The organism is Mycobacterium asiaticum (genome assembly GCF_001668675.1).
Taxonomy (GTDB): domain Bacteria; phylum Actinomycetota; class Actinomycetes; order Mycobacteriales; family Mycobacteriaceae; genus Mycobacterium; species Mycobacterium asiaticum_D.
Genome location: NZ_LZKQ01000147.1, coordinates 1 through 46834, shown reverse-complemented (window position 1 = coordinate 46834; position 46834 = coordinate 1). Strand labels below are relative to the sequence as shown.

The 46834-nt window shown below is 66.8% G+C and carries 45 protein-coding genes and 2 pseudogenes; 32 read left to right on the top strand and 15 right to left on the bottom strand.

What is annotated here, in order from left to right; translation table 11 throughout:
- The first annotated feature begins 171 nt into the window (after nucleotides 1–171).
- On the top strand, nucleotides 172–1002 hold the full coding sequence (locus A9X01_RS13010; protein ID WP_065121170.1) for an amidohydrolase family protein: 831 nt from the start codon (nucleotides 172–174) through the stop codon (nucleotides 1000–1002).
- Nucleotides 999–2546, top strand: a complete 1548-nt coding sequence (locus A9X01_RS13005) for an acetolactate synthase large subunit (protein ID WP_065121169.1) — start codon at nucleotides 999–1001, stop codon at nucleotides 2544–2546. Before A9X01_RS13010 ends, A9X01_RS13005 begins: the two co-directional genes overlap by 4 nt.
- On the opposite strand, the gene A9X01_RS13000 is transcribed toward A9X01_RS13005, so the two are convergent.
- The 4 genes from A9X01_RS13000 to A9X01_RS12985 are packed head-to-tail and all read right to left on the bottom strand — an operon-like array spanning nucleotide 2532 to nucleotide 7048.
- Complete coding sequence (locus A9X01_RS13000; RefSeq protein WP_253849119.1) at nucleotides 2532–3206, bottom strand: class A beta-lactamase-related serine hydrolase; 675 nt, start codon at nucleotides 3204–3206, stop codon at nucleotides 2532–2534. The two genes, A9X01_RS13005 and A9X01_RS13000, sit on opposite strands and share 15 nt — an antisense overlap.
- Nucleotides 3203–4708, bottom strand: coding sequence for a long-chain-fatty-acid--CoA ligase FadD17 (fadD17, locus tag A9X01_RS12995; protein ID WP_065121168.1), 1506 nt, complete (start codon nucleotides 4706–4708; stop codon nucleotides 3203–3205). The genes A9X01_RS13000 and fadD17 overlap by 4 nt, the downstream gene beginning before the upstream one ends.
- Before the next feature lie 36 nt (nucleotides 4709–4744).
- Nucleotides 4745–5842, bottom strand: a complete 1098-nt coding sequence (locus A9X01_RS12990) for an acyl-CoA dehydrogenase family protein (RefSeq protein ID WP_065121167.1) — start codon at nucleotides 5840–5842, stop codon at nucleotides 4745–4747.
- Nucleotides 5843–5866: 24 nt separating this feature from the next.
- On the bottom strand, nucleotides 5867–7048 hold the full coding sequence (locus A9X01_RS12985) for an acyl-CoA dehydrogenase (protein ID WP_065121166.1): 1182 nt from the start codon (nucleotides 7046–7048) through the stop codon (nucleotides 5867–5869).
- 214 nt (nucleotides 7049–7262) lie between these two features.
- Here A9X01_RS12985 and A9X01_RS12980 point away from each other — a divergent pair, with 214 nt between their 5' ends.
- The 12 genes from A9X01_RS12980 (at nucleotide 7263) to A9X01_RS12925 (ending at nucleotide 19213) form a co-directional block, all read left to right on the top strand.
- Nucleotides 7263–7454 carry a ferredoxin gene (locus A9X01_RS12980; RefSeq protein WP_065038486.1) on the top strand — a complete coding sequence of 64 codons (192 nt, stop codon included), beginning with the start codon at nucleotides 7263–7265 and terminating at the stop codon, nucleotides 7452–7454.
- A 34-nt stretch (nucleotides 7455–7488) separates the two neighbouring features.
- Nucleotides 7489–8397: a 3-oxoacyl-ACP reductase gene (locus tag A9X01_RS12975; protein WP_065121165.1), complete on the top strand. Its 909-nt coding sequence runs from the start codon at nucleotides 7489–7491 to the stop codon at nucleotides 8395–8397.
- 236 nt (nucleotides 8398–8633) lie between these two features.
- Nucleotides 8634–9398, top strand: a complete 765-nt coding sequence (locus A9X01_RS12970) for an MlaE family ABC transporter permease (RefSeq protein WP_036365668.1) — start codon at nucleotides 8634–8636, stop codon at nucleotides 9396–9398.
- A gap of 44 nt (nucleotides 9399–9442) precedes the next feature.
- Nucleotides 9443–10285, top strand: a complete 843-nt coding sequence (locus A9X01_RS12965) for an MlaE family ABC transporter permease (RefSeq protein WP_036365664.1) — start codon at nucleotides 9443–9445, stop codon at nucleotides 10283–10285.
- 5 nt (nucleotides 10286–10290) lie between these two features.
- Nucleotides 10291–11493 carry a virulence factor Mce family protein gene (locus tag A9X01_RS12960; protein ID WP_065121164.1) on the top strand — a complete coding sequence of 401 codons (1203 nt, stop codon included), beginning with the start codon at nucleotides 10291–10293 and terminating at the stop codon, nucleotides 11491–11493.
- A complete protein-coding gene (locus A9X01_RS12955) occupies nucleotides 11493–12545 on the top strand; it encodes an MCE family protein (RefSeq protein WP_065121163.1) in 1053 nt (350 codons plus the stop codon). The genes A9X01_RS12960 and A9X01_RS12955 overlap by 1 nt, the downstream gene beginning before the upstream one ends.
- The gene (locus A9X01_RS12950) at nucleotides 12535–13596 is read left to right on the top strand and encodes an MCE family protein (RefSeq protein WP_036365657.1); all 1062 of its coding nucleotides are present in this window, start codon (nucleotides 12535–12537) and stop codon (nucleotides 13594–13596) included. Before A9X01_RS12955 ends, A9X01_RS12950 begins: the two co-directional genes overlap by 11 nt.
- A complete protein-coding gene (locus A9X01_RS12945) occupies nucleotides 13593–15029 on the top strand; it encodes a virulence factor Mce family protein (RefSeq protein ID WP_065121162.1) in 1437 nt (478 codons plus the stop codon). The genes A9X01_RS12950 and A9X01_RS12945 overlap by 4 nt, the downstream gene beginning before the upstream one ends.
- Entirely contained in the window at nucleotides 15026–16183 is a 1158-nt protein-coding gene (locus A9X01_RS12940; RefSeq protein ID WP_065121161.1) for an MCE family protein, read from the top strand. The genes A9X01_RS12945 and A9X01_RS12940 overlap by 4 nt, the downstream gene beginning before the upstream one ends.
- A gap of 10 nt (nucleotides 16184–16193) precedes the next feature.
- Nucleotides 16194–17876: a virulence factor Mce family protein gene (locus A9X01_RS12935; RefSeq protein ID WP_065121160.1), complete on the top strand. Its 1683-nt coding sequence runs from the start codon at nucleotides 16194–16196 to the stop codon at nucleotides 17874–17876.
- 39 nt (nucleotides 17877–17915) lie between these two features.
- Nucleotides 17916–18722 carry an Rv1363c family protein gene (locus A9X01_RS12930; protein ID WP_065121159.1) on the top strand — a complete coding sequence of 269 codons (807 nt, stop codon included), beginning with the start codon at nucleotides 17916–17918 and terminating at the stop codon, nucleotides 18720–18722.
- Entirely contained in the window at nucleotides 18722–19213 is a 492-nt protein-coding gene (locus A9X01_RS12925) for a mammalian cell entry protein (protein WP_065121158.1), read from the top strand. Before A9X01_RS12930 ends, A9X01_RS12925 begins: the two co-directional genes overlap by 1 nt.
- Nucleotide 19214: 1 nt before the next feature.
- On the opposite strand, the gene A9X01_RS12920 is transcribed toward A9X01_RS12925, so the two are convergent.
- The 3 genes from A9X01_RS12920 to A9X01_RS29870 are packed head-to-tail and all read right to left on the bottom strand — an operon-like array spanning nucleotide 19215 to nucleotide 21509.
- On the bottom strand, nucleotides 19215–19793 hold the full coding sequence (locus A9X01_RS12920) for a hypothetical protein (protein ID WP_065121157.1): 579 nt from the start codon (nucleotides 19791–19793) through the stop codon (nucleotides 19215–19217).
- Between the two features lie 52 nt (nucleotides 19794–19845).
- Nucleotides 19846–21345: an alpha,alpha-trehalose-phosphate synthase (UDP-forming) gene (locus A9X01_RS12915; RefSeq protein ID WP_065121156.1), complete on the bottom strand. Its 1500-nt coding sequence runs from the start codon at nucleotides 21343–21345 to the stop codon at nucleotides 19846–19848.
- Nucleotides 21345–21509, bottom strand: coding sequence for a hypothetical protein (locus A9X01_RS29870; protein WP_099051228.1), 165 nt, complete (start codon nucleotides 21507–21509; stop codon nucleotides 21345–21347). The genes A9X01_RS12915 and A9X01_RS29870 overlap by 1 nt, the downstream gene beginning before the upstream one ends.
- Before the next feature lie 139 nt (nucleotides 21510–21648).
- Between A9X01_RS29870 and A9X01_RS12910 the strand changes: the two genes are divergently transcribed.
- The 5 genes and pseudogenes from A9X01_RS12910 (at nucleotide 21649) to A9X01_RS12895 (ending at nucleotide 25955) form a co-directional block, all read left to right on the top strand.
- On the top strand, nucleotides 21649–22593 hold the full coding sequence (locus tag A9X01_RS12910; RefSeq protein WP_036366065.1) for an enoyl-CoA hydratase: 945 nt from the start codon (nucleotides 21649–21651) through the stop codon (nucleotides 22591–22593).
- 53 nt (nucleotides 22594–22646) lie between these two features.
- Nucleotides 22647–23480, top strand: coding sequence for an SDR family oxidoreductase (locus tag A9X01_RS12905; RefSeq protein ID WP_036365640.1), 834 nt, complete (start codon nucleotides 22647–22649; stop codon nucleotides 23478–23480).
- A gap of 216 nt (nucleotides 23481–23696) precedes the next feature.
- Nucleotides 23697–24413 (top strand): annotated as a pseudogene (locus A9X01_RS31365) (cellulose binding domain-containing protein); the annotation flags it as partial.
- Between the two features lie 117 nt (nucleotides 24414–24530).
- Nucleotides 24531–25142, top strand: coding sequence for a GH12 family glycosyl hydrolase domain-containing protein (locus tag A9X01_RS31360; RefSeq protein WP_253849121.1), 612 nt, complete (start codon nucleotides 24531–24533; stop codon nucleotides 25140–25142).
- A gap of 27 nt (nucleotides 25143–25169) precedes the next feature.
- Nucleotides 25170–25955 carry an SDR family NAD(P)-dependent oxidoreductase gene (locus A9X01_RS12895; protein WP_065121154.1) on the top strand — a complete coding sequence of 262 codons (786 nt, stop codon included), beginning with the start codon at nucleotides 25170–25172 and terminating at the stop codon, nucleotides 25953–25955.
- 157 nt (nucleotides 25956–26112) lie between these two features.
- Here A9X01_RS12895 and A9X01_RS12890 read toward each other — a convergent pair whose 3' ends face one another.
- Nucleotides 26113–27642, bottom strand: coding sequence for an LCP family protein (locus A9X01_RS12890; protein WP_253849120.1), 1530 nt, complete (start codon nucleotides 27640–27642; stop codon nucleotides 26113–26115).
- Between the two features lie 274 nt (nucleotides 27643–27916).
- Between A9X01_RS12890 and A9X01_RS12885 the strand changes: the two genes are divergently transcribed.
- Nucleotides 27917–28588, top strand: a complete 672-nt coding sequence (locus A9X01_RS12885) for an LppP/LprE family lipoprotein (RefSeq protein ID WP_065121152.1) — start codon at nucleotides 27917–27919, stop codon at nucleotides 28586–28588.
- 58 nt (nucleotides 28589–28646) lie between these two features.
- Nucleotides 28647–29378 carry a DUF2510 domain-containing protein gene (locus A9X01_RS12880; protein WP_065121151.1) on the top strand — a complete coding sequence of 244 codons (732 nt, stop codon included), beginning with the start codon at nucleotides 28647–28649 and terminating at the stop codon, nucleotides 29376–29378.
- A 20-nt stretch (nucleotides 29379–29398) separates the two neighbouring features.
- Here A9X01_RS12880 and A9X01_RS12875 read toward each other — a convergent pair whose 3' ends face one another.
- Entirely contained in the window at nucleotides 29399–29776 is a 378-nt protein-coding gene (locus A9X01_RS12875) for a hypothetical protein (protein WP_065121150.1), read from the bottom strand.
- Between the two features lie 12 nt (nucleotides 29777–29788).
- On the bottom strand, nucleotides 29789–30028 hold the full coding sequence (locus tag A9X01_RS12870; protein ID WP_065121149.1) for a hypothetical protein: 240 nt from the start codon (nucleotides 30026–30028) through the stop codon (nucleotides 29789–29791).
- Nucleotides 30029–30104: 76 nt separating this feature from the next.
- Between A9X01_RS12870 and A9X01_RS12865 the strand changes: the two genes are divergently transcribed.
- The 8 genes from A9X01_RS12865 (at nucleotide 30105) to A9X01_RS12835 (ending at nucleotide 37849) form a co-directional block, all read left to right on the top strand.
- Entirely contained in the window at nucleotides 30105–31265 is a 1161-nt protein-coding gene (locus tag A9X01_RS12865) for a TDT family transporter (RefSeq protein ID WP_065121148.1), read from the top strand.
- A 34-nt stretch (nucleotides 31266–31299) separates the two neighbouring features.
- On the top strand, nucleotides 31300–31989 hold the full coding sequence (locus A9X01_RS12860) for a GAP family protein (protein ID WP_155772069.1): 690 nt from the start codon (nucleotides 31300–31302) through the stop codon (nucleotides 31987–31989).
- A gap of 7 nt (nucleotides 31990–31996) precedes the next feature.
- Complete coding sequence (locus A9X01_RS12855) at nucleotides 31997–32404, top strand: hypothetical protein (protein WP_155772068.1); 408 nt, start codon at nucleotides 31997–31999, stop codon at nucleotides 32402–32404.
- Nucleotides 32405–32523: 119 nt separating this feature from the next.
- The gene (locus A9X01_RS12850; RefSeq protein ID WP_065121145.1) at nucleotides 32524–34797 is read left to right on the top strand and encodes a serine/threonine-protein kinase; all 2274 of its coding nucleotides are present in this window, start codon (nucleotides 32524–32526) and stop codon (nucleotides 34795–34797) included.
- 62 nt (nucleotides 34798–34859) lie between these two features.
- Nucleotides 34860–35024: a hypothetical protein gene (locus A9X01_RS29865; protein WP_155772067.1), complete on the top strand. Its 165-nt coding sequence runs from the start codon at nucleotides 34860–34862 to the stop codon at nucleotides 35022–35024.
- A gap of 33 nt (nucleotides 35025–35057) precedes the next feature.
- A complete protein-coding gene (locus tag A9X01_RS12845) occupies nucleotides 35058–35219 on the top strand; it encodes a hypothetical protein (protein WP_155767969.1) in 162 nt (53 codons plus the stop codon).
- Between the two features lie 116 nt (nucleotides 35220–35335).
- The gene (locus A9X01_RS12840; RefSeq protein WP_065121143.1) at nucleotides 35336–36937 is read left to right on the top strand and encodes an MFS transporter; all 1602 of its coding nucleotides are present in this window, start codon (nucleotides 35336–35338) and stop codon (nucleotides 36935–36937) included.
- Between the two features lie 27 nt (nucleotides 36938–36964).
- Nucleotides 36965–37849: an alpha/beta fold hydrolase gene (locus A9X01_RS12835; protein WP_216638910.1), complete on the top strand. Its 885-nt coding sequence runs from the start codon at nucleotides 36965–36967 to the stop codon at nucleotides 37847–37849.
- 78 nt (nucleotides 37850–37927) lie between these two features.
- Here the strand turns inward: A9X01_RS12835 and A9X01_RS29860 are convergent, their stop codons facing one another.
- The 3 genes from A9X01_RS29860 to A9X01_RS12820 form a co-directional block, all read right to left on the bottom strand.
- Nucleotides 37928–38929 carry an MAP_0585 family protein gene (locus A9X01_RS29860; protein ID WP_366663638.1) on the bottom strand — a complete coding sequence of 334 codons (1002 nt, stop codon included), beginning with the start codon at nucleotides 38927–38929 and terminating at the stop codon, nucleotides 37928–37930.
- A gap of 52 nt (nucleotides 38930–38981) precedes the next feature.
- On the bottom strand, nucleotides 38982–39449 hold the full coding sequence (locus tag A9X01_RS12825) for a lipoprotein LpqH (protein ID WP_065121141.1): 468 nt from the start codon (nucleotides 39447–39449) through the stop codon (nucleotides 38982–38984).
- Nucleotides 39450–39736: 287 nt separating this feature from the next.
- On the bottom strand, nucleotides 39737–40492 hold the full coding sequence (locus tag A9X01_RS12820) for an MBL fold metallo-hydrolase (protein WP_065121140.1): 756 nt from the start codon (nucleotides 40490–40492) through the stop codon (nucleotides 39737–39739).
- A gap of 152 nt (nucleotides 40493–40644) precedes the next feature.
- Here A9X01_RS12820 and A9X01_RS12815 point away from each other — a divergent pair, with 152 nt between their 5' ends.
- The 3 genes from A9X01_RS12815 to A9X01_RS12805 all read left to right on the top strand — a co-directional run bounded on the left by A9X01_RS12815 (nucleotide 40645) and on the right by A9X01_RS12805 (nucleotide 44652).
- A complete protein-coding gene (locus tag A9X01_RS12815) occupies nucleotides 40645–42105 on the top strand; it encodes a WS/DGAT/MGAT family O-acyltransferase (protein ID WP_065121139.1) in 1461 nt (486 codons plus the stop codon).
- Between the two features lie 9 nt (nucleotides 42106–42114).
- Complete coding sequence (locus A9X01_RS12810; RefSeq protein WP_065121138.1) at nucleotides 42115–42915, top strand: enoyl-CoA hydratase; 801 nt, start codon at nucleotides 42115–42117, stop codon at nucleotides 42913–42915.
- An 84-nt stretch (nucleotides 42916–42999) separates the two neighbouring features.
- On the top strand, nucleotides 43000–44652 hold the full coding sequence (locus A9X01_RS12805; RefSeq protein WP_065121137.1) for a PE domain-containing protein: 1653 nt from the start codon (nucleotides 43000–43002) through the stop codon (nucleotides 44650–44652).
- Nucleotides 44653–44658: 6 nt separating this feature from the next.
- Here the strand turns inward: A9X01_RS12805 and A9X01_RS12800 are convergent, their stop codons facing one another.
- Nucleotides 44659–45666, bottom strand: coding sequence for an alpha/beta fold hydrolase (locus A9X01_RS12800; RefSeq protein WP_065121136.1), 1008 nt, complete (start codon nucleotides 45664–45666; stop codon nucleotides 44659–44661).
- Between the two features lie 134 nt (nucleotides 45667–45800).
- Nucleotides 45801–46834, bottom strand: a pseudogene (locus A9X01_RS12795) (hypothetical protein); the annotation flags it as partial.

Here is a 46834-nt window from a genome sequence, read left to right as displayed (position 1 = left end):
CCTCCTCCCGCCACCTCCGCGGCGGGCATCGTCGACGCGCTGGGCCGATGGCGCGCCTCCTCCTCCCGCCACCTCCGCGGCGGGCATCGTCGACGCGCTGGGCCGATGGCGCGCCTCCTCCTCCCGCCACCTCCGTGGCGGGCATCGTCGACGCGCTAACCTCATTGCTTGATGGCGATCGATGTGTGGATGCAGCATCCGACACAGCGGTTCCTGCGCAGTGACATGTTGGCCTCGCTGCGACGCTGGACCGGTGGGTCCATTCCGGATACCGACATCCCGATCGAGGCGACGATTCAAGCCATGGACGCCGCCAACGTCGAGTTCGGACTCCTCAGTGCCTGGCGGGGACCGCATGGTCAAGACCTCGTCTCGAACGACGAAGTGCAAAGCTGGATCCGCTTGCACCCGAACAGGTTCGCCGGTCTGGCCGCCGTCGACCTGGACCGCCCGATGGACGCCATCCGTGAGCTCAGGCGCCGCATCGACGACGGGTTCGTCGGCCTGCGGGTGGTGCCCTGGCTGTGGAACGCGCCGCCCACCGACCGCCGCTACTATCCGTTGTTCGCGCAATGTGTGGAGTCCGGAGTGCCGTTCTGCACGCAGGTCGGCCACACCGGGCCGCTGATGCCGTCGGAAACCGGACGCCCGATTCCCTACATCGACCAGGTGGCCCTCGACTTCCCGGAGTTGGTCATCGTGTGCGGGCACGTCGGCTACCCGTGGACCGAAGAGATGGTTGCGGTAGCCCGCAAGCATCCGAATGTCTACATCGATACGTCGGCCTACACAGCCGGACGGCTGCCGGACGAGCTGGTCAAGTTCATGAAAACCGGTACCGGACAACGTAAAGTGCTGTTCGGCACCAACTATCCGATGATCAGCCACAGCCACGCCCTGGCGGCTCTTGACGAACTCGCGCTCACCGACGAGGCTCGTCGAGACTTCCTGCACGACAATGCCGAGCGGGTTTTCCAGCTGCGACGAAAGGTAGTCACGTGAACGGTGCCCAAGCCCTGATCAACACCTTGGTCGACGGCGGCGTCGACGTGTGCTTCGCCAACCCGGGCACCTCGGAGATGCACTTTGTCGCCGCGCTGGACACCGTCGAGAAAATGCGCGGCGTACTAACCCTTTTCGAGGGTGTGGCCACCGGCGCTGCAGACGGCTACGCGCGCATCGCGGACCGCCCGGCGGCCGTGCTGCTGCATCTGGGACCTGGCCTGGGCAACGGGCTGGCGAACCTGCACAATGCCCGTCGCGCCCGGGTGCCCATGGTCGTCGTGGTCGGCGACCACGCCACGTATCACAAAAAGTACGATGCCCCACTGGAATCCGACATCGACGCCCTCGCCGGGACGGTCTCGGGCTGGGTCCGGCGCAGCACCACAGCCGCCGACGTCGCGACCGACACGGCCGAGGCGATCGCGGCCAGCCGGTCCGGTGCGCAGGTTGCCACGCTGATCCTGCCTGCGGACGCCTCGTGGTCCGACGGCGCCGAACCCGTCAAGCCTGCCTCGTCGACCTGGTCGGGGGGAGTTACCGACGACGGTTCCGTAGCCAAGGTGCTGCGTTCGGGCGAACCGACCACCATCCTGATCGGGGGCGACGCCACCCGCGGGGCAGGGCTGGCGGCCGCCGCACGCATCGCTGAGGCGACCGGTGCCCGCTTGTTGTGCGAAACATTCCCCACCCGGCTCGAGCGCGGCGCCGGAGTGCCCGCCATCGAGCGGCTCGGCTACTTCGCCGAAGCTGCCGCGGCTCAACTGGACGGTGCCAAACATCTGGTGTTGGCCGGCGCGAAATCGCCGGTGTCGTTTTTCGCCTACCCGGGCATGCCCAGCGACCTGGTGCCGGCCGGTTGCGAAGTACATGTGCTGGCCGAAGCCACCGGCGCCGGAGTGGCTTTGGCCGCGCTGGCCGAGGAGCTGGCGCCCGGAACGACGGCCACCCTGGCGCCCGCGTCTCGACCGCAACTGCCGTCCGGCCAGCTGACGTCCGCCTCGGCCGCCGACGTGATCGGCGCGCTGCTGCCGGAGCGGGCCATCGTGGTCGACGAGTCCAACACGTCGGGAGTGTTGCTGGCACAGGCGACCGCCGGCGCACCGGCGCACGACTGGTTGACCCTCACCGGGGGAGCGATCGGCTACGGGATCCCGACGGCGGTCGGCGCCGCGGTCGCCGCGCCGGACCGCCCGGTGCTCTGCCTGGAATCCGACGGGTCGGCCATGTACACGATCTCGGGCTTGTGGACCCAGGCCCGGGAGGATCTTGACGTCACCACCGTGATCTACAACAACGGCGCCTACGACATTCTGCGGCTCGAGCTGCAACGGGTCGGCGCCGGATCCGCACCCGGTCCCAAGGCGCTGGATCTGCTCGATATCTCCCGGCCCTCCATGGATTTCGTCAAGATCGCTGAAGGCATGGGGGTCCCCGCCCGCCGGGTCACCACCGCCGAGGAGCTCGCCGACGCGTTACGCGACGCCGCAGCCGAGCCCGGTCCGCATCTGATCGACGCGGTGGTGCCGTCACTGCTCGGTTAAGTCACCCAGCCGGCCCAACAGCCATTCCGTCAGCCGGCTGAGCGCAGCCACACCGTCTTCGAACGTCGCCGCATCGGCCGCCAATGCCGCGCCGATCTGTCCCGGCGCAATGACGCCGAATTGGCGCACCAGATAGCCGTTCTCGACGCCCGGCCCCCAACCGCCTTTGGCCGCAACACCTTCGGCGGCCAACCCCCAACGCTGCCGAGGCACCAGGCTGCGCATCAAATCGAGCATGAAAGCATCATCCAGCCCTGCAGCGAACCTCGCCTGCCGCTCCAGGGACCACTGAGTCTGTCCGAACGCGGTGTACGGCGGCCGCAGCCGCCGGGACTCGACCACGGTGCCCGAATCCCCGCACTCGGCAAGCACCGCCTGAACCCGCCGTGCGGCCTGCGCGGGTTCCCCAAGAAGTGACCACAGCCGTTCGGAGGCAGGGTTGTCGGATTCGGTTATCGCCCTGGTCACCAACGGTTCCGCGGCCGATGGAAAATCGCGCAGAGCCGCGATGGCCAGGGGCACTTTGATCGTCGACCACGCCACCCCGGTGGGCCAGCCGCCGAACGAACGCACTGAGGTGCCGTTTGCCAACGCGACCCCGACCCGCGCAGGAATCGTCGCGGCAAGTTCCTTGAAGCTCGCAGTAACTTCGATGCTCACCGGCGGATCCGGAACACCGGGTCCGCGCAGTCGACCCCCTCGGCCGAGAGCTGACGCTTGAGTACCTTGAACGTCACCGTCCCGGGCAGTCCCGCGCTGACCCGAACGTAGGAGGGCCACTGCTTGGGTCCCAGGTCGGGCTGCTCGGCCAAGAAGACCCGGAACTTCGACTCGTCGAAGTCGGCGCCTGGCCCCATCACCAGCGCTGCCATCACCTGGTCGCCGACCACCGGATCCGGCACCGGATACACCGCAACCTCCAGCACGTCGGGATAGCGCATCAGTACCCGCTCGATCGGGGCGGTGCCCAGATTTTCACCGTCAACCCGCATCCAGTCGCCGAGCCGGCCGGCGAAGTAGACGTAACCCGCATCGTCCCGGTAGGCGAGGTCGCCGCTGTGGTAAATGCCGCCGGCCATCCGCTCGGCCTCGGCCGCCTCGTCGTTGTAATACCCCTCAAAGCGTCCCGGACCGGTGGTATTCACCAATTCACCGACCACCCCGGCCGGACACGGCGTACCGGTGTCGGGGTCGACGATCTGGATTCCTTCCGGCAGGGGGCCGAGCGATCCCGCCGGGGTGTCGGGGGTGCGGGCGATCGCCACGCCACCTTCGGTGGAGCCGAACCCGTCCTGCACCACGCAACCGAACCTGCGTCCGAACCGTTCGATGTCGGCGGGCACGCCTTCGTTGCCGTATACCGCGCGCAGCGGGTTGTCCGCGTCGTCGGGTTGCTCGGGTGTGGCGAGCACATACGACAGCGGCTTGCCGACGTAGTTGGCGTAGGTGGCGCCGTACCGCCGCACATCCGGCAAGAAACCGGACGCGGAGAACTTGCGCCGTAATGCCAACGAGCCCCCGCACGCGGCCGCCACCGCCCAGCCCACCAGCACCGCATTGGAGTGGAACAACGGCATTGACACGTAGCAGACGTCGTCAACACCCAGCCCGAAGCGCTGCGACATCGTCACACCGGCAATCGCCACCTTGCCGTGGCTGCACTTCACCGCTTTCGGCTCACCACTGGTTCCCGAGGTGAAGATCAGCATGAAAAGGTCCGCAGCCGAGGCGGATTGAAATGTGAGCGCACAATCTGCATGAGCGGCAACCTCTTCCGCCCACGCGACGGAGTCGACATCGATGTAATCGATACCGTCGAGCGTCGCCGCCGATTCGGAGTCGGCCAGCACCAGTTGGCAGTCGGAGTGCTTGATGTCGCGTTCCAGCGCCGCGCCACGCCGCACGGGGTTCAGCCCGACCGGGATGACGCCCGACATCCCTGCGGCCAACAGCATCGCCGAGAAGAACGGGGTGTTCTGCAGCAGCACCCCGACGTGCGGTGGCCGCGCCGGGTCGAGTCGGGCCCGCAACGCCGCGGCAATCGCCGCACCGTGCCGCAAATGATCACGCCAGCTGGTGAACGAGTCCTCGAAATAGACGCCGCGATCGTCGATTTCTGCCAGTGGCACCAGTAGGTCGGTGACCGTCGGGTCAGGGCTCATGAACTCACGTCACCAATCGCCCCAAGACAGTGCCGCTCAGGCGGGCGTCTCGGCGAGCTCACGACCGATCTGCCGCAACTGCCCGGTGGCACCACCCAGCGCGAACTCGGTCTCCTTGGCGGCAAGGAAGTAGCGGTGCACCGGATGATCGGTGTCCACCCCGACGCCGCCGTGCACGTGCACGATGGTGTGCGCCACCCGATGCCCGGCATCAGCGGCCCAAAATGCCGCTGAGGCAACATCGATCTCGGCGGGAATGTCCTCGGCGACCTTCCAGGCGGCCTGCGTCAGCGTCAGCCGCAGCCCCTTGACATCGATGTAGCCGTCGGCCATCCGCTGACCGACCGCCTGGAAGCTGCCGATCGGGCGGTCGAATTGCTCACGGGTGCGGGCGTATTCGGCGGTCATGTGCAGGCCACGCTCCAGCACACCCAGCTGATAGGCGCTGCGGCCCAGGGTGGAAATCGTCCGCAGCCAGACGAGCACATCGGCGCCGCCGACCTGACGAGCGGAGTCCACCACCACGCCGTCCAGCGCCAAATGCCCGACGCTGCCCAGGCCGGTGGTGTGCAGCGGCGTCACCGTCACCCCCGGGTCATCCGCGGCAACCAGGAAAACGGCGGTGCCGGAATCGGTTTCGGCTGGCACCAGGAAGGCGTCCGCTACCGGGGCGAAGGGAACCTGAGTGCGGCTGCCGGTCAACCGGTGCCCGCCGGAGTCCGCGGCGGCCTGCACCGGACCTTCGCCCATCTCGCCGTCCAGCGCGGCGGTCAGGATCTTCGCACCCTGCACCGTCGGCGCGCCCCAACTTTGCTGCACATCCTCGGAGCCGAACCGGGCCAGCGCCCCTGCGCCCAGCACCACCGACTCCAGGTATGGCACCGCCGCCAGCTGGTGGCCGAGCGCCACCAGGATCGCGACCTGCTCCAGGACGCCGAAGCCGTCGCCGCCCACCTGGGTGGCGGACGCACTGGTCAGGATGTCGCTGTCGATGAGCTTGCGCCACAAGTCCCGGTCGAAGCGTTGCTCGAGCTTGTCCAACTCGCGCTGGTGCTCCGGCGTGCAAACGGAGTCGACGATGGTGTCGACCAAGCCCCCGAGGTCCTGGGCCGCTTCGGTTGTCGAGAAATCCATGAATGTCCGTCCTTTACAGGGAGATCAGCGGCTGGCTCGCGGCAGGCCCAGCGCGACCATGCCGACGATGTCGCGCTGGACTTCATTGGTGCCCCCACCGAAGGTCAGGATCAGGCACGCCCGATGCATCCGTTCCACCCGGCCGCGCAACAGTGCGCCGGGGGAGTCCTGGCGCAGGGTGGCGCCGGTGCCCAGCACCTCCATCAGCAGCCGGTAGGCCTCGGTGGCCAGCTCGGTCCCGTACACCTTGGCGGCCGAGGCGTCCGCCGGATTCAACGACGCGGCATCCGAAGACGCCAGTTCCCAGTTGATCAGCTTGAGCACTTCGGCCTTGGCGTGCACGCGGGCCAGGTTGATCTGCACCCACTCCGAGTCGATGACGCGAGCACCGCCGAAGTCCTTGGTGTTCTGCGCCCATTCGCGCACCTCGCGCAGGGCCAAGAAGATCGGTGCCGAGGAGACCAGGGCGACCCGCTCATGGTTGAGCTGATTGGTCACCAGCTTCCAGCCGGCGTTCTCCTCGCCGACCAGGTTCGTCACCGGTACCCGAACGTCGGTGTAGTAGGTGGCACTGGTGTCCGGTCCGGCCATGGTGTGCACCGGCGTCCAGGAGAAGCCCTCGGCCGTGGTCGGCACGATCAGCATCGAGATGCCACGGTGTTTCTTGGCCTCGGGGTTGGTGCGCACCGCCAGCCAGACGTAGTCGGCGTAGGCGATCAGACTGGTCCACATCTTCTGCCCGTTGATCACGTACTCGTCGCCGTCGCGGACGGCGGTCGTGCGCAGATTGGCCAGGTCGGTGCCGGCGCCCGGCTCGGAATAGCCGATGGAGAAGTGCAGGTCTCCGGCAGCGATCTTGGGCAGGAAGAACTTCTTCTGCTCTTCGGTGCCGAACGCCATGATCGTCGGCGCCACACTATTGATGGTCAGGAACGGCACCGGGGCGCCGGCCAGAGCGGCCTCGTCGGTGAAGATCAGCGAGTCCATCGGACTCCGGTCCTGGCCGCCGTACTCCTTGGGCCAGTTCAGGGTGAGCCACCCGTCCTTGCCCATCTGCGCGACGGTCTCCCGGTAGACATTTCCGGTGCCGTATTCACCCTGGACCGAGCTCAGCGCCTCGCGACGCTCGGGAGTCATCAGCTTGCCGAAGTACGAACGCAGCTCGCGCCGCAGCTCCTCCTGTTCAGGGGTGTAACTGATGCGCATTGCTGCCGCCTCCGATCAAGCGATCGTGCTGGTAACCAAGGGCCGCCCCGCACGCAGCGGCCACCCATTCGTCTCCCCGGTTGTAACACGTTCTAGTCTTGGAATCCAGCGACCCTATCTTCAGACGTACCGGAGTCCTAGTGTGTTGCTAGATACTGATCGAGTTGGACAAGGCGTGTTTCCGAACTCCCAGCCCAGGTTCAAGGAGGATGCCGTGCGAGTGAAAGTGGACCGTGACCGTTGCGAAGGTAACGCCGTGTGCTTGGGAATTGCACCGGATATCTTCGATCTCGATGACGAGGACTACGCGGTCGTGAAGACCGATCCGATCCCCCCCGACCAGGAAGATCTGGCGGAGCAATCGATCGCAGAATGCCCACGCGCCGCGCTGTTGCGCAGCGACTAACCCCGCCTGAACCGAGACTAGAGGTATTCATAAATTGAGTAGCAGCACGAACGCGACCGATCTGTCCGGAAAGGTCGCGGTGGTGACCGGTGCGGGCGCGGGCCTGGGCCGGGCCGAGGCGATCGGCCTCGCCCGGCTGGGCGCAACCGTCGTCGTCAACGACATTGCCTCGGGCCTGGACTCCTCCGACGTCATCGACGAGATCAGCGCGGCAGGCTCCAAAGCGATTGCCGTCGCAGGTGATATCAGTCAGCGTTCCACCGCCGACGAACTGGTCGACACCGCCGACGGCCTGGGCGGCCTGGACATCGTGGTCAACAACGCCGGCATCACCCGCGACCGGATGCTCTTCAACATGAGCGACGAGGACTGGGACCAGGTGATCGCCGTGCACCTGCGTGGTCACTTCCTGCTCACCCGCAACGCCGCCACGTACTGGCGCGGCAAGGCCAAGCAGAGCCCGGAGGGCCGCGTCTTCGGCCGCATCATCAATACCTCCTCCGAGGCCGGATTGGTCGGGCCGGTCGGGCAGGCCAACTACGGTGCCGCCAAGGCGGGCATCACCGCGCTGACCCTCTCGGCGGCGCGGGCGCTGGGCCGCTATGGCGTGTGCGCCAATGCGATCTGCCCGCGGGCGCGCACCGCTATGACGGCTGACGTGTTCGGGGCGGCCCCCGAGGACGCCGACATCGACCCGCTCTCGCCGGACCACGTGGTGACCCTGGTGCAGTTCCTGGCGTCACCGGCGGCCGCGGAAGTCAACGGCCAGGTGTTCATCGTCTACGGCCCCCGGGTGACCCTGGTGGCCGCCCCAACGGTGGAGCACCAGTTCCAGGCGGACGCCGCCGCGTGGGAGCCGGGACAGCTCAGCGCGACGCTGCAGGATTACTTTGCTGGTCGCGATCCGGAACACAATTTCGCCGCCACCAGCGTGATGGGGTGAGGGAAGCGCCATAAAAGGCTTGACACCGGCTCGCCGGCTCGCAAGCGGGCGGCCAGGTCAGCACAGATGGAGAGGAAATACCAGCTAGGCATATTTGCTGCAAAATATTCCGGGGTTCATCGACACCCGGAACTTGTTCTAGTTAGTATGAGCCGGCTCACACCAAGCAACGAGTCAACCAACGGTGTGTTCAGGGCATAACGATTCGCCGCGAGCAGCAGATTGGGGGACCCGGGTTGTTGCAGAAGCTTGCCGTACCGGCCCGGGGCGTCGGCGGATTCTTCGAGATGTCAATAGAGACCGCGCGTGCCGCCTTTCGGCGGCCTTTTCAATTCCGGGAGTTTCTTGACCAGACCTGGATGATCGCGCGGGTGTCCCTGGTGCCGACGCTGTTGGTCTCCATCCCGTTCACGGTGCTGGTCGCCTTCACCCTGAATATCCTGTTGCGTGAGATCGGCGCGGCCGACTTGTCCGGTGCCGGAACCGCGTTCGGCACCATCACCCAGCTGGGCCCGGTGGTGACGGTGCTCGTGGTGGCCGGCGCCGGTGCCACCGCGATCTGCGCGGACCTCGGCGCCCGCACCATCCGCGAGGAGATCGACGCGATGCGGGTGCTGGGCATCGACCCGATCCAGCGGCTCGTGGTGCCCCGAGTGCTGGCCAGCATGCTGGTTGCGGTGTTGCTCAACGGCTTGGTGTGCCTCATCGGATTATCTGGTGGCTACGCCTTTTCCGTGTTCCTGCAGGGCGTCAACCCCGGATCATTCATCAACGGGCTGACGGTGCTGACCGGGTTGCGGGAATTGATCCTCGCCGAAGTCAAGGCCTTGCTGTTCGGGGTGATGGCCGGCCTGGTCGGTTGTTATCGCGGGTTGACCGTCAAAGGCGGGCCCAAGGGAGTCGGCAACGCCGTCAACGAAACCGTTGTCTACGCCTTCATCTGTCTGTTCGTGATCAACGTGGTGATGACCGCCATCGGCGTCAGAATCTCGGCCAAGTAGGGCGAGGTAACGAATGACGACGGACGAGCGATGGTGAGCATGCGATGAGCTACGACGTCACCTTTCGCCTACGCAACTTCTTCTCGAGGTTCTCTGAACCCGTCGACAACTTTGGCGAGCAGGCGTTGTTCTACGGCGAGACGGTGCGTTACGTCCCCAACGCCCTGACCCGCTATCGCAAAGAGACCATCCGGCTCATCGCCGAGATGACGCTCGGTGCGGGTGCGCTGATCATGATCGGCGGCACCGTGGGTGTCGCGGCGTTCCTCACCCTGGCCTCCGGCGGCGTCATCGCGGTGCAGGGGTATTCGTCGCTGGGCAACATCGGCATCGAGGCGCTCACCGGATTCCTCTCGGCCTTCCTCAACGTCCGCGTGGTCGCGCCGGTCATCGCGGGCATCGCGCTGGCGGCCACCATCGGCGCCGGCGCCACCGCGCAGCTGGGCGCGATGCGGGTTTCCGAAGAAATCGACGCAGTGGAGTGCATGGCGGTGCACTCGGTGTCCTACCTGGTGTCCACTCGACTGATCGCAGGCTTGGTGGCGATCATTCCGCTTTACTCCCTTTCGGTGCTGGCCGCGTTCTTCGCCGCCCGGTTCACCACGGTGTTCATCAACGGGCAGTCAGCGGGCCTGTATGACCATTACTTCAACACCTTCCTGATTCCGTCCGACCTGCTCTGGTCGTTCGCGCAGGCGATCGCGATGTCGATCGCTGTCATGCTCGTCCATACCTATTACGGCTACAACGCCAGCGGCGGATCGGTCGGCGTCGGCATCGCCGTCGGTCAGGCCGTGCGCACGTCGCTGATCGTGGTGGTGGTCATTACGCTGTTCATCTCCCTCGCCGTCTACGGCTCCTCCGGCAACTTCAACCTCTCGGGATAACGACGATGTCCGACACGGGATCACGACGCACTGCCGGCCGGGTGGCCGCCGCGGTGCTGGCTGGTCTGCTGGTGGCGTCGGCGGTCTTGACCTACCTGTCCTATACGGCCGCCTTCACGTCGACCGAAACCGTCACGGTTGTGTCGCACCGGGCCGGGTTGGTGATGGAAAAGGGCGCCAAGGTCAAGTTCCGTGGCATTCAGGTCGGCAAGGTGGAGGACATCGCCTACAGCGGAGACCAGGCGCGCCTGACATTGGCCATCAACAGTGGCGAAATGCGCTACATCCCGTCGAACGCGACGGTGAACATCGGCGGTAACACGATCTTCGGTGCGAAGTCAGTGGAGTTCATCCCGCCCAAAGACCCGGCGCAGACCTCGCTACGGCCGGGCGCCCGGGTGGAGGCCAAAGACGTTCAGCTGGAAGTCAACACGCTGTTCCAGTCGCTGATGAATGTGCTGCACAAGGTGGACCCGGTGGAGTTGAACGGGACGCTGAGCGCACTTTCGGAAGGCCTTCGTGGCCACGGTGACGACCTGGGCGCAACGTTGACCGGACTGAACACCCTTACCCGCCAGGCCAATCCGAAGCTGCCCGCGCTGCAGGAAGACTTCCGCCAGGCCGGGATGGCCCTGGGCTACTACGGTGACGCCGCGCCCGACCTCAACACGGTGATCGGCAACCTGCCCACGATCAGCAGAACCGTGGTAGATCAGCAGAACAACCTCAACACCACGTTGCTGGCCACGATCGGGTTGGCCAACAACGGTTACGAGACACTGGCGCCCGCCGAAGAGAACCTGATCGCCACCATCAACCGGTTGCGGGCCCCGCTGAAGGTGGCCGCGGACTACTCGCCCGAGTTCGGCTGCCTGCTGGCCGGCATCGACCGCGGCGTCAAGGAGTTCGCACCGTTGATCGGTGTCCGCAAGGCCGGCCTGTTCACCTCGTCGAGTTTCGTCCTGGGCGCGCCGTCCTACACCTATCCGGAAAGCCTGCCGATTGTGAACGCGTCCGGCGGTCCGAACTGCCGCGGCCTGCCCGACATCCCGACCAAGCAGACCGGCGGGTCGTTCTACCGAGCCCCGTTCCTGGTCACCGACAATGCGCTTATCCCGTACGAGCCGTACACCGAGCTGCAATTCGACGCGCCGTCTACCCTGCAGTTCCTGTTCCACGGCGCCTTCGCAGAACGGGACGACTTCTGATGGCCGGCGGTGGCATGCCATCGCACCGGTCGATGGTGATCAAGGTCAGCGTCTTCACCGTGGTGATGTTGTTGGTGACCGCGGCATTGGTTGTAGTTTTCGGCGATTTCCGGTTTGGATCGGAAAGCACTTACCACGCCACCTTCATCGACGCGTCAAAGCTGAAGGCAGGCCAGAAGGTCCGCATTGCCGGCGTGCCGGTCGGGGCGGTGTCCGGTGTCAAGCTCAATCCCGACAACACCGTCGACGTCGAATTCGGCGTCGACGAGCGCTACACGCTGTACTCGTCCACACGTGCGGTGATCCGCTACGAAAACCTGGTCGGCGACCGGTTTTTGGAGATCACTTCCGGCCCGGGGGAGCTGCGCAAGCTGCCCAAGGGCGGCACCATCAACGCCCAGCACACGCAGCCCGCCCTGGATCTGGATGCGCTGCTCGGCGGTCTCAAGCCGGTGCTCAAGGGCCTGGACGCCGACAAGATCAACACGATCAGCAGCGCCGTCATCGAATTGTTGCAGGGCCAAGGTGGCGCCCTGGCCAGCGTACTGGCCGACACCAGTTCCTTCTCGTCGACGCTGGGCAAGCGCGACCAACTCATCGGTGACGTGATCAGCAACCTGAACACGGTTTTGGGCACCATCGACGAGCGCAGCGCCAAGTTCTCGGCCAGCGTCGACCAGCTCCAGCAGCTGATCGAAGGGCTCGCCAAGAACCGCGATCCGATCGCCGGCGCCATCCCGCCGCTGTCGTCGACAGTCACCGACCTGACCGAGGTGCTGCAAACCTCGCGCCGGCCGCTGCAGGGTGTGCTGGAAAACGCCCGGCCGTTCGCCACCGAACTGGACACCCGCAAAGCCGAGATCAACAACGACGTCGAGCAACTCGGCGAGGACTACCTGCGGTTGGCGGCACTGGGCACCTACGGGTCGTTCTTCAACATCTACTTCTGCTCGGTCACCATCAAGATCAATGGGCCGGCCGGTTCCGACATTCGACTGGGCCTGGGCGGCTCAGTCGATCCCAGCAAGGGGAGGTGCGCCTTTGCCAAGTAACTCACGGGATCGCGACCCGCTGCGCACCGGAACCATCGGCCTGGTCGTGGTGGTATCCGTCATGCTCGTCGCGTTCGGCTACTCCAAGCTGCCGTTCTGGCCGCAGGGCCGCAGCTACCAGGCGTATTTCAGCGACGCGGGCGGCATCAGGCCCGGCAACAACGTTCTGGTCTCCGGCGTCAAGGTCGGCAAGGTGACCGAGGTGAGCCTGGCTGGCGACAGCGCCAAGATCGTGTTCGACGTCGACCGGCATGTCAACGTCGGCGACCAGTCCCTGGCGGCCATCCGCACCGACACCATCCTGGGTGAGCGCTCGATCTCGGTGAGTCCCGCCGGATCCGGGCATGCGACATCGATCCCGTTGAGCCGCACCACCACGCCCTACACGCTGGCCGGCGCGCTGGAGGATCTGGGCCAGAACGCCAACAACCTCAACAAGCCCCAGTTCGAGCAGGCGTTGCGGGTGCTCACCGAGACGCTGCACGACGCGACGCCGGGACTGCGCGGGACGCTGGATGGCCTGACGACCCTGTCCCGCACGTTGAACAGCCGCGACGACGCTCTGCAAACCCTGCTGGCGCACGCGAAGTCGGTGACTGCCGTGCTCTCCGACCGCGCCGCGCAAGTCCGGAGCCTGGTCAACGACGGCAATCAACTGTTCGCGGCGCTGGACGAGCGACGCGCCGCGTTGAGCGCGCTGATCGGTGGCATCGATGACGTGTCCGCGCAGCTGTCCGGGTTTGTCAACGACAACCGTAAGGAGTTCGGCCCGGCGTTGACCAAGGTCAACCAGGTCCTGTCGAACCTCAACGAGCGCCGCGACTACATCACCGAAGCCCTCAAGCGCCTGCCCACCTACGCGACCACGCTGGGCGAGGTCGTGAGCTCCGGACCGGGCTTCAACGTCAATGTGTATGGCGCGATTCCGGCGCCGGCGGTCGCGATGATGTTCGACTTCGTGTTCCAGCCGGGCAAGCTTCCGGATAGCCTCGCTGACTACCTGCGCGGCATGATCCAGGAGCGCTGGACGATCAGGCCGAAGTCGCCATGACGACCAAGCAGCGCTTCGGGCGCAAGGGATTGCGGACCGTCACGATCATCGCGCTGGTGGCGGCGCTACTGGGTGGCGCGTACACGTTGTTCTCCGCGAGTGGCGGTGGCCGCAAGCTCACCGCCTACTTCACCTCCGCGGTCGGCCTGTACCCGGGGGACGAGGTGCGCATCCTCGGTGTGCCGGTGGGTGAGATCGAGTCGATTGAGCCGCGGGCACAGGACGTCAAGATCACCATGAACGTCTCCGAGGACGTCAAGATCCCCGCGGATGCCAAGGCCGTGATCATATCGCCGAACCTGGTGGCGGCCAGGTTCATTCAGCTCACCCCGGCTTACACCCGCGGTCCCGCGCTGTCCGACGGCGCCAGCATCGATCTGTCGCGCACCGCGGTGCCAGTGGAGTGGGATGAAGTCAAGGAAGCCCTGACGAAGTTGTCGGTCCAGCTCAGCCCCGCCGCGGGTGAAATGCAGGGCCCGCTGGGCCAGGCGATCAACCAGGCCGCGAACACTCTGAATGGCAACGGCGACTCGTTCCACAGTGCGCTGCTGGAACTTTCGCAAGTTGCCGGCCGCCTCGGGGATTCCCGCAACGACATCTTCGGCACCGTCAAGAACCTGCAGATCCTCGTCGATGCCCTCTCGCAGAGCAACGAGCAGATCGTGCAGTTCGCAGGGCATGTGGCATCGGTGTCGCAGGTACTTGCCGACAGCTCGCGCAATCTGGACAACACCCTGGCCACCTTGAACCAGGCGCTCTCGGACGTCCGGGGGTTTTTGCACGAGAACAACTCGACGCTGATCGATACGGTCAATCAGCTCACCGACTTGACCCAGACCCTGAGCGACCAGAGCGACAACATCGAGCAGGTCCTGCACGTGGCGGGGCCCGGCATCACCAACTTCTACAACATCTACGACCCCGCGCAGGGCACCCTGAACGGTCTGCTCTCGCTGCCGAACTTCACCAACCCGGTTCAGTTCATCTGCGGCGGCTCGTTCGACACCCAGGGCGGGCCCTCCTCGCCGGACTACTTCCGCCGCGCCGAGCTGTGCCGGGAACGGCTGGGACCGGTGCTGCGGCGGCTCACCGCGAACTTCCCGCCGATCATGTTCCACCCGCTCAACACCATCACGGCCTACAAGGGTCAGATCATCTACGACACCCCGGCTACCCAGGCCAAGGCCGAGACGCCAGTTCCCGAGTTGACCTGGATCCCCGCTAAGGGATCAGGCAAACCCGCACCCGGCAGCAACACCACCGACCTGCAGAGCCTGTTCGTCCCGACGGCTCCGGGACCCGGCCCCGCGCCGGGTTCGCCGCCGGGGTACGGGCCGGCACCGGGCCCGGCACCCGCGGCGCCTGCCGCCGCGCCGGGGCCGCGGCCGGGCCCCGCGGGCCCGCTGCCCGCTGAGCAAGGAGCCGGCCGATGAAGCGGCTCTGGTTGCGCGGCACCGTGTTAGCCGCGAGCAGTACCTTGCTGGCTGGCTGTTCCTTCGGCGGACTCAACTCGCTGAACATGCCGGGCACCGCCGGCCACGGCAGCGGCGCATTCTCGATCACCATCGAGCTGCCCGACGTGGCCACCCTGCCGCAGAACTCCCCGGTCATGGTGGACGACGTCACCGTCGGAAGCGTGTCCGGGATTGCGGCCGAGCAGCGGGCCGACGGATCCTTCTACGCCGCGGTCAAGCTGGCTCTGGACAAGACCGTGAATCTGCCGGTGAACGCCACCGCCAAGGTCGCGCAGACATCGCTGCTGGGATCGCTGCATGTCGAATTGGCCGAACCGACCGACCAACCGGCGTCAAAGGCCAAATTGAAGGACGGGTCCCGCATCCCGGAGTCCCGCACGGGGCGTTTCCCGACCACCGAGGAAGTGTTCTCGGCGCTGGGCGTGGTGGTCAACAAGGGCAATGTCGGTGCGCTGGAAGAGATCACCGAGGAGACCTATCGGGCGGTCGCCGGCCGGCAGGGACAGTTCCGCGACCTTATGCCTCGACTCGCCGAGCTGGCGTCCGGTCTCAACCGGCAGGTCAACGACATCATCACCGCGGTGGAAGGCCTGGACCGGTTCTCCTCGATTCTGGCACGCGACAAGGACAATCTGGGCCGTGCGCTGGACACATTGCCGGACGCGCTCCGGGTGCTGAACAAGAACCGGGACCACATCGTCGAAGCGTTCTCGGCGCTGCGCAGACTGGCGTTGGTCACCTCCAACGTGCTGTCGAAGACGAAGGTCGACCTGGCCGCAGACCTCAAAGACCTTTATTCGGTGATCAAGGCGCTCAACGACAGCCGCAAGAACTTCGTCACCGCCTTGCAGATCATGCTGACGTTCCCGTTCCCGAACTTCGGCATCAAGCAGGCGGTGCGCGGCGACTACCTCAACGTGTTCACCACGTTCGACCTGACGCTGCGCCGCCTCGGTGAGACCTTCTTCACCACGTCCTATGCGCTGGACCCAAACATGATGCACATGGAGGAAGTGCTCAATCCGCCCGACTTCCTGACGGGTGAGTTGGCCAACCTGTCCGGACAAGCGGCCGACCCGTTCAAGATTCCGCCCGGCACGGCGACGCAGTAGAGGCGGGACCATGATCGACAGACTCACCAAGATCCAGCTGGCCATCTTCGGGGTGATCACCGTCATCACTCTGGTCGTGATGGCGATCTTCTACCTGCGGTTGCCGGCCACGTTCGGTATCGGGACCTACGGCGTGAGCGCCGATTTCGTCGCCGGTGGGGGTCTGTACAAGAACGCCAACGTGACCTACCGCGGTGTCGCGGTAGGGCGCGTCGAGTCGGTGGAGCTCAACCCCAACGGTGTCACCGCGGCCATGCGGCTCAACAGCGGGACCCCGATTCCGGCCAACGTCACCGCCACCGTCAAGAGCGTGTCGGCCATCGGCGAGCAGTACATCGACCTGGTGCCGCCCAAGGATGCGGCGCCGGGCAAGCTGCGCAACGGTTCCAAGATCGACCGGAGCAACACCCGCATCGGCCAGGACGTGGCCGATCTGCTCAAGCAGGCAGAGACTCTGGTCAACAGCCTCGGCGACACGCGGTTGCGTGAGCTACTGCACGAGGCGTTCGTCGCGACCAACGGCACCGGCCCGGAGCTGGCCAGGCTGGTCGAATCGGCCCGGCTGCTGGTGGACGAGGCCAACGCCAACTATCCGCAGGTCTCGCAGCTCATCGATCAGGCGGGCCCGTTCCTGCAGGCCCAGGTGCGTGCCGGTGCCGACATCCGTTCGCTGTCGGACGGATTGGCGCGGTTCACCTCCGAAGTGCGCCAGGCCGACCCCCGGCTGCGCGACACACTGGCCACCGCTCCCGGCGCGCTCGACGAGGCCAACAACACGTTCTCCGGTATTCGCCCCTCGTTCCCGGCACTGGCGGCCAACATGGCCAATCTCGGTCGGGTAGGCGTGATCTATCACAAGACGATCGAACAGCTGCTGGTGGTCTTCCCCGCGCTGTTCGCCGCCATCACCACCGCGGCCGGCGGTGCGCCCCAGGACGAGGGCGCCAAGCTGGACTTCAAGCTCGACCTGAACGACCCGCCGCAGTGCAACACGGGCTTCATACCCTCGCCGTTGATCCGTACGCCCGCCGACGAAACGGTGCGCGAGATTCCGCGCGACCTGTACTGCAAGACCGCCCCGAACGACGCCAGCGCGGTGCGCGGCGCGCGCAACTATCCCTGCCAGGAGTTCCCGGGCAAACGAGCCCCAACGGTGCAGCTGTGCCGGGATCCCCGCGGGTATGTGCCGATCGGCACCAACCCGTGGCGCGGGCCGCCGATCCCCTATGGGACGCCGGTCACCAATGGGCTGAACATCCTGCCGCCCAACCACTTCCCGTTCGTTCCCCCGGGAGCCGACCCGGATCCCGGCGTCCCGGTCGTCGGTCCGCCCCCGCCCGGGGTGACACCCGGTCCCGGCCCAGCGCCGCACCAGCCGGCCTATGACCCGCCGCCACCCAATGACAGCGGGCCGCCCCCGGGCAACCCGTCCTGGATGCCGCCGAACTATCCGCCGCTGCCGCCGCAACTTCCGTACCCCAGGTATCTGGAGGCGCCGCCGCCGCCGCCGGCGACGGGGCCGGCGCCCGGCCCGCAGCCGCAGGCCAGCGGTCCGGCTTACACCACCTATGACCCCACGACCGGCCGGTTCCAGGATCCGGCGGGCGGCACTGGTATCTTCGCGTCCGGTATCGCCGGTACCGCCAGCGCGGAGAACTGGGTGGACTTGATGCTCGCCCCCAAACCCTCGTGATCAGAGCGCTTTGACGACACACGCTTCGATGGATCAGTAGTGGCAGAACAGCAGTCGACGACGCAACGCGTCCGCCGTCGGGCATCGCGTGCGGCGGGCCCGCCGAAAGCCGTGGCCGACGCGGCCGACCTGTCCGAGGCGTCGGCCAGCCCGGAAACGACCGCCACTGTCGAGGCCAAAGCCGACACAACAGCGGATGCCGAATCTGCCTCCAAAGGCAAGGGCAAAGGCAAGTCCAACACCCGGGCCAAAGCCAAGGCGAAGGCCAAGGCCGCCGCCAAGAAGGCCGGCAAGTCGCCGACGACCCTGCGCCCGCCGCCGCGACGCCGGGCACACGCCGCACTGGTCGGCTGGGTCTCCCTGGCGGCCGCGGTGCTGACGATCGCCGGGCTGGCCTGGGGTGTGACCGTGCTGGTGCTGCAGCACCGCGACGCGCAGGCGCGGCAGGCCCGGGAGCAGCGTTTCGTCGACACCGCCAGGCAAACGGTGGTCAACATGTTCAGCTACACGCCGGACACCATCGACGAGGCGGTCAACCGGTTCGTCAACGGCACCAGCGGCCCGCTGCGCGGCATGCTCAGCGCCAATAACAACGTCGACAACCTCAAGGGGCTGTTCCGGTCCACCAACGCGACGTCGGAGGCGGTGATCAACGGGGCCGCGCTGGAAGGCATCGATACGGTCAGCGACAACGCGTCGGTCCTGGTTGCGGTGCGCGTCACGGTCGCCGACATCGACGGCGTGAACAAACCCTCCATGCCCTACCGATTGCGGGTCATCGTCCACGAGGACGAGTCCGGCCGGATGACCGGCTATGACCTGAAGTATCCCGACGGAGGCAACTGATGCGCTTGCTGCGGTGGTTGTTGATCACCGCTGGAAGTTTCGCGGTCACGCTCGTGGTGACGCTGTCGGCGCTCGGCGGCTGGTACTACTGGCAGCGGGTGGAAACTCAGGGCGAGCAGGCGGCGCGGGCGGTGCTGCCGAAGCTGGCCGAGAAAGAGATCCCGCGCTTTTTCGGCTACGACTTCCAGACCGTCGAGCGCACCCTCACCGACGCCTATCCACTGCTGACACCCGACTACCGCCAGGAATTCAAAAAGGGCGTCAACGAGCAGATCATCCCCGAAGCCAAGAAGCGTGAGGTGGTGGTCCAGGCCAACGTCGTGGGTGTGGGAGTCATGGCCGCCAAACGCGATTCGGCCTCGGTGATGGTGTACATGAACCGCATTGTGACCGACAAGTCTCGCCAGCCGCTTTACGACGGCAGCCGGCTACGGGTCGACTTCAAGCGCATCGACGGCCAGTGGCTGATCGCCTACATCACGCCGATCTAGCTCAGAAGCAGATCGCAATCTCGTTGCACCGCAACGGGTATCGCTCGACCGGGCTGGGGGGCGCCCCGGCCAGCGCCAATGAGAACGGTTCTTTCTTCATGTCCGGCTGCAGCCCGCAGACCGCGCCGTGCAGCGTGGTGTGGGTGCCGGTCAGGGTTTCATCGCTGAACGCGTAGGTCTCGCTGGTCGGCGCGTAGCTGCCGTCCGGACAGGTAACGCCCTCGGATTTGCTGACCTGGAACGTCCACAGCATGCTGCTCATTCGGGCCCGGGAGCTGAAGTTCTGCAGGTGCTCCTCGTGGGTGTTATTCGCCGGAGTCGTGCTCACCACGTTCAGCGCGCAGTTCATCGCCCAGACGATCGGATCGGAGTAGTCGTTCATGTTGCGGGTGCCGGACGGCTGATCGCACAGCGCCGAGATGGTCCAGCTGGCGCCGGAGACACCGGCCTGCTGGTAGGCGTAGGTGCCATCCGCCGGTGGGCCGATCGCTTTGGCCGGGCTTTCCGAGTCCAGTGCCATACCCGCTGCGATCGCCGTGCTGACGACAGCGCCGGCGGCCAGCCCACGACGGAGGTTCACTCGCCCAGTATCACAGCCATCGGCCACCAACACCAAGGCTTTGCCGTGCTCGTTATCCCTCACCGGCCGAACGCGGTTCGGCCAACGCATCCAGGAACGATCGCGCCCACCGGTCCACGTCATGCGCGAGCACCTGGCGCCGCATCGCGCGCATCCGGCGCCGCCCTTCCTCCTCGGACTGATTGAGCGCCGCCTCGATCGCATCCTTGACGCCCTCGAGGTCGTGCGGGTTGACCAGATACGCCTGCCGCAATTCCGATGCAGCCCCGGTGAATTCGGACAGCACCAAGGCGCCGCCCAGATCGCTGCGGCACGCGACGTATTCCTTGGCCACCAGGTTCATCCCGTCGCGCAGGGGCGTCACCAGCATGACGTCGCTCGCGACGAAGAACGCGATCAGCTCGTCGCGGGGGACCGGACGATGCAGGTAGTGCACCACGGCATGGCCGACCTCGGCGTACTCGCCATTGATGTGGCCGACCTGACGTTCGATGTCGTTGCGCAGGATCTGGTAGCTCTCCACCCGCTCCCGGCTGGGCGTAGCCAGCTGGATCAACACCGTGTCGTCCCGTTTGGCCCGGCCCTCGGCAAGCAGTTCGTCCAGGGCCTTGAGGCGCACGTCGATGCCCTTGGTGTAGTCCAGGCGGTCGACGCCGAGCAGGATCTTGCGCGGATTACCCAGCTCTGCCCGGATCTCGCGGGCCCGGCGGCGGATGTTGCGTTCGCGTGCTGCGTGATCCAAGGCGCCGGAGTCGATGGAAATCGGGAACGCGCCGACCCGTACGGTGCGCGACTGGTACTCCACCTCACCGAACCGGGAGCGCACCCCGACCGACCCGCGGGAGGTATTGGCCCCGATCAGTTGCCGGGCCAAGACGAGGAAATTCTGTGCGCCGCCGGCCAGATGGAACCCGACCAAATCGGCGCCGAGCAGACCCTCGATGATCTGGTTGCGCCAGGGCATCTGCCGGAACAGTTCCACCGGCGGGAACGGGATGTGCAGGAAGAACCCGATGGTCAGGTCGGGTCGCAGGTTACGCAGCATTTGCGGCACCAGTTGCAGTTGGTAGTCCTGCACCCAGACGGTGCCGTTCTTGGCGGCCGCCCGTGCGGTGGCCTCGGCGAAGCGGCGGTTGACGTCGACGTAACGCTCCCACCATTCGCGGTGGTAGATCGGCTTGACGATGACGTCGTGATACAGCGGCCACAGCGTGGCGTTGGAAAACCCTTCGTAGTACTCCGCGACGTCCTCGGAGCTCAGCCACACGGGGTGGAGCTGCAGCTCGTCCTGGACGATCGGCTCCGGATCGGGCTGCACGTCGTCGCTGACCAGACCGGGCCAGCCGATCCAGGCGCCACGGCGTTTGCGCAACAACGGCTCCAGGGCCGTGACCAAGCCCCCCGGACTGCGCTTCCAGGTGGTGCTGCCGTCAGGCAGCCGTTCGAGGTCGACGGGCAACCGGTTGGCGACTACGACGAAGTCGGAGTCCCCGTAGCCCGCCGGCTTATCCGGGCTCTTGGCCTTCGAGGTGCGACCGCCCCCGGAAGCCATCAGCTCTCGTGCTTCGCCGGCCCAATACCGAGCATGGACAGAAAGACGCGGCACTCATCGGCGTCGTTCGCGTACGCGGCGACGACCCGCCTGGCCTGGCTCGCGGTGCTGTCGGCCAGCGGTTCCACGTCACCGATGTCGCCATGATCCGTTTTTGTTGGCATCAGCCAATGCTATGTCAAGCGGCGGTTGAGCCTGCTGCGAGCACCTCTTTGGCCCTCTGGTCACACGGCCCGGCCACAACCCGCTTACACAGTGGCCGTAATCTGTAACGGCAAGCCGGTGACAAGTGAGGTGGGCGGAATGACTATTTCCGATCAGGCCAACGCGCAGGATGGCAAGGCGGACACAGCCGAGGCGCCGGAATTCGTCGCCTACGAAACCTTGGACGAGGGTCGTATCGCGCGGATCTGGCTGAACCGGCCCGACGCCCACAACGCGCAGAACCGCGGTTTGCTGGTTCAGCTCGACGAGGCGTTCTCCCGGGCCGAGGCCGACGACACGGTGCGGGTGGTGATTCTGGCGGCGCGCGGACGCAACTTCTCCGCGGGTCACGACCTGGGCTCCGAGGCGGCGTTGCTGGAACGCACACCCGGGCCGCAGCAACACCCGACCTTCCGCTCGCACGGGTCCACCCTCGAACCGATCGTCGAGAAGCTCTACCACCAGGAGTGGCACTTCTTCTTCGAGAACACCCGGCGTTGGCGCGATCTGCGCAAGATCACGATCGCCCAGGTGCAGGGCAACGCGATCTCGGCCGGCCTGATGCTGATCTGGGCGTGCGACCTGATCGTTGCGGCCGACAACGCCAAGTTCAGTGACGTGGTGGCGGTCCGGCTCGGCATGCCGGGCGTCGAATACTACGCGCACCCTTGGGAATTCGGGGCGCGCAAGGCCAAAGAGCTGTTGTTGACCGGTGATTCGCTGGACGCCGACGAGGCCTACCGGCTGGGCATGGTGTCCAAGGTTTTCCCGGTCGACGAACTCGAGGAGAAGACGCTGGAATTCGCGCGGCGCATCGCTGAGCGCCCGACCATGGCGTCGCTGTTGGTCAAGGCCTCGGTCAACGCTGCGGCCGACGCGATGGGATTCACCGAGGCGCTGCGCCATGCGTTCCACGTGCACGAGCTCGGGCATGCGCACTGGGCTGCGTACAACGAGAATCGCGCGCCGGTCGGACTGCCGCCCGACGTCGAGGATTGGCGCACCGCCCGCCCCACCAAGGTTGCCCGTCGCGATACCCCGTAGCGCCCATGGTTCGATAGCTAGAACCTGTTTCAGTTTCGGCGGAAGGGCCCCGGGTGCAGCTTTCATTCCAGGACCGCACGTACTTGGTCACCGGCGGGGGTAGCGGCATCGGCAAGGGGGTGGCTACCGGCCTCGTGGCGGCGGGCGCCTCCGTCATGATCGTGGGCCGTAACGCCGACCGCCTGGCCGGAGCCGTCGAGGAAATCGAGGGGCTGCAGCTGCCCGGCTCGGTTCGGTACGAGCCCACCGACGTCACCAACGAGGACGAAGTCGCCCGCGCGGTCGACGCCGTCACGGCGTGGCACGGGCGCCTGCACGGCGTCGTGCACAGCGCCGGCGGCTCCCTGACCGTCGGGCCGATCACCCATACCGATTCCGAGGCATGGCGGCGCACCGTCGACCTCAACGTCAACGGCACCATGTACGTGCTCAAGCACGCCGCGCGCGAGCTGGTGCGTGGCGGCGGCGGGTCGTTCGTCGGGATCTCGTCGATCGCCGCCAGCAACACCCACCGCTGGTTCGGGCCCTACGGCGTCACGAAGTCCGCGATCGACCACATGATGCAGCTGGCCGCCGACGAACTCGGCGCGTCCTGGGTCCGGGTCAACAGCATCCGGCCCGGCCTGATCCGCACCGACCTCGTCGATGCCAGCGTCATCCAGTCGCCGGAGATCAGCGGGGACTACGCGCAGTGCACGCCGCTGCCGCGGGTGGGCGAAGTCGAGGACGTGGCAAACCTGGCGATGTTCCTGCTCAGCGACGCCGCGAGCTTCATCACCGGCCAGTGCATCAACGTCGACGGCGGCCACATCCTGCGCCGCGGCCCGGACTACTCCGCCATGATGGAGCCCATGTTCGGCGGCGACGCGCTGCGCGGAGTGGTCTGACTCGATTTCGCCGGTCGCGACATTTAGGCGTTACAACAATGCGCCGCGGTGACATTTTGTAAAAGTCATTGACAAACAGCGCTGTTCTGAGCAAATGGCGATCCCGCATGCGACGGTACGATTCTGCTGCTAGGGTCCCTGCGATATATGTTCCGTTATCGGTTCGAGATATGCCCGTTATAGCGCCAATATTGTTTCCTGATCTAAGGAATTGACATGTCATACGCGATTGTCGAACCGGAGTTACTGACGCTGACGGCTGCCGATGTGGCGGGCATCGGCGCCTCGCTCAAGACGGCCAATGCGGCCGCCGCGGCGCCCACAATGGGTCTGTTGGGACCCGGCGCCGACGAGATTTCAGCGGCCATCACCGATTTCCTCAATGTGCAGGCCCGTGAGTACCAGGCGATCAGCAACCAGCTGACCGCGGCCATCAACGCCCGGTTTGTGCAAGCCTTGACCGCGGCGGCGCAATGGTATGCCGGCACCGAGGCGGCCATCGTGGCTTCGCTGCAACACGTGGAACGCCAACTGCAAGGGATTGCGAGCCTGCTCGCCAATGGTGGTCGCCCGACGCAAGCTCCATCCACCGCGGTCCCGACCGAACCGACGACGCCGACCACCCCCACTGCACCTACCCCGAGTGGGCTTTCCGCGACCTATACAACCGCGTCGCAGTGGGACGGCGGCTTCATCGGGAAGTACACAATCACCAATTCCACGGCCACCCCGATAAACAATTGGCAATTGCAATTCACCATGCCCACCGGTTCGGCCATCACCGGCGCATGGGGCGGGCAACTGGCCTCGTCGGGGCAGCAGTACACCTTCACCCCGGTCGACCACAACGCCACGATTGCGCCGGGCACGTCGATCGATGTCGGCTTCCAGGCCGCGCACAGCGGCGCCTACGCCCCACCGACCAACTCGCTGGTCAACGGAAGCCCCGTCACGACCACCCCGACCACGCCAACTACGCCGACCACGCCGACCGGCGGCACGGTCATCTCGACTCAGTACGGGACGACGACGGTCACCGGCGGCTACGTCGTGCAGAACAACGCCTGGAACAACCCGGCGAGCCAGACCATCAATGTCACCCCCACCGGTTTCTCCATCACGCAGATGAACGGGTCGGCCCCCACCAACGGCGCCCCGCTGGGATACCCGTCGATCTACGAGGGGGTGCACTACGGCACTTCGTCGATAGGCACCAACCTGCCGATCCAGCTGGGGCAGATCAATTCGGCCACCACCAGCATCGACTACAACTACGTCCCGACCGGCACCTGGAACGCGTCCTATGACATCTGGCTGGACTCCACCTACACCACCACCGGCGTCAACGACCAGGAGATCATGATCTGGTTCAACCACCAGGGCCCCATCCAGCCCGTCGGCGCCACGGTGGGCAACGCGACGATCAACGGCAAGACGTTCGTCGTGTGGGACGGCAGCAACGGGCAGAACAACGTGATGTCCTACGTTGCCACCGAACCGATCGAGGTCTGGACCTTCGACGTGATGGACTTCGTCGACCACACCAGCACGATGGAGCCGATCAACGACTCGTGGTACCTGACCAGCATTCAGGCCGGCTTCGAGCCGTGGAGCGGCGGTGTGGGCCTGGGGGTCGACTCGTTCTCCGCGAACGTCAACTGACTACTGCACGGGCGTTACGCTCGTGCGGTGAAACGACTGGAAGGCCAGCGAATCCTGGTGACTGGCGCCGGGTCCGGGATCGGTCAGGCAACCGTGGTGCGCCTGTTGGATGAGGGTGCCGTAGTGGTGGGCGCCGACATCGCGGCGGACGGGCTGGCCCGCACCCGGGACATTGCCGGAGCGGCCGGGGATCGGCTGACCACCTTCGAGATCGACGTCGCCGACGAGCAGTCGGTCATCGCGGGTGTGCGCTCGGCCGTGGACACGCTGGGCGGTCTGGACTCTTTGGTCAACGCGGCGGGCATCCTGCGGGCCGCCCACACCCATCAGACCACCCTCGAGCTGTGGAACAGCATCATCGCCGTCAATCTCACCGGCACCTTCCTGGTGGTCCGCGAGGCGCTGCCGAAACTGCTGGACAACCCGCGCAGCACGATCGTGAACTTCAGCTCCACCTCGGCCGCCTTCGCCCACCCGTATATGGCGGCCTATGCGGCCAGCAAGGGCGGGGTCCAGTCCTTCACCCATGCGCTGGCGCTGGAATACGCCCGCGCGGGGCTGCGCGCGGTGTGCGTGGCGCCCGGCAGCATCAAGTCCGGCATCACCGACGCCACCGGCGGCTACATCCCCAAAGACGCCGACTGGACGTTGTTCAGCCGGCTGATGCCGATCCTGCCGACCACCGAAACATCCAGCGGCGCGGGCATGGCGGACCCGTCCGTGATCGCCGGCGTCATCGCGATGCTGGTGTCGGAGGACGGCGCGTTCATCACCGGGACCGAGATCCGCATCGACGGCGGCACCCACGCCTGAGGCGCGGGCGTCTCCCGCCCGATCGCTGTCGAGCGTCACGCTGGCGCAACGGTCGACGTCGAGAGCCACCCTGGCGTGACGCTCGGCGGGCAAGCGGCAACGCGTGACGCCCGGCGAGTTAGCGACACCCGGCGGCAACGCGGTGAGCCGGCTCGCGCTAGTTCACGCAGGGCACCCCGCCGCCGTCGATCGGCTTACCGTGATCGGGCGTCGGGTAGGTGGTGGCGGTGCCGTTGTAGTAGTAAGTGTTGGCCTTGCTGGTCGTCGTGGTGGTCGTCGTGGTCGTAGTTGTGTCGTCCGCGTCGGGCAGGGAGAAGTTGGTGTCCACGGTCACCCGGATGTGCCCCGGCGAGATGCTGGAATCCGGCTGCTTGGGCGCGTCGACGCCGAGCACGGTGGCGATGGTCTGCGCGTCGGCTTCGGCGCCCGGTCCGTATTGGATCGTCGTGTACGACGGGTCGCCCGACTCGCGGTCGCGGACCTGTCCTGCGGTGTAGCCGCGCTTCTTCAAGGCACTGGACAACTGGCTGGCCATACCACTGATGCTGCCGGCGTTGACCACGTCGACGACGGTCGACGGGTTGGGCTTGGCGCTCGTGGTGGCGGGTGCCGTCGACGGCGTCGCCGTCCCGAACGCCGCGGCGACCTCCGCCTTGATCGCGGCCTGGTCGATGATGTTGACGTCCTGGCCGTCGATGTTGTCGTAGCGGACCACCGGCAGGGTGCGGAACTCGACCTGACCGCCCGCCAGTTCGCCCATCCGGCGGAACAGGCCCTCGTCCCAGCCGGCCGACAGCACCACGTCCTTGCGGGCGACGGCCATCAGGCTGTTCAGCCGGTCCAGGTTGGTGAAGGTGCCCGAGTCCTGCAGGTCGTGCATCACCGACGAGAGGAACGCCTGCTGTCGGTGGGTCCGGTCCAGGTCGCCGTTTTCCAGACCATGCCGCTGCCGCACGAAGGACAAGGCCTGGGAGGCGTCCAGTCGCTGACGTCCAGCGGGGAAGTCGGCCCCGGAGTACGAGTCGTAAACGGGATGATTCAGGCACACGTCGACCCCGCCCAGCGTCTGGGCCAGGTCGTAGAAACCCGCCAGGTTGATCTCGGCGAAGTAGTCGATCGGGACACCCGTCAGACTTCGCACCGCGCGCAGCGTCGCGGCCCGGCCGGCTTCGCGGCCCCGCGCCTCGAGTTCGCGCTGCGAGCTCACCCCCTCGTTGGCGAGCTGGTTGGCGACGTACTGCTTGGTGAGTCCGTACGCCTCCTTGATCTTGATGTGGTTGTAGCCCGGGACGCCGTTGAAGGGCACCCAGTCGTCACGCGGGATGGAGAACGCGACGACCTTCCCGTCGCCTCCGACGTGCACCAGGATCAGCGTGTTGGTGTTGTAGCCGCCCTGATCGGAATCCCCGGCATGCAGGTGCTTCAGGATGGACCAGGGCAGGTCGTTACCCTCCTGGTCCTTGCGCGAGTCCAGCCCGATCAACAGGATGTTCATGCTGTCGCCGGTCGATCGCGGGTCCTCGGCGGTCAGCGCTTGCGAGATCGTGATTCCGCCGAGCGCGCCGTGGGCCACCCAGTAGCCGGCACCCGTCATCCCCACCGCGACCGCCGAGGCCAGCGCCATGACAGCGCGCGACAACCGTTTGCGCACCCGCGACGGCTGCTTGGCGGCACGTTGATTCTTCAGGCGGTGTGCGCCGCCCGAACGCCCCACTAGCGCCCCCGACCAAGCACCGCGAAACCGGCCGGCGCGCGGCCGGCGGTTTGCGGTGAAGTCGTTCGACGCATGCCGTCTAGTATGCGGTAGCTTGCTGTGGGGCCCCAACACGAAGTCGCTGATGTGGGCAGGCTCACCAGTGTCGGCAGCCTGCCTCGGCGCCGCTAAACTTCCGCGACCAGCGCATTCGGCTACAATTCGGCACGTTCGGCGGGGATTGCAACGGGAAAGGTCGGCATCTGGGATGGTTGCTGAGGACGTCGATCCCGACTGGCCGCCCCCCGCCTATGACCCGTCCGACAACCCGTCCGACGACCTGGACACGACGCCGCCCCCCACGGGCCGGCCCGTTTGGCTTATCGCCGCGCTCGTCGCTCTTGTCGTGATCGCCGCCGTGGCGACCTACGTGGCCAAGCGTGCGGACCCCCCGCAACGGGCGGCCGAGTCGCCGCGGCAGACCACCGCCGCCGCACCGACGTCCGCCGCCGGCAACGCGCCGACGGGCCCCTGCGGGCCCGACCAGGCGGCGGCGCTCGCCGCGGCGCTGGCCAAGGTTCCGCCGGACCGTAAGACCGGTAAGCAATGGGATCCCAAGGTGCTGTCCGGCAACTACGACCCGTGCGCCGAGCTGTCGGGCCTGGTGGTGACCGTGCGCGACGCGACCCGCAGCGCCCCCGACCTGGCGCTGTTGTTTCACCGCGGCGACTTCGTCGGGACCGCGACACCCAACGCGTATTCGTTCACCGAACTCGAGGCACCGGCATCCAACGGCAACACCGTGGTGCTGACCTATCGGACCGGCCAGAGCTGTGACAGCTGCCCCGACGGCACCCTGACCACGGTCGGATACCAGTGGCGCGACGACAAGGTCCAGATGCTCGACACACCACCGGTGTCGCTGGATTCACCGCCGTGAGCCGTTCGGTACTGAACAGTTGATCCGTCCGCCTTCTCCCATATCGAATGGAGCGACAGTGCCAACTTCGCCACCGGCAGGCTGGTACCTCGATCCCGATAATTCCGGCGGCCAGCGCTACTGGGACGGCGCCCGGTGGACCACCCACCGTCGGCCAACGGGGGCGCCCACCGGCCTGACAGCCCGGGTGCGCAGGGACTGGGCCGCGCTACCCATCGCGCTCCGGGTGATGTTCCCGCTGGCCCTCGTGGTGGCGCTGGTCGCCGTCGGCTTCGCAGTGTTCGCATCCACGCCCCGGGACGACTGGGCACGGCTGCCCAACCGCCTGAGTTGCCGCACCGAAAGCGGGCAAGTCCCGCCGCCCAAGATCACGGTGTCTTCCGTGGACGTCAAGCACCCGCGGGGCAGCGTGCTGCAACTGGCGGTTCGGTTCGCCGAACCGCTGCCCCCGGTACCCATCGGGACCCGCGCGACCCGGTTCGTGGGATACGTGCTGACGTACAGCGTCGCCAACAACGGCACCCCATTCGCCGATCTGGGTCCCGAACCCGACACCAACGACCTCGCCATCACCAGCACGCGGACGGCCAGCCCGGGGGAGAACCGGATGCGGTTCGATCGGGACACCAACGCTCGCATCACCGCGCCGGACACGGTCGAGATGCTGCTCGACCTCAACCGGTTCGACGTGGCCAACCAATCGGTGTCCCCGGAGCTGACGCTGCGCGCTCAGTTCAATACGCCGTCGACGACGACCGTCCAGTTCGCCCCGCAGGTGTGCCGCGCCTGACCGGGGACACCCGGCAGACGTCAGCAGTACTGATAGTCGATGTGCCAGCGGCCGTTGACGTAGTCGGCGACGAAGTGGCCGCCCAGACTGGGATCTGCGTCGTTGACGTTTCCCGAGCCGCCGGTGCCGAACTGGAAGCCGGGCGGATCCCAGGTGACCGATTGCGGGTACGCCGGCAGATCGGGCGTGCAACTGGCCTGCTTGGCGAGGTAACCGTCGACGACGTGGCGTTCCGCGGTGGCCTGGTCGGCGCCGTCAGCAGGCGGCTCGGAAGGACACAGGTAGTGCGCGGCGCAGAAGTCCTCGCTTGCGGTGACCAACGCGACGTTCGTCATCCGTACCGACGCGAGGGCACCGCCAAGCATCAGCGCCGCCACCACCAGCGCAGCTATCCGCACCTGTCCTCCCGTCTATTTGACTCTCTCGACCTCTTCACCTGACGTGTAGAAGACCGGGATGTCCGAGCCCAGCACGTTCTCCAGCAGGAATACCGCCACTGGCTCGACTTCGTAGTAGTAGTGGACGTTGCCGTTGGCGTCCACCGCGGTCGCGCAGGTGCGGCCGGGCGCGCCACACCGTTGCTTGATCGGCATCGCCAGCGCCGCCGCCACCAGCAGCACGGATATCCCGATCACCAGGGGCGTTCTCATCGAGATATGAACCTCGCTTCGTCAAGCCTGCCCTGACCGCAGTCTACGTCCGGCCGCGGCAGTAGGTTGCTCAGCTATGGCCACCGTGAGCGCTGACGACGCGGCGTCGGCGCACCCGCGCGTCGAGGTGCTGGGCAACATCGGCCCCAACTGGTTCGCCTCGGTGATGGGCACGGGGATCGTCGCGATCGCCGGCGCCACCCTGCCGGTGCACGTGCCGGGGCTGCGCGGATTCACCCACGGGGTGTGGGTGTTCGCGGCGGTCCTGCTGGTCGTACTCATCGTGCTGGTGGGCGGCCACTGGCTGCGGAACCCGAAGGTCGCGCGCACCCACGCCCGCAACCCGCAGATGGCTCACTATTACGGGGCCGCTCCGATGGCGCTGATGACCGTGGGGGCGGGCGCCGTACTGGTCAGCGGGGATCTGATCGGCGAGCGGATCGCCGTCGACCTGGACTGGGTGTTGTGGACGGCCGGCACGCTGGGCGGTCTGTTCACCGCGGTGAGCATCCCGTTCCTGATGTTCACCCAGCTGCATGTCGAGCCCGACGCCGCGTTCGGCGGCTGGCTGATGCCGGTCGTCCCGCCGATGGTGTCGGCAGCGACGGGAGCTCTGCTGCTTCCGCACATGCCGCCGGGGACGGGCCGCGAGACCATGCTCTACGGCTGCTACGCGATGTTCGGGCTGTCGCTGCTGGCATCGGCGAACATCATCGCGATGATCTGGAGCCGCCTGGTTCTGTACGGCACGTCCGGGTCGACGCGGGTGCCGACGTTGTGGATCGTGCTCGGCCCGCTCGGGCAGTCCGTCACGGCCGCGGGACTGCTGGCAGCGGCCGCGTCCACCGGTGCAGTCGACCGCCGACTGTCCGAAGCCATGAACGCATTCGCCATCATCTTCGGGGTGCCGGTGTGGGGTTTCGCGGTGCTGTGGATCGCGCTCGCCACCGCGCTGACCGTGCGCACCGTGCGACGCGGCATGCCGTTCGCGCTGACGTGGTGGAGCCTGACGTTCCCGGTGGGCACCTTTGTCACCGGCACTTCGCAATTGGCCGTCCACACCCACCTTCCCGCGTTTGGGGTGGCCGCGATGATCGCCTATCTCGGCCTGCTGCTGACCTGGATCCTGGTGACGGTCCGGACCGCGCGGGGGAGCGTGGGCGGCACTCTGCTCAAGCTGCCGCCGAGTTCGGATCCGGTGAAGGCCGGAAAGGACGCCGCGGCCGACGCAAACTGAGCCTTGCGGCAATTCGGGCATCGGCTGACTGGCCGTGGGAAGATTGCTGCCCGTGACAGGACATTGGAGTTCGGTGCTGACGGCTCTCATCCCGTTGGCTCTGGTTATTGCGGTCTCGCCGTTGACGATCATTCCGGCGGTGCTGGTCCTGCATTCGCCGCGACCGCGCCCTACCGGGTTGGCGTTCCTGGGCGGTTGGTTGCTGGGGCTGTGCGCGCTGACCGCGATCTTCGTCTCGGCGGCCGGGCTGCTCGGTGGTCTGCAGAAGACGCCGCCGACCTGGGCGTCGTGGCTGCGTGTCGTGCTCGGGTCGGCCCTGATCCTGTTCGGCATCTATCGCTGGCTGGCCCGGCACCGCGAGTCCCAGGAGCCACGCTGGATGCGGGCGTTCGGCACCATCACGCCGGTGCGGGCCGGCGTGACGGCCCTCATTCTGACGGTGGTTCGGCTGGAAGTGTCGCTGCTGTGCCTGGCGGCCGGGGTGGCCATTGGCACCGGAGGGTTCGACATCGGCGGCAAGTTCCTTGCGTCCGCGGTTTTCGTCGTGGTGTCCGCGTCAACGGTGGCCATCCCGATCCTGGCTTACGTCAGTGCCGGGGACCGCTTGGACGAACCGCTGACCAGGCTCAAGGACTGGATGTCGAAGAACCATGCGGCAATGCTGGGCGCCGTCCTGGTGCTCATCGGGCTGATGGTGCTCTACAACGGTGTCAAGGCCTTGTGACAAAGCTGTGACAACGCCGCGGCCGCCGGCAGTGACGGCCGCCGTCGTCATTGCTGTCGCGGTGGGTGGGTTGTCCACAGCCCATCTGTGGGGCCTGTTCGTGCTCGTCGCCGACGCACACGGCGGATTGACGCAGGACGGTGCAGGCTCGAGCGGCTGGATGTTCGTTGCCTTGTCGTGCCGCGTTTTCGACGGACTCCTCTACCTCTGGGGCGGCTTTGCGGCCTGGCGTGGTCGCAGCAGGATCGTCCTGGGTGCGGCCGCCGTGCTCCACGCGGTGTTCGCGGCGGCGGTGCTGCTGACTACCACCCTGTTCGCCGTGCTGGACCTGTTCGCCGCGGCCCTCATCCTGACGCTGCTGCTGCTGCCGTCCAGCAGTCGCTTCTTCTCCGCTCAGGGGCGAAAAGCCGGCTGATCGAACACGCTGTCGGGCGGTCGTTTCTCATGTTTAGCTTGAAGACGGCCGTGCGTCCCTGCGGGTGCGGTTTTAATGTATTTGCCGAAGGATCATCTGGTTTTCGCTGAGGGGGCCGAGTGCAAGGCACGACATTCGGCCGCTACCAGTTCCTCGAATTGCTGGGCCGGGGCGGCATGGGTGAGGTCTGGCGTGCCTACGACACCGAGACCCAACGCGTCGTCGCCGTCAAAGTGCTGACCGCCAACCTCGCCAACGACCCGACGTTCGAACAGCGGTTCCGCCGGGAGGCCCTGGCGGCGGCCGGTCTCAACGACCCGCACGTGGTGCCCATTCACCATTTCGGTGAGATCGACGGACGCCTGTACGTCGACATGCGGCTGGTCGTGGGCCGCGACCTGCAGGACATCATCGCCGAGGGCGCGCTGGAACCCGAACGCGCGGTCCACATCATCGAACAGGTCGCCTCCGCGCTGCGCGCCGCGCACCGGATCGGCTTGGTGCACCGCGACGTCAAGCCGTCCAACATCCTGGTCACCGAGGACGACTTCGCTTACCTGATCGACTTCGGCATCGCCCGCGCGGCGGGCGATTCCCACATGACCGGCACCGGCAACGTGATCGGCACCTGGGCGTACATGGCGCCCGAACGGGTGACTTCCGGCCAGACCGACCCGCGCGGCGACACCTACGCGCTCGGCTGCGTGCTGCACGAGTGCCTGACCGGCAGCCAGCCGTTCCCCGGCAGCAGTCTGGAACAGCAGATCGGGGGGCACCTGAGCCTGCCGCCGCCACGGCCGTCCACCCTGCGCCGCGGGATACCCGAAGAGCTGGACAACGTGATCGCGACCGCCATGGCCAAGAATCCCGAGCAGCGCTACCCGACGGTCACCGACATGGCGGCCGCCGCGCGGGAAGCGGTCACCGGAACCCGCCCCATCCCGCTGCGCCGGCCCGAACCGGTCCAACAGCGCACTCAGCTCGCACCGCCACCCGGCCCGCCGAGGCAGCCGCCGCCCCCGCCGCGGCGCGGCGGACCGGCCTACCCTGACCACTCGCAGCGCCGGCCGACCGCCGAGCCGCCGCGGCGCCCACCGTCGGACCCGAGTCAGCGCCGCCCGCAGATGCCGCCGCCGGCCCCTTACCGCACGCCGTCGGACCCCAATCCGTACCGCCCGGCACCGGATCCGTCCCCGCAGCGGCCGCCCACCGATCCCACCCAACGCCGGCCCAGCACCGACCCGAACCAGCCTTACTCGATCAACGACGAGCCGACGCTCTATCGGCACCCGAGTGACCCGCCCACGCCCGTCCCGTTCCCGGTAGTCGCTCCGGCGGCCGCACCGGACAGCGGCACCGGCCGCGATCAGGGCAGCAGACCGAACCGCGAGCAGGGCGGCAAACCGAAGCGCAAGCGCCGCACCCCGCTCATCCTGGCGGGGGTCGGTGTACTGCTCGCCGTCATCGCCGTCGTCGCCGTGATCGCCCTGAACGGCGGTCGCGGCAGCCCCGGCAGCGGCCAAGCCGCCGAACGGTCGGGCACCGAGGAAGCGACGCCGCCGTCCAACGGCGGCCCGTTCACCGGCACCTACACCGCCGACTTCGGCCCGAAGATGTCCCTGGCGGGTAAGGAGGTTGCGAACTCCGAACCGCCCGGCCAGGAGACCTGGGTACTGCGTTCCGCGTGCACCGGCAAGGGCGGGAGCGGCTGCGTCGCGACGGCGCAGCGCACCGACGGGCCCTACAACCACACTCCCAGGCTGGTGTTCGACGATGTCCGGGGACGCTGGATCGCGATCGCCCTCGAAGGCGGCAAGTGCAACGACAAGAGCATCGAGAAGTGGAACTACGTCTGGCTGAAGCCGCAGTCCGACGGCTCCCTGGTCGGCGAGTGGATCACCGATTCCCTCGATTGCTACAGCAAGCGATCGGTGACGTTCACTCGAACCGGCGACGCTGAACTCGGCAGTCTCCCGGACCCGGCCGAGCAGCGCGCGCGCGTCGTGTCCCCGGCCGAGGCGCTGCACGGCGCCTACCATCTGCTGACCACCTATACCGGTGCCAACGCGCCGAAGCCGCAGGAAGCCGACTACACCGTCGACACCATCTGTCTGCGCACCGGGGACCGCTGCCTGAGCCGGTTCGTCAGGAACGGCACCAGCGGCACCCAGCTGCTGCAATTCGCCAATGACGTCTGGACCCGTGACGACGAGTACGACGCGTCCTGTCCGGCCGGCGGTACCTCGCACGTCAAGATCAAAGGCACGTTCCCGCTGCCGGAACCCGCGCAGGACCCGATAGCCGTGCTGGCCGGGAGCGGCACCAAGGATGAGTCGGGCAGCGCCTGCAAGGGCGGGCCCTACGAGATGAAGTTCACCCGCACCGGCGACTGAGGTCTGTTTGGGCCCCCCGGCACTGCGGGTAGGCACCAGGAAGTCCAGCAGAGGAGCCGTTGGTGATCGACGCACGTTCAACCGGACCCCAGACGCCGGAACCGGGTACGCCCGGAGAGGCGCCGGAACGCCTCACCCCGTCGGAGACGCCGGAACGGCTCACGCCATCCGAACCGCCGGAGCGGCTACCACCGCAGGACCCGCCCGAGCGACTCACCCCGGCGTGACGCTTGTCAACCCGCTTGATCAAGGAGAATTTCATGCGCGCAGAAGAAGGCGACGAATCAGTGAAGGACTACGCCGTCGAGGGCGAGCAGACGCTGAACCGGATCAAGGATGCGCAGCATTCTTCGGACAATCCGCTGACCCGCATCGCCCGTCGACTGTTCCGGCTGTTACCCGGTCGGGCGGGCGGCGCCTGAACCGTCTGACCCCGGCGCGTTTTCCGGCGCGCCCCAACGGGTACTGAGACCGGGAGTCTCGCTACGAGACTGACAGTCTTGTTTTATTGCTGTCCACTGCAACGGAAGCAGGGCCCGTGACTGGTTTCGCGGTCAGAACCCTCAAACGCTCCGATCAGTCACCGAACTCCTTCGCGGAAGGCTCCCGTGCGCGACGCGGGTGGACGTTGTTCATCGCCTGTGCGGGGGTGTCGCTCGTCATCGCGTCGATGGTTGCCCTGAACACGGCGTTGAGCGACATCGCCGGCGCCACGGGGGCAACCCAGACGCAACTGACCTGGATCGTGGACAGCTACACGCTGTTGCTCGCGTGCCTGTTGTTGCCCGCCGGCGCCATCGGCGACCGGTACGGCAGGCGCAGTGCCCTACTTATCGGCGTCGCCATCTTCGCTGTCGCATCGGCCGCGCCTCTGGTCTTCGACAGTCCGACGCAGATCATCGCGGCCCGTGGGCTGGCCGGCGCCGGTGCCGCCTTTGTCATGCCGGCGACCCTGTCACTGCTGACGGTGGCCTACCCGCCGCAGGCGCGCACCAAAGCGGTCGGCATCTGGGCCGGCGTCGCCGGATCGGGTGGGTTGTTCGGCATGATCGGTGCCGGCTTGCTCGTCGAGTTCTGGGACTGGCGCTCGATCTTTTGGACCCTGGCGATCGCTGGCATGGTGGTGTTCCTGCTCACCCTGACCATCGCCGAGTCCCGTGACACCGACGCACCGCGGCTGGACGTGCCGGGCGCGGCCACCGTCGGGGCGGCGGTCGCGGTGTTCGTGTTCGGCATTCTGCAGGCACCCGGACACGGCTGGAGCGATCCCCGCGTCTTCGGCTGCCTGATCGCCGGGGCGGCGCTGGCGATGGTATTCGGGGTGATCGAGCTTCGGCGCCCCGATCCGCTGCTCGACATCCGCCTGTTCGCTCACCCGTACTTCGGCACCGGCGCCGCGACCATCACCATGGTCTTCCTGGCCACCTTCGGGCTGTTCTTCCTGGTGGTGCAATACCTCCAACAGGTGAAGGGCTATTCCGCGCTCGTCGCCGCCCTGGCGCTGAGCCCGATGGCGGTGCCGTTGCTGACGCTGTCACTGCTGTCGTCGTGGTACCTGCCGAGGCTGGGGTTGCGGGTGGTCGTCTTCGCCAGCATGGTGCTGGTCTCGATCGGGTTCTTGTGCCTGTGCACGCTGACCGCCCACTCCTCCTACCTGCAGATCTGCTGGCCCCTGATGATCATCAGCACCGGCTTCGGGTTATGCACCGCCCCAACGACTTCGGCGATCATGGGCGCGGCGCCGGACGAGAAGCAAGGGGTGGCCTCCGCGGTCAACGACGCCACCCGCGAGGTGGGCGGCGCGCTGGGCATCGCCCTGGCCGGCTCGATCCTGGCCGGCAGCTACAGCCATCGCATCGCCGGTGCGCTCGGTGACTTCCCCGAACCGGTGCGCGGTCCGGCGTCGGATTCGTTGACCAAGGCGCTCGCGGTCGCCGATCACCTTGGACCGCAAGGCCTTGCACTTGCGGAGCGCAGCAAGGACGCCTTCGTGGCGGCCACCAATTCGTCGTACGCGGCGATGGCCGCGATCGTCGCTGTCGCGGCCTGCGCCATCCCGCTGTTCGCCCCGGGGCGTGACGGTCAACGGCTGGCGGTGGTACGCCGGTTGCGGGATCGTCAGCTGTCATCCCGGTTTTGAGGCCGCCCGACCTCTTAGTATTTCCTGATGGCTCCGGTCTCCAACGCGGCTGAACCGTTCATCACCCACCGACCCGGCGGGTTACGCATCGTCTCCGACCGCCAGGGCGACCCGCAGGCGCGTGCCGTGGTGTTCCTGCACGGCGGCGGGCAGACCCGCCGCTCCTGGGCGAAAGCGGCGGCCGCCGTAGCAGAGCGCGGCTACCAGGCGGTGACGGTCGACCTGCGCGGCCACGGCGAATCCGACTGGTCCGACGACGGCGACTACCGCGTGGTCAGCTTCGCCCGCGATGTGGAGGAAGTGCTACGCGGGCTACCGGCCAAGCCGGTACTGGTGGGCGCCTCGCTCGGAGGGTTCACCTCGATGCTGCTGGCCGGCGAGCTGACGCCGGGCATCGCCGGTGCCGTCGTGCTGGTCGACATCGTGCCCAACATGGAGCAGTCGGGTGCGGCGCGGATCCACGACTTCATGGCCGACCGGGTGGAGACCGGGTTCGCCTCGCTGGACGAGGTCGCCGACGCGATCGCCGAATACAACCCGCACCGACCGCGGCCCACCGATCTCGATGGGCTGACCACCAACCTGCGCCGCCGCGGCGATCGCTGGTACTGGCACTGGGATCCGCGGTTCATCAACGGCACCGCGGCTCACCCGCCCATCGAGGTCACCGACCCCGATCGCATGCACGACGCCGTCGAGTCGATCTTGCGTGACGGCGTGCCAATGTTGCTGGTGCGGGGCAAGATGAGTGATTTGGTCAGCCAGGAGCGCGCAGAGGAATTCCTCGCCCGCTTCCCGCAGGTCGAGTTCACCGACGTCCGTGGGGCCGGCCACATGGTGGCCGGTGATCGCAACGACGTCTTCGCCGGCGCGGTGCTGGATTTCCTCAACCGGCACGTCGCCGCGAACTGATCGGAGTTACCGTCAGGCCCGGTCGGGTCGCCGCGGTAGTCAGCGGTGCCGGCTCGAATCAGTACAGGTCAGTACAAGTCAGTACAGAGGAACCCAAACGCCCATAAACCAATAGCCCCATCCGCCGTATTGCCAATTGAAGACCGGCAGGACGGTGTAGGTGTTGTAGTTGAACGGGGCGAAATACTGCTGGCCGTAGCTGACGTCACGCGGAGGACCCTCCCAGGGGCGGTTCCAGCCGCCCGGGGGCGGTGCCCCATTCCATCCGTTCGACGGCGGAGGTCCCTCCCAGTGTGGTGGTGGGTGGCCGGGCGCCGGGCCGTTGTTCCAGCCATACCCGCTCGGTCGCGGTGGCGGCGGTGCCCCAAGTCCAGGCACGTAGAAGCCAACCGTGAGGTCGACGGGACCGCCGATCTGCACCGTGCCGCGGGAATAGTCGCCGTGCGGCGGAATGTACGGCGGGTGCGGCGGCTGAGTGGTCGGCGCGTTCAGGACGGGGGTAGTGGTCGGCGGGTAGGAAGTGCTCGCGCCCGGTTGGGTGGTCGAGCCCCACGGACCTGAGGTTGTCGGCGTCGGCGTTCCGCTCCATTGCCCAGAGGTCGTCGGCGCTGTGGTGGAACCCCATGGCGCCGAGGTTGTGGTCGGCGGAGTGGTGGAACCCCACGGGGCCGACGTTGTCGTGGGCGGTGTGGTGGAACCCCATGGCGCCGATGTGGTGGTGGGCGCCGTCGTTGAACTCCACGGTGCTGTCGTTGTCGGCTGCGTTGTTGTGCTGCGCGGCGGCGCCGTCGTCGACGGGGGAGGAGTCGAACTCGGTGGCTTCGACGTTGAGGGCGGTGGGGTGCCGGCGCCCGGGACAGATGAGCCCGGTGGCGGCACGGTCCCAGTACCTCCGTACCCGGGAGGGTTGGGCCCGGGGTTGGGGCTGGCGGTGGTGCCACCACTGCACGCCTTGTTCCAATTCGGACACGGGTCCTGCGGCGCCGAGTTGGCCAGACCCGCGTTGAGCGCTGTCGCGGAAATGCCGAGGCTCACCGCCACCGCCGGCGCCGCAGCCGCGGCGACACGTTTGATGGACATTAGCTGCATCCCCTCTCGGGCTTGCGCCCGCGCGATCTCTGGCCAACCCCCGCTACGGGCAGGTCACATCCAATTCGAACGGCTTGGTCAGCGTCTTCGGCTGGGCTGGGTTGCTGACGTCGGAACCGGTTGCAGTGCCCTTGATCTGGTAGTACTTGCCGCTTACCGCCGCCCCGGCATTGCCGGCCTGACCCGGCGCGGCGTCGGAGTAGCCGAGCGTCACACCGTTGACGGCGCCCAGGCCGACCGCATGAACTATGGGCGGATTACCCGTGCTGACCACCGCGCCGATGCCGTTGGCCACGTCGCCGATACCGATGTTGATGTTTTCACCGTTCGGGGTGCAGGTAACCGGACCGCTGACATTCTGATTCTGGCCGTCGACAATCATCCGCGGACCGGCTGGGGCGGCGGGGCCGGGGCTCGGCGAACCCTTGTCGGAGTCGTTGCTGGAACAGCCTGCGCAACCAGCGGCCACCACTATCAGGCCGGCTGCGGCGACGACGATCGGACGCTTCATCGCAGTACTCCTCTGCGCCGTGGGTACCCACTCGTCGCGGCGCCCAGGTACCGGCAAACTTACCCCGCTTTGCGGGAAACTCATATAGACGTCATAAAAATTGACTGCCAGATACCCAGAACCAAAAATTTGTAAACGTCGAAACGAAAAATCTGTCCAGCATGCGCAATGTGGTGGTGGAAGGTGTCACCGTGACGGTCGGACCAGCGCACGGCCGCAAGTGACGTCGTCCGTGACCGCCCGTCCGCTGCGGCGGCGCGCCGGCCTGCGGGGTAGGTGCCTCGCTATCAACCAAGCAGCGGCCAGCCGGGCGCGGCCACTCGATCTCGCAGCGAATCAAGCTGCGCCGCAACGTTTTCAGTCAGGGGTGCGCGGTGACCGGGGCACACGTGGCGAATCGGTAACTGCAAGAGCGCAGCCATCGACGCGCGCGCGTCGTCCAACTCGAGGGTCACCGGGCGCGACATGAAGCGCAGCTTGCCGCTGACCACCGCCAGGGCGTCACCGGCGAACAGGACGCCGTCAGGTTCGTAGAAGTAGGCGACATGACCCGGGGTGTGGCCCGGCGTCTCCACCACCCGGAACTGGCCCAGCAGCAGATCGCCCTTGCGCACCAGCACATCCGCCGCCACGGCCGTGGACGTCGCGGCGCTCAACAGTCCGCGGGCCAGCACGAGTGGGCCGCGTTCGGGGACCTGTTTGCTCAACCAACCGGGGAAACCACCGCGCGCGGTTTCCCGCATGAAGTACGGCCGATCGCCGCCGTGGTAGTGGACCCGGGCGCCCGATAAGGCCTTCATCCGTGCCGCCCCGGCCGCATGGTCGTTGTGCCAGTGCGACAACAGGATCGTGTGCACGTCGGCTGGACTCTTTCCCAGCATGTCCAGCCCGTTGAGTACCGGTGCCGCATCCGACGTCATGCCGGCGTCGACCAGGACAACGCCGTCATCGTCCACAACCGCGTACGAACAGCAGACGTAGCTGCGCTGGCGGAAGCACCACACCCGCTCCGTCACCGGCAGTAGCTGGACCCGCGATCGCATTGGCCCTCCTCCGGGCTGGGGATTCATCCTCCCGCGGTGACGGATTCGACGGCAGTCTTTTTCGCATATCCGCGGCCATCGGTTTCGGCTACGGTCACAAACTGGTGGGTTGTTTCGGTGAGCGTGGGCGACAGGGATAGAAGGAGTAGGCCATGGGCAAGACCGCCAGACGGCTCGGTCCGCAAGACATGTTCTTCCTCTACGCCGAGACGTCCAGCACGATGATGCATGTCGGTGGCCTGATGCCCTTCACGCCGCCGCCCGACGCACCGAAGGACTTCCTGCGCCAGCTCGTCGACGAGAGCAAGGCCAGCGCGGTCGTGGATCCGTGGAATCTCAAGTTGAGCCAGCCGGACCTGTTGTTCAGCCCAATCCAGTCGTGGGTCTACGACGACAAATTCGATTTGGACTACCACGTGCGGCGCTCGGCGCTGGCCAGCCCGGGCGACGAGCGCGAACTCGGAATCCTGGTGTCCCGCTTGCACAGTAACGCGCTGGACCTGCGCCGTCCGCCGTGGGAGATGCACTTCATCGAAGGCCTCGAAGGCGGCCGGTTCGCTCTCTACGTCAAGATGCATCACGCTTTGGTCGACGGCTACACCGGGCAGAAGATGCTGGCGCGCAGTCTCTCTACTGACCCGCACGACACCACCCATCCGCTGTTCTTCAACATTCCGACGCCCGGGCGGGTCTCGGCGACCAAGGAAGAATCCGGCGGCGGCATCGCCGGGAGCCTGCTCGGCAGCGTGGGCAGCGTGGTCAACAACCTCGGTGGTGTGGTCAGCGGGGTGGGCAGTGTGATGGGCTCAGTGGCCGGCGCCGGCCGGTCCACCTTCGACCTCACCAAAGCCATCATCAACACCCAGCTGCGAAGCGACAACGAATACCGCAACCTGATCGGCTCGGTGCAGGCACCGCGTTCGATCCTGAACACCCGCATCAGCCGAAACCGCCGCTTCGCCACCCAGCAGTACGAGTTGGACCGGCTGAAAAAGATTGGGGCAGCCAACGATGCGACCGTCAACGATGTCGCGCTGACGATCGTCGGGGGCAGTCTTCGCCGGTTCCTCGACGAGCTCGCCGAGCTGCCCGACAAGTCACTGATCGCGATGCTGCCGGTCAACGTGCGTCCCAAGGACGACGAGGGTGGCGGCAATGCCGTGGCCACGATTCTGGCGACATTGGGCACCGACATCGCCGACCCGATCGAACGCCTACGAGCCGTCACCACCACCACCCGAATCGCGAAAGCTGAACTGGCGAAAATGAATCGGGAAGCGATCCTGGCGTACACCGCGGCGCTGATGGCGCCGTTCGGGATGCAGCTGGCGAGCACCCTCACCGGGGTGAAGACGCCGTGGCCCTATACGTTCAACCTCTGCGTCAGCAATGTGCCGGGTCCCCAGGACGTGCTTTACCTGCGGGGCAGTCGGATGGAGGCCTCGTTCCCCGTCTCGCTGGTAGCGCACAGTCAGGCGCTCAACGTCACGCTGCAGAGTTATGCCAGCACCCTGAATTTCGGGTTCATCGGTTGCCGGGACACGCTGCCGCACCTGCAAAGGTTGGCGGTCTACACCGGGGAAGCGCTCGACGAATTGGAGGACGCCTCCTAGGAACAGCGCATGACCCACAGCCGTTTTGTCCGATTCACCCGCCAGGACGGCCGGGCGACGATCGAGCTGACCGACGCCGGGCCACTGAACATCATTGGCAGTGAAGCGATCTCAGCTCTGACCGACGCATTCCGCGCCATCGGGCCGGACACCGATGCGCGGGTCGTGGTGTTCCGCGGCGCGGGGGAGAAGGCTTTCATCGGCGGCGCCGACATCCATGAAGCTTTCATCGGCGGCGCCGACATCCATGAAATGGTCACCCTCGAGCAGTCCTCCGCCGAGGTGTTCATCCGCCGGCTGGCGGGATTGTGCGAGGCGATCCGCGACTGCCCACTTCCCGTCATCGCCCGTCTCGCCGGGTGGTGCCTCGGCGGCGGCCTGGAAGTTGCGATGTGCTGCGACCTGCGCATCGCGGAATCCGGTGCCAGGTTCGGCATGCCGGAAGTGGCCGTCGGGATTCCGTCGGTGATCCATGCGGCGCTGATGCCCGCGCTGATCGGCGCGTCCCACTCGGCCTGGCTGCTGATGACCGGCGAAACCATCGACGCCCGGACGGCCGCCGATTGGGGCTTGGTGCACGAAGTGCTGGCGCCGGAAATGCTGGATCCCCGCATTGACGAGTTGACCGCAAAACTCGCCGAATTCGGCCCGCATGCGGTGCGGCAACAAAAACGTCTGCTGAATAAGTGGTTCGACATGACGATTCACGGGGCGATCGAAGACAGCGTCGAGCAATTCGGCCGTTCGTTCCTGACCGGCGAGCCGCAGCAGCACATGCAGGCGTTTCTGTCCCGTAAGCGCCAAAAATAGGGAGACATTTTTCGTTCGATTCAGCCATCTATTGCTGGCCCAAGGCCCATGATGTCTCTACGCGACAGCACTGGGGGTGTGGCTATGTCTTTTGTGCTCTTGGCACCGGACATTTTCGAGATGGCGGCAGCGAGTGCGGCACAAATCGGCTCGGCCGTGCTGACCGGCAATCTCGCCGCGCTGGCCCCGACTACCGCCCTGGCGGCGGCTGGTGCCGACGAGGTGTCGGCGGCAATCGCGGCGTTGTTCGGCAACTACGCCGACGAGTACCAAGTGGCCGCGGCGCAGGCGGCGTCATACCACGAGCACTTCGTGGCCACTCTGAGCGCGTCCGCCGCCTCGTACGCAAACACCGAGGCGGCCATCGTCGCCTCGATCCAGGGCGCGGCGGCCACCCTGGACACCTCTCTTGCCGCCGGGTTCCAAACCTTCGTCTACGGTCCAGTCCACACCGCCGGCAACGCGTGGATCGCCAGCCCATACGGTCAGTCGCTCGATCCGATCATCAACGGCCCGACCACAATGCTGTTCGGGCGTGCGCTGATCGGCCACGGAGCCCCCGGCACGGCGGCGAATCCCACCGGCGGCGCGGGCGGCTTCCTGTTCGGTGACGGCGGCGCCGGTTACAGCGCGACCGCCGGCATGACGCCCGGTGGCAACGGCGGCAACGCCGGACTGATCGGCAACGGCGGCCCTGGCGGGGCCGGCTTCGGCGGCGGCACCGGCGGTATCGGCGGCGCCGGCGGCTGGTTGATGGGCAACGGCGGCATCGGTGGCGGCCCCGGTGGTGCCGGTGGCCAGGCGCTGTTGTTCGGCAACGGCGGCCGCGGCGGGCCCGGCGCTCCGGACGGCCGCGGTGGGCTGTTCATCGGCACCGGCGGAACCGCCGCGGTGGTGGGCAGTCAACAACCGGTCGTCATCGATTTCGTGCGGCACGGCCAGACGTTCGCCAACCTCGACGGTTGGATCGACACCGCCATACCCGGTGTCCCGCTCACGCCCCTTGGGCAGCAGGAGGCGGCGAACGTCGGCGCACTGCTGGGGCCCGCGAACCAATACTCGGGGATCTTCGCGTCGCAACTGCTGCGCACCCAGGAGACCGCCCACGGCTTGTTCGCGAACCCGCAGATCCTGGCCGGGCTCAACGAGATCAATGCCGGCTGGATGGAGGGCATGCCGCAGATCCCTATCGGCGTGTTCTATCTGGTGGGCCCCCTGGCTTGGACGTTGGGATTCCCGCTCTTTCCGAATCTGGGGATGGGCCCCGACATCAACGGGATCGTCTTCAATCGCAACTTCACCGCCGCGATGAACGCGATGTACGGCAACGCCATGGCGAACGGCGGCACCCCCGCGGTCGCGTACTCGAGCGCGTTCACCATCGGTGTCGGCACGCTGATGAACGTCGACAACCCCAATCCGCTGCTGCTGCTCACTCATACGCTGCCGAACACCGGCCAGGTCGTGGTGACCGGCAGCCCGGGCGGCGGTTGGACCATGAACAGCTGGGACGGCATACCCATCGGCCCGGCGAACTTGCCGACAAAGTTGTTCGTCGACTTCCGCAACCTCATCACGGCGCCGCAATATGCGGCCTGGGACATTTTCGAATCGCTCTTCACCGGTGATCCGACGACGATCCTCAGCGAGATCCGCGACGGTGCCGAACAGGTCGGCGCCGCGACCTTCCAGTACCCGTTCGCGGTCACCCGCGACTTGGTCGACGCGGTCGCCTGATCTTGCTCAGCCGCAACGATATTCGTCGACAGCCGGGACCGCTTGCAGATGCCGGCGGGACCGGCGCCGGCTGATGCGCTCGACAACCGCACGCGATCGCGGGCCCGAGCCGGCGTGGGTCGCTGCCGACCAGTCGCTGAGCGAGACCGGCGCCGAAGCGGCCGGAGTCTCGGTGTGCCCGCCGTCTGCTTCGATGAAGTCCTCGATCAGCGTGGCCACGGTCTCGGTTTGTTCCGCGTGCGGATGGTGCGCGACGCCGGGAATGATGTGCAGCCGGCTGTGCGGCATCCTCTCGTGTGCGGCGTAGGCGTGTGAAACCGGGATCACGGGGTCCCGGTCGCCGCTGATGATCAGCACCGGCACACTGGCGTTGAAGTGCAGCCGGTTCAAGGCGCAGACGTACTGACCCCGGTGGTCCACGACGGCGCGCAGTGTCCGCAGCAGCGCCTGCCGGTTCTCCCGGTTCGCAAGCGCGGCGTGGGCTTCCCAGTGTTCGTGCAGCCGTAAAGCGTTCGGGTCGTCGGACTTCAGCGCGGAGAAGGCCCGGCGGGCCTTGATCGCCGGCTTGGACGAGACGAGCCCCAGGACGAATTCGGAGCCGGGCAGCGAGGCCAGGCGCAGGATGCGATTCACTTCGCCGCCGAGGCCGCCACTGCTGATCAGGATCATCCGCTCGCAGTAGTCGCGGTGCTGGTGGGCGAACTGCATGGTGATTCCGCCGCCGAGGGAGTGGCCGATGATCGTCGCCCGAGAAATACCGAGGGCGTCCAGGAAGTCGCGAAGCAGGACGGCGAACGCGCCCAGCGAGTAGTCGCCGCGGGGCTTGTCGGATTGACCGTGCCCCAACAGATCCGGAGCGATGACGCGGTACTTCTTGGACAGGGTCGGGATGATCGACCGCCAGTGGTTCGAACTGCCGCCGATGCCGTGGATCAACAGCAGTACCTCACCGGCGCCTTCGTCGCGGTATGCGACGCGGTCGCCGTGCAATGTGATGGTTCGGAGGTTGCTCATTTTGGCCTGCTAGGTCACTTCGGTGTGAACGGTTAGTTCCTGGTGAAGTGAGTCTGTGGCGCGGGCCTTGCAACATTCTTGGGAGTTTCTAAAGGCATGCTTGGCGCCGTTTTCGGCGAGCGCCGGAGCCGCTTTCAGTCCCTGATCCGGCTGAAGACCTGGTCGTAGGGACCGCCCTTGCAGGAGCTGCCCGTCGCGTCCTCCATGCCGTGCCCGGAGATCGTCGTAATGGGATCCTGTGCAGGCTTGGGCAGCGGGAACACACCTGTCATGCGGACATGACTGGTCCCGCCGGACGGGCAGGGCACGTCCTCCTCGGAGTTCTCCGTCCACGCGTTGTTGGCGTAGATGAACAACTGGTGGTCGGAGAAATCGGTCAGCACGAAACGGCTCAGGCATCGGTCGCCGGCGCGCAGACAGAACGTGTCGACACTGAAATCCTGGTCGGCCAGCTTGGGCTGACCGGCTGCCGTGGTCACTTTCGAGCGGTAGAACCCACGTAGTCCGAGGGCCGGTGACGCCACCCGGGCCGGCAGGCCGGCCGGGTCGGGCAGGCCGGCGATGTCCGCGTCACCGGTCCGGGTGAAGGTCACGCTGCGCTTGCTGTAGCACTGCACCGAGTCGTCAATCCACTCGCCGGCCATGCTGCCGTCCGGGCGGGGCAACAGATATATCCAGTGCCACTCCTCGATGTCCTGGTTGTTGCACCGCTCGGTGTCCAGGGTGACCGCGACCCAGCGCCCGTTGATGTCGTCGAACACCAGGCTGGTCGGGTGTTTGAAGGACCCGGAGGCCCGCGAACCGGTGGCCACGCAGCCCTTCGCGCCGCACATCGACCGCAGCTTCCACGTCTCGTTCCCCGCCGGGTCCTGTCCCGGCTCCGGCTTGCCGTTCAGGCCGATGCTCTGCCCGAACGCCAGGGTGTAGGTGCCGGTGAGCGGGCCACTGTTGGCCAGCGGCGCGGTCGTGGGGCCGCCGCCACTGGGGCCGCTCTTCGTCAACGCAAAGGCGGCGACCAGGCCGATGACCACGATCACCGCCGCGATGCTGCTGGCCAGGATGACCTTGCGGCGTTTGGGATCCGACTTGGCGGCCGGCTTCACCGGCCTCGCCGGCGTGGCGGCAGGCCCGTGCGGGCTCGCCGCGGGCGGGGGGGGGGGCGGCGGGG

Coding starts and splice junctions, on each gene's coding strand:
- A9X01_RS13010 (WP_065121170.1), top strand. CDS start 172: ATGGCGATCGATGTGTGGATGCAGCATCCGACACAGCGGTTCCTGCGC.
- fadD17 (WP_065121168.1), bottom strand. CDS start 4,708: ATGAGCCCTGACCCGACGGTCACCGACCTACTGGTGCCACTGGCAGAA.
- A9X01_RS12990 (WP_065121167.1), bottom strand. CDS start 5,842: ATGGATTTCTCGACAACCGAAGCGGCCCAGGACCTCGGGGGCTTGGTC.
- A9X01_RS12985 (WP_065121166.1), bottom strand. CDS start 7,048: ATGCGCATCAGTTACACCCCTGAACAGGAGGAGCTGCGGCGCGAGCTG.
- A9X01_RS12965 (WP_036365664.1), top strand. CDS start 9,443: ATGAGCTACGACGTCACCTTTCGCCTACGCAACTTCTTCTCGAGGTTC.
- A9X01_RS12960 (WP_065121164.1), top strand. CDS start 10,291: ATGTCCGACACGGGATCACGACGCACTGCCGGCCGGGTGGCCGCCGCG.
- A9X01_RS12955 (WP_065121163.1), top strand. CDS start 11,493: ATGGCCGGCGGTGGCATGCCATCGCACCGGTCGATGGTGATCAAGGTC.
- A9X01_RS12945 (WP_065121162.1), top strand. CDS start 13,593: ATGACGACCAAGCAGCGCTTCGGGCGCAAGGGATTGCGGACCGTCACG.
- A9X01_RS12940 (WP_065121161.1), top strand. CDS start 15,026: ATGAAGCGGCTCTGGTTGCGCGGCACCGTGTTAGCCGCGAGCAGTACC.
- A9X01_RS12935 (WP_065121160.1), top strand. CDS start 16,194: ATGATCGACAGACTCACCAAGATCCAGCTGGCCATCTTCGGGGTGATC.
- A9X01_RS12925 (WP_065121158.1), top strand. CDS start 18,722: ATGCGCTTGCTGCGGTGGTTGTTGATCACCGCTGGAAGTTTCGCGGTC.
- A9X01_RS12915 (WP_065121156.1), bottom strand. CDS start 21,345: ATGGCTTCCGGGGGCGGTCGCACCTCGAAGGCCAAGAGCCCGGATAAG.
- A9X01_RS29870 (WP_099051228.1), bottom strand. CDS start 21,509: ATGCCAACAAAAACGGATCATGGCGACATCGGTGACGTGGAACCGCTG.
- A9X01_RS12910 (WP_036366065.1), top strand. CDS start 21,649: ATGACTATTTCCGATCAGGCCAACGCGCAGGATGGCAAGGCGGACACA.
- A9X01_RS12885 (WP_065121152.1), top strand. CDS start 27,917: ATGGTTGCTGAGGACGTCGATCCCGACTGGCCGCCCCCCGCCTATGAC.
- A9X01_RS12870 (WP_065121149.1), bottom strand. CDS start 30,028: ATGAGAACGCCCCTGGTGATCGGGATATCCGTGCTGCTGGTGGCGGCG.
- A9X01_RS12865 (WP_065121148.1), top strand. CDS start 30,105: ATGGCCACCGTGAGCGCTGACGACGCGGCGTCGGCGCACCCGCGCGTC.
- A9X01_RS12845 (WP_155767969.1), top strand. CDS start 35,058: ATGCGCGCAGAAGAAGGCGACGAATCAGTGAAGGACTACGCCGTCGAG.
- A9X01_RS12835 (WP_216638910.1), top strand. CDS start 36,965: ATGGCTCCGGTCTCCAACGCGGCTGAACCGTTCATCACCCACCGACCC.
- A9X01_RS29860 (WP_366663638.1), bottom strand. CDS start 38,929: ATGTCCATCAAACGTGTCGCCGCGGCTGCGGCGCCGGCGGTGGCGGTG.
- A9X01_RS12825 (WP_065121141.1), bottom strand. CDS start 39,449: ATGAAGCGTCCGATCGTCGTCGCCGCAGCCGGCCTGATAGTGGTGGCC.
- A9X01_RS12820 (WP_065121140.1), bottom strand. CDS start 40,492: ATGCGATCGCGGGTCCAGCTACTGCCGGTGACGGAGCGGGTGTGGTGC.
- A9X01_RS12815 (WP_065121139.1), top strand. CDS start 40,645: ATGGGCAAGACCGCCAGACGGCTCGGTCCGCAAGACATGTTCTTCCTC.
- A9X01_RS12810 (WP_065121138.1), top strand. CDS start 42,115: ATGACCCACAGCCGTTTTGTCCGATTCACCCGCCAGGACGGCCGGGCG.
- A9X01_RS12805 (WP_065121137.1), top strand. CDS start 43,000: ATGTCTTTTGTGCTCTTGGCACCGGACATTTTCGAGATGGCGGCAGCG.
- A9X01_RS12800 (WP_065121136.1), bottom strand. CDS start 45,666: ATGAGCAACCTCCGAACCATCACATTGCACGGCGACCGCGTCGCATAC.